Below are 57,671 nucleotides of genomic sequence, written 5' to 3' on the forward strand. Positions count from 1 at the left end.
CTCTCCCGCCCGTCGCGCGTCCCCGGGCGGGGGCGGCTGCCGGTTGGCCCGGGCCGGGGGGGGGGCCGGCGGCCCCCCCCCCCGCCCCGGCCCCGTGGTCCCCTTCTTGATCGTCGGGCGCTCCCGCGTGAGCGCAAGTTCAACCCGCGGAAACATGATGATTTCACGTTTCGGAGCGCCGCGCAGCCTGCCGCCGGCGCGCTGAACCGTCCGCCGACCCGGTCGCCGAATCCAGCACGCCGAACGAAAAAAGCGATCATGGAGAGCATGATGACCAACGCCGCCGCGACTCCGCCGCCCGCCGGTCCTGGGCGCAGCGTTTGGAAACGTCGTCAGCGGGCGCTCGCGCCCTGGCTGTTTCTGGCGCCCGGGGTGCTGATGTTCCTGATCTACGTGATCATTCCGATCTTTCAGTCCATGGCCATCAGCCTTTACGAATGGGACGGGATCGGCGCGAAAACCTTCATCGGGCTGGCCAATTACGCGGAGCTGTTCGATGACGAGGCGTTCTACACCTCGTTGTGGAACAACCTGCTGTGGCTGGGGCTTTACATGCTGGCGGTGCCCGCGGGGCTGTTCGCGGCGCTTTTCCTCAATCAGAACGTCTTCGGGATACGGCTGTGCAAATCGCTGTTCTTCTTTCCCTTCGTGATCAGTCAGGTGGTGGTGGGGCTGGTCTTCACCTGGTTCTACGATCCGTCCTTCGGGCTGCTGGCCGAGGCGCTGCGCCTGGCGGGGCTGGAGCCGATCGCCATTCTCGCCGACGAGGATTACGTCACCTACGGCATCATCTTCGCCGGGCTGTGGCCCCAGACCGCCTATTGCATGATCCTGTATCTGACCGGGCTGAACGCGGTGGATCCCGAGCAGATCGAGGCCGGGCGGCTCGATGGCGCCAAGGGCTGGAAGATGCTGTGGTTCGTGGTGCTGCCGCAGCTGCGCCCGGCCAGTTTCATCGCCATGGTGGTGACGGTGATCGGGGCGCTGCGCTCGTTCGACCTGGTGTCGATCATGACCGATGGCGGCCCCTACGGGTCCAGCCGGGTGCTGGCCTATTACATGTACGAGCAGGCGCTGTCTGAATACGGGTTTCGCATGGGCTACGGCGCGGCGATCGCGGTGGTGCTGTTCGCGATCATGATGGTCTACATTTCCGGGTTCCTGTGGTCCCTGCGCCGCGCCGAACGGGAGGGCGGCTGATGTTTCCGACGCCGATCGAAAAGACCCGCCCGGCGACGCGGGCGCTCTACCGCGTCGCCCTGCCCGTAAGTCTGCTGATCTGGCTGATCCCGCTGCTGGCGGTGATGCTGACCTCGATCCGCAGCGCCGGGGACATCGCGGCGGGCAACTACTGGGGCTGGCCGCGGGAATTCAACCTGACGGAAAACTATGCGGCGATCTTCGAAAATTCGCCGATCGGCGGCTACATCCTGAATTCCTTCAAGGTGACGATCCCCACGGTGGCGGGCGCGGTGGCGCTGTCCTGCATGACCGGGTTCGCGCTGGGGGTTTACCGGTTCCGGTTCAATCTGGCGGTGTTCTTCCTGTTCATCGCCGGCAATTTCGTGCCGTTCCAGATCCTGATGGTGCCGGTGCGCGACCTGACGCTGAGCCTGGGGCTGTATGACACGTCATTGGGGCTGGTGCTGTTCCACGTCGCGTTCCAGACCGGGTTCTGCACCCTGTTCATGCGCAATTTCATCCGCGCCCTGCCGTTCGAGCTGATCGAGGCGGCGCGGGTCGAGGGGGTGAGCGAATTGCGCATCTTCTGGTTCGTGGTGCTGCCGCTGATGCGCCCGGCGATCGCGGCGCTGAGCGTGCTGATCTTCACCTTCATCTGGAACGATTATTTCTGGGCCACGGTGCTGACCCAAAGCGCGGACACCCAGCCGGTGACCGCCGGGCTGTATTCGCTGAACGGCCAGTGGGTGGCGGCGTGGCATCTGGTCTCGGCCGGGTCGATCGTCGCGGCGCTGCCGCCGGTGATCATGTTCTTCCTGATGCAAAAGCATTTCATCGCCGGGCTGACGCTTGGCGCGGTGAAGTGAGCGCGCCGGCGACATGGCGGCTTGACGCGCGCGACGCGACGCTGGTTCTGGCGGCGTTCGACGACGGCCTGCCGGAATGCGTCTGGTGGGGGGCGCGGCTGCCCGATGACGAGGACCTGGCGGCGCTGGCGCTGGCGCGGCGGCGCGCGGTCGGGGGGGCGATGCTCGACGATCCGGCGCCCATGAGCCTGTGCCCCGAGGACAGCCGCGGCTTCATGGGCCATCCGGGGCTGATCGGCGCCGGCGCCGACGGGCGGCGCTGGGCGGCGCGGTTCACGCTGCGCGACGCGACGCTCGCCCCGGGCTCGCTGGCGTTCGAGGCCGAGGACAAGGCCGCGGGGCTGGCCTTGACGCTGCGCCTGCGCATGGACCCGGCAAGCGGCATGATCGCGGCGCGAAGCCGGCTGCGCAACATCGGCGACGCGCCCTATGATCTGGCCTGGCTGGCCGCCCCGGCGCTGCCGGCGCCCGAATGCAGCGCCGAGATCATCGGGTTTGACGGGCGCTGGCGGCGCGAATTCCAGCAGACCAGCGCGCCCTGGCGGCTGGGCGCCTGGCTGCGCGAAAGCCGGACCGGGCGCTCGGGGCCCGAACATTTCCCCGGGCTGGCGGCGCCGGGGCCGGGCTGCGCGAATTGCGCCGGCGAGGCCTGGGCCTGGCATCTGAGCTGGTCGGGCGGGCACCGGATGCTGGCCGAGGAAATCCCCGACGGGCGCCGCCAGATCCAGTTCGGCGCGCTGCTGCGCCCGGGCGAGGTCCGGCTGGCGCCGGGGGCGGCGCATGAGACGCCGGAGCTGCTCGCGGTCTATTCGGGCGCCGGGCTGAACGGGATCGCGCATGCGTTTCACGATCATGCGCGGGCGGCGGTGCGGTTCCCCGTCCCGGCGCGGCCGCTGCATTTCAACTGCTGGGAGGCGGTGTATTTCGATCATGACCCGGCGGTGCTGGGCGATCTGGCGCGGCGCGCGGCGGCGCTGGGGGCGGAGCGGTTCGTGCTGGATGACGGCTGGTTTCGCGGGCGGCGCGATGACCGGGCCGGCCTGGGCGACTGGCAGGCGGACCGGGCGAAGTTCCCTGACGGGCTGGACCCGCTGATCGGCGAGGTCAACGCGCTGGGCATGGGGTTCGGGCTGTGGGTGGAACCTGAAATGGCCAATCCCGACAGCGATCTGCTGCGCGCCCATCCCGACTGGATCTTGCAGACCCCGCCGCACGCGCCGGTGACGGGGCGACATCAGCAGGTGCTGGATCTGGGGCGCGCGGAGGTCGCCGCGCATCTGTTCGCGGCGCTTGACGGGCTGCTGTCGGCGCATCGCGTCGAATATCTGAAATGGGATCACAACCGGGGGTTGGTCATGGCCTCGGGCGCTGACGGGCGGGCGGCCTACGCGGCGCAGACGCGGGCGTTCTACGCGCTGGTCGACCGGTTGCGGGCGGCGCATCCGGGGGTGGAGATCGAATCCTGCGCCTCGGGCGGGGGGCGCGTCGATTACGGGGTGCTGGGGCGCATGCACCGGGTCTGGCTGTCGGATTCCAATGATGCGCTGGAACGACTGCGCATGCAGCATGTGGCGGCGCTGTTCCTGCCCCCCGAGATCACCGGCAGCCATGTCGGGCCGCGGGTGTGCCACACCTCGGGGCGGGTGGCGGAGATGGAGTTCCGCGCCCTGGTGGCGGCGCAGCGGCATATGGGGTTCGAGTTGGACCCGCGCGAACTGACCGACGCGGAGGCGGAGACGCTGGCCCGCGCGGCGCGGTGGTGGAAGGCCAATCGCGGCTGGCTGCATGGCGGGCGGCTGCACCGGCTGGACGCGGCGCGCGGGATGATCGCGGAGGTGACTGTGGCGGCGGATGGCGGGCGGTTCGCGGCGTTTGTCGGCATCGCCGAGGCGCCCGATCGCGCCGCCCCGGCGCCGCTGCGGCTGGCGGGGCTGGACCCGGCGCGGCGCTACCGGCTGCGGCTGGCCAATCCCGGGGCGATCCCGGGCAATGTCTGCCGCCGCTTTGACAGCCCGCTCTGCGCGCCGGAGGGCTTGAATCTCAGCGGCGCGGCGCTGATGCGCGCCGGGATCCAGACGCCGATCGGATTCGCCCAGACCATGTGGCTGATCGAGGGCGAGAGGCTTGCGGATGAAACGTGAATTTCAGCCAGGGGAGGCGACCCGGTGACCCAGCGAACCTGCGCATTTCATGATCTGACCGGCGCCAGCGTGTTCCTGACCGGCGGCGGCGCCGGCATCGGCGCGGCGCTGAGCGAGGGGTTTCTGGAGCAGGGGGCGCGGGTCGCCTTCGTGCAGCGCTCCGACGCCGCCGGGTTTTGCGACGCGATGGACCGAAAGCACGGCGCGCGGCCGCTGTTCCTGCGCTGCGACGTGACCGATGTCGCGGCCCTGCAGGGGGCGATGGCCGAGGCCGCCGCCGCCCATGGCGCGATCCGGGTTCTGGTCAACAACGCCGCCAATGACCGCCGCCACGGGCTGCAGGATTACGGGCCGGCGGAATGGGACGCGTCGTTCGACGTCAACCTGCGGCCGCATTTCTTCGCCGCGCAGGCGGCGGCGCCGGGGATGGCGGCGGCGGGGGGCGGCGCGATCGTCAATTTCTCGTCGATCTCCTACATGATGGGCAATGCCGGCTATCCCGCCTATGTCGCCGCCAAGGCCGGGATCGCCGGGCTGACACGCGCGCTGGCGCGCGAACTTGGCCCCGACGGGATCAGGGTCAACGCGCTGATGCCCGGCTGGGTGCTGACGGAGCGGCAGATGGAGCTTTGGGCCTCGCCCGAATCGCTGGCGGCGCATCTGGAGCGGCAATGCCTGAAAACCCATCTGGTCCCGCGCGACATCGTCGATGCGACGCTGTTCCTGGCCTCGGGGGCCTCGCGGATGATCACCGGGCAGGCGCTGGTGGTCGACGGCGGCGTCGTGGTGACGGGATGAGCGGCGCGCGGGGCATGGGCGGGGCCGCCGGGGACGGGATCGCGGGCGCGACCGGCGCCGATCCGATCCGGGCCGACTGGATCGCCGCCGACTGGGGCGCCAGCCGGCTGCGGGTCTGGGCCATGGACGACGCCGGCGCGGCGCGCGCCGCCCGCGCCGGCGACGAGGGCATGGGCCGGCTGGCCCCGGAGGATTTCGAGGCGGCGCTGCTGCGGCTGGTCGATGACTGGCTGACGCCGGGGCGGGCGACGCCGGTGGTGATCTGCGGCATGGTCGGATCGCGCGAGGGCTGGGCGCAGGCGCCGTATTGCGCGCTCGACCGGCCGCTGGCCGCGATTGCCGCCGCGGCGGTGCGCGCCCCGGCCAGCGACCCGCGCCTTGCGGTGCGCATCCTGCCGGGCCTGCGCCAGACCGGCGAGCCCGACGTGATGCGCGGCGAGGAAACCCAGTTGGCCGGGCTGCTGCGCGCGGCCCCGGATTTCGCCGGGCTGGTCTGCCTGCCGGGCACCCACAGCAAATGGGCCTGGGTGGCGGGCGGCCGGACGGCGTGGTTTCACACCTACATGACCGGCGAATTGTTCGCGGCGATTTCCTCGGCCACGGTGCTGCGCCACAACACGGGCGGGCGCGACTGGTCGGACGCGGCCTTCGCGCAGGCGGTGGCCGCCGCCGCCGCCGCGCCTGCCAGATGGTCGCGGCGGCTGTTCGCGATCCGCGCCGCCAACCTGATCGGCGATCTGTCGCCGAGCGCGGCGCGCGCGACCCTGTCGGGGCTGCTGATCGGGCTGGAACTGGCCGACGCGCTGGATGGGCGCGCCGATGCGGGCGGCGGCGAAGTGACGTTGATCGGCGACGGGGCGCTGTCGCGGCTCTACGCCCGGGCGCTGACTGTTCTGGGGCGCGAGTCCCGGGTCGAGGACGCCGCCGCGCTGACGCTGGACGGGCTGCGATCCGCCCATGACCTGCTGAGGGAGAATTTCGATGCGTCATCGTAGGCTGATCGCCATCCTGCGCGGGGTGGCGCCCGGCGAGGCCGGCGAGATCGCCGCCGCGCTGATCGCCGGCGGCGTCACCCGCATCGAGGTGACGCTGAATTCGCCCGACCCGCTGGCCAGCATCGCCGCCATGACCTCCGCCGCCGGGGACCGGGCGCTGATCGGCGCCGGCACGGTGCTGAGCGCCGACGAGGTCGAGGCCGTCGCCGGGGCGGGGGCGCGGTTCGTCGTCTCGCCCAATGTCGACGCGGCGGTGATCGGGCGCACGAAGGCGCTGGGGCTCGCATCCTGGCCCGGGGCGTTCACGCCGACGGAATGCTTCATGGCGTTGCGGGCGGGAGCGGACGGATTGAAGCTGTTCCCGGCGTTCCTGATGGGCGCCGCCGGGGTGAAGGCGCTGCGCGCGGTGCTGCCCGCCGCCGTGCCGGTCTATGCGGTCGGGGGGGTCGATGCGCCGGATTTCGCGCCCTACGCCGCGGCGGGCTGCGACGGGTTCGGGCTGGGGTCGAGCCTGTATCGCCCCGGGGCCCCGGCGGCGGAGGTCAGGCGCCGCGCCGCCGCCGCCGCCGCCGCGCATGACGCGGCGTTCGGTTCGGGGGCATGAGCGTGGATCGGGCGCTTGGCGTTTGCTACTATCCCGAACATTGGCCGGAAAGCGAATGGGCGGCGGACGCGCGACGCATGGCCGAGACCGGGCTGACCTGGGTTCGGATCGGCGAATTCGCCTGGCGCCGGATCGAACCGGAACCGGGACGGTTCGATTTCGGCTGGCTGGATCGGGCCGTCGATACGCTGGCCGGGGCCGGGCTGAAGGTGGTGCTGGGCACGCCCACCGCCACGCCGCCGCGCTGGATGCTGACGCGCCATCCCGACATGCTGGCGCGCGACGCCGAGGGGCGGATCAGGGCGTTCGGGTCGCGCCGGCATTACTGTTTCAGCCATGCGGGGTATGGCGACGACTGCGCGCGCATCGTCGCGGCGCTGGCGGCGCGCTATGGCGCGCATCCCGCCGTGGCGGCCTGGCAGACAGACAACGAATACGGCTGCCATGACACCGCGCTGTCCTACAGCGACGCGGCGGCGGCGGCGTTCCGGGGCTGGCTGGCGCGGCGCTACGAAGACGTCGCGGCGCTGAACGCGGCCTGGGGCGGGGTGTTCTGGAGCATGGAATACGGCGATTTCGCCGAGATCGACCCGCCGAACCTGACGGTGACCGAGCCCAACCCGGCGCATGCGCTGGATTTTCGCCGGTTCAGCTCGGATCAGGTGGCGGCGTTCAACGCGCGGCAATGCGCGATCATCCGCCGCCACGCCCCGGGACGCCCGATCCTGCATAATTTCATGGGGCGCTCGGTGGATTTCGATCATTTCCGGCTTGGCGAGGATCTGGACGCGGCCAGTTGGGACAGCTATCCGCTGGGGTTTCTGGAAGACCGCATCGGCGCCGACGACGCCTGGAAGCGGCGGTTTCTGCGCCAGGGGGATCCGGATTTCCAGGCGTTTCACCATGACCTGTATCGCGCCGTCGGGCGGGGGCGGTTCTGGGTGATGGAGCAGCAGCCCGGGCCGGTGAACTGGGCTCCGTGGAACCCGGCGCCGATGCCGGGGATGCTGCGGCTCTGGGCCTGGGAGGCCTTCGCCCACGGCGCCGAGGCGCTGTGCTGGTTCCGCTGGCGCCAGGCGCCCTTCGCGCAGGAACAGATGCATGCGGGGCTGCTGCGCCCCGACGGCGCGCCGGCGCCGGGGCTGGCCGAGGCGGCGGAGGTGGCGCGCGAGATCGCCGCCGCGCCCGCGGTCGCGACCGGGCCGGCGCATGCGGCGCTGGTTTTCGACTACGAATCCGTCTGGGGCTGGGCTGCGCAGCCGCAGGGGCGCGGATTCGACGGGTTCGCGCTGGCCTTCGATTTTTATCGCGCGCTGCGCCGGGCGGGGCTGTCCGTTGACATCCTGCGCCCGGACGCCGGCGACCTGGGCGCCTATCGTCTGGCGGCGATCCCGGGGCTGATGCGCTGGCGCCCGGCGATGGTCGCGGCGCTGGCGGATTTCGCCGGCACGGCGCTGATCGGGCCGCGCACGGGGGCCAAGACCCGGGATTTCGCCATTCCCGCCCGGCTGCCGCCGGATCTGCCCCCCGGGATGCTGGATCTGCGGGTCGCGCATGCGGAATCCCTGCGGCCCAACGCCCCGGCGCCGCTGGCCCGGGGCGGGGCGTTCCGGCTGTGGCGCGAGATCGTCGAAACCGGGCCGCTGGCCGAAATCCGCGAGACGGACGCGGACGGCGCGCCGGCGCTGATCGCGCAGGGGGGCTTGCGGTATCTGGCCGGCTGGCCGGATCGCGCGGCGCTGGACCGGATCGTCGCCGAGGCCTGCGCCGAGGCGGGGTTGCCGGTGCTGAACCTGCCCGAGGGGGTGCGGGTCCGCGACGCGGGCGACTGGCGGTTTGCCTTCAATTACAACGCCGAACCGGTTGAACCCGGCGACCTCGGGGCGGGGTGGGCGGCGGCGCCGGCGACCCTGGCGCCCGGCGGCGTGGCGATGCTGCGCCGGCGCTGAGCCGAATAGGCGCGACGATTTTGCATTGGGCGGAACGAGGAGTCGCCCTTAACCTCCCGCATGTCGGACCAATCGGGGCCGCCGTGTTTTCCGGGGGATTTCATCATGGCTTCTTTCACGCTTTTCGGCGGATCAACGACGGCGCGCTCGCTGGTCAGCGGCGAAACCGGCTTCATCGGCGCGCAGGGCGCGCTGGCGGTGACCGGCGACGCCATCACCACCACCACCGGCAGCAGCGTCGACATCGTGGCGCTGGGCGGCCTGCATTCGAGCGCCGGCAACGCCATCGACATGGCCGGATCGGCGCTGGATCTGTTTGTCGGCCAGAACGGCGCCTTGGGGACGGCGCAGCAGGACGGGCTGCTGGCGAGGTTCTCCGCGTATGTATTCGTCAGCAATCAGGGCGACATGTATTCCGGCGACGACGCGATCGACGCGCGCGTCTCAGATTCCGGCGGATCGATCAAGATCAACAATCACGGCACGATCGCAGGCAAGAGCGACGCCATCGTGACAAGCTCCGGCACGTCGGACACGCGCATCGTCAATTTCGGCGACATCACCGGCGGATTCGGCGGCATCGACCATCTGGACGGGGTGGCCGTCGTGATCAACCGGGGCAGCATCTCGGGCCAGAGCTACGGCTTTGACGGCAGCGACGACAAGGACACCCTGCGCAATTTCGGATCCGTCGACGGCGGGGTCATTACCCGCGGCGGCGCCGACGTGGTGGTCAATCGCGGCGAGATCGATTTCGTCCAGCTTGGCGAAGGCGCAGACATCTACAAGGGCCGCGGGGGCCATGTGGAGGATTGGGTGGACGGGCAGGCCGGCGCCGACATCCTGCGCGGCGGCCGCTTCGACGACCAGATGCGCGGCAGCCTCGGGGATGACACGCTGTATGGGCGCAATGGCGACGACGAACTGCGCGGCGGCGCCGGCAATGACACGGTGTTCGGCCAGCGCGGCGATGACGACCTGCGCGGCGGCGGCGGCGCCGACGTGTTCGTGTTCGCCGCCAAGGGCGGGTTCGACACGGTCCATGACCTGCAGAGCGCCGACAAGATCGATTTAAGCCGCATGGGCATGCTGAACTACGCCACCGACGTGCAGCCCAATGTGTTCGACGCCGCGGGCGGGGTGCTGATCGATCTGGACGCCGACTATGATTTGCAGATTTTCCTCAAGGGCGTCAGCGTCGCTTCCATCACCGCAAGCGATTTCATCTTCTGAGGTTTTTCACGGGGCGGGTCGGGATCCGGTCCGCCCTTCATTTCGCCATGGCGATTGCGCGCCCCTGACGCGTGGCCCGGAGCGGGCGGCGTCAGGGGTCAGGGGTGCGCCAACGCCCCGGACAGGCCCTCGACCACGCGTTGCAGGGCCAGCATGCCGGGATCGTCGAGCCCGACGCTTTTCGCGCCATACATGCGCGCCCGCCCGAGTTTCGACTGGCGGTCGCGGAAATCGTCGAGCGCCGCGGCGGCGGCGCGTTCGCAGGCGGCGCGCAGGGGCGCCGGCCGGATGTCGGCGGCGTCGAGCCCGGCGCAGGCGGCGCGCATGGCGTCGAGCCCGTCGAGCACGGTCTTGTCGCCGAGCGCCGCCTTGCCGCGTTTCATCATCGCCGCCTGCGCCCCGGCCAGCAGATCGGGGATTTCGGACCACGGCGCCGCGGTCCGTCCCTTGCAGGCCTTGGCGGCGCTCATCAATCCGGTGGCCAGCAGGGTGCCGTAGCTGGACCCCGAGACCCGGGTGAAGGCCTTGGCGCAGGCCAGAAACGCCATGCCCAGATCATCGGGCAGGTCGTCGGCGATGGCGGCGAGTTCGGCCATGCCCCGCTGCATGGTGATGCCCAGATCGCCGTCGCCGAGCCGCCCGTCGGCGGCGTTGAGATCGTCGGCCCAGGCGACCATGTGCGGGGCCAGCGCGCCGATCCCGGCGCGCAGGCTGTCGGTGGTGAGCCCGCCCATGGGATCAGACCCGCCAGAAGGCGCAGGAGGCCGGGGCCCTGAGCAGCGTTTCCAGTTCGTCGTCGAGCCGGCAGACGGTCATGGTGGCGCCGGTCATTTCCATGGAGGTGGCGTAGCGCCCCACCAGCGGCATGACGATGGTCACGCCCGCCGCGTCGAGCATGGATTTCGCCTTGGCATACATGATGTAGAGTTCCTCGGCCGGGGTGGCGCCCAGCGAATTCACCATCAGCGACACCCGGTCGCCGCGCGCCAGCGGCATGTCGGCGAGCAGACGGTCGAGCATTTCGGCGGTGATCTCGTCGGCGGGCCTGAGCTTGTCGCGCCAGATGCCCGGCTCGCCATGGATGCCCATGCCCATTTCCATTTCATCCTCGGCGATCTCGAAGGTCGGCTTGCCGGCCTCGGGCACGGTGCAGGAGGTGAGCGCCATGCCGATGGAGCGGCAATTGTCGGCGGTTTTCTGCGCGATCCGCGTCACCTCGGCCAGATCGGCCATGGTCTCGGCCATCGCCCCGGCGGTCTTGAAGGCGTAGACCATGCCGGCGACGCCGCGGCGCTTTTCGGAGTCTTCGGGCGGGGCGCTGGCCACGTCGTCGGCGAGCAGCACGGTGGTCGAGTCGATGTCGTCCTCCATCTCGACCATCTCGCCGGCCATGTCGAAATTCATCACGTCGCCGCCGTAATTGCCATAGAGCCGCAGCACCCCGGCCCCGCCGCTGGCGGCGCGCATGGCGTCGGCCATCTGGTCGGCGGAGGGCGAGGCGAACACCGCGCCGATCGCCGCCGCGTCGAGCAGCCCCTGGCCCACATAGCCGGTGAACACCGGCAGATGCCCCGAGCCGCCGCCGGTGACCACGCCGACCTTGCCCGGGACGGCGCCGCTGGCGCGGGCGATCACCCGGGGGGTGGGCTGGGCGTAGTTTTCGGGATGGGCGGCGCACATGCCGGACAGCATCTCGTCGACGTAATCCGCCGGGTCGTTGAGGATTTTCTTCATGGTGATGTTCCCTTGCGCGTGCCGCCACGCATGCGTCCGGGGCGGGCGGGCGCCCGCCCCGGACGGCGCGGCGCCGGCTAGATCTTGTAGCCCAGCTTGCGCGCGCCGTTGATGAAGTTCAGATACTGGCGCTTCTGGCTGTCGAGCCCCAGTTTCTGGGAGATCTTCACCCATTCCTCGGCCGCCTCGTCCAGCGCCTGCTGGCTGGTCAGCGTGCCCGACACCGCCTTGGAGATGTTGCGCCCCAGCGCGTCGGCGTATTCGGGCGCGCCTTCCCAGAACAGCTGCGGGTAGCCGACCTCGATATTGGCGAGACCCGCGTCGAGGTGGTTTTCGGCGGTGCCCATGGTCTTGAAGATGCCGGAGTTGGTTTTCCACAGCTCGTTGTCGGTGCCGCGCTGGGGGTTGGGCTGGAGATACAGCTCAGCCGCCGCCTTGCCGTAATGGGTCTTGCCGTAGGGATCGGAGCCGCAATATTCGTCGGCCACGAATTCGTTGGAATAATCCGGGTGCGACATGCGGTAGATGAAGTAGAACGCCGCGTCCTTCACGTCCTGGGGCAGGTTCTTGGGGATCGAGGCGGTGCGGCACCACAGCGACATGGCCCGGTTGGTGATGGAGCCGTCGTCGTTCTTCCAGCCCGGGACGATGGCGGCGCGCTGGTCCTCGGCGCGTTCGACGCCCTGCTGCTGGACGGTGAATTCGGCGAGGTCGATCCACCAGATCGACATCACGTCGGAGCCCGACTGCCAGCGCTGGATGGTGGTGCCGATGTCCATGGCCTCGGCGCCCGGGGGGCCGAACTTGATGATTTCCTTGTAGATGTCGAGCGCTTCGGCGGCCTTGCCCTGGTTGATCACCGGGTTCATGTTCTCGTCGAAATAATTGACCCCGGCGGAGGCCGCGATGTTCATCCAGAAGCCCCAGCCGAAGCTGGGCGGGTTGACCACCATGGAGGCGCCGTAGACGCCTTCGCCCGACAGTTCCTCGGTCATGAACTGGGTCACGTCGATGAAGTCGTCCCAGGTCTTGGGCACCTCCAGATTGCGCTGGAAGCGTTTGGAGAATTTTCCCTGCAGGTCGGCGCGTTCGAAGAAGCTTTTGCGGTAATGCATGACGTGGATGTCGCCATCCAGCATGACGCCGTAATTCTTGCCGTCCCACTTGGTGTAGAATTCGGAATAGGCCGGCATCACCCAGTCGAGATAGTCCTGCGAGCCCTCGTATTGCGCGTAGTAGTCGTCGAGGGGTTCGAGCTGGCCGGTCTCCGCGAAGGCGCCGAAGAACAGGCTGGGGTATTGCACCCAGTCGAAACGCGGCTTGCGCGACAGCAGTTGCGGCAGGATCTTGGCCACCGCGTCGCCGCCGTCGTAGTTTTCGCGCCCGCCGATGCCGACCCCGGCCTCGGCCTCGATCAGCGGCGACAGCCAGAGCGGGGCGTGCAGCCAGTTGGAATCCTGAAAATAGTTGAGCTTCACGTCCTTGAACAGTTTCTTGCCGGGGGGCACCGCGATCCCCGCATTGGCCGGGCGGATCAGCCCCGGGCTCGCCGCCGCGGCCCCGGCGCTGATCGCCACGTTGCGCATGAATTTCCGTCTGGTGATCCCGCTGAAAATGCTCATCTTGGTTCCTCCTGGTTGGTCGTTTCCTCGGTTCTTTGCTTGTCTGTTTCTTGTGGTTGGCCTGCGCGCGCCGGGGCGGGTCAGGCGATCAGTTTCGTGGTCTCGGGGTCGAAAAGCAACATGTCCCCGGGGGCGTAGCGCAGGCTGACCGCCTGTCCGCGCGCCGCCTCCGTGCCCGGGGGGACCAGCGCGCGGAACAGCTGCGCGCCGGCCTTCACGGTGAGGATCGAGCGTTCGCCGAGATATTCGTTGATATGCACGACGGCGTCGAGGACGCCGTCCGCGGCGCCGTTTGCCGCCCCATCCCCGGCGCCGTCGGCCAGCCCCAGATGCTGCGGGCGCAGGCCCAGCGTCACCCGGTCGAGCCCGCGCGCGGCGATCCGGTCGGCGAGCCCATCGGGGGGCGTGAAGGCGAGCGCGCCGTCGCCGGTGGTCAACCGCATGACGTCGCCGTCGCGCGCCACGGCGAGATCGAAGAAATTGGTCGGCGGCTCGCCGATGAAATCGGCCACGAACACGTTGGCGGGGGTGCGGTAGAGGTCGTTGCGCGCGCCCGCCTGCTGAAGCAGCGCATGATCCATCACCGCCACCCGGTCGGCGAGCGCCAGGGCCTCGACCTGATCATGGGTGACGTAGATCATGGTGCGGCCCATTTCGCGATGCAGGATCTTCAGGTCCAGCAGCATCTGGAATTTCAGGTTGGAATCCAGGTGGCTCATCACCTCGTCGAGGATGAACACGTCGGGATCGCGGATCAGCGCGCGCCCGAGGCTGACGCGTTGCTGTTCGCCCCCCGACAGGGCGAAGGGTTTCTGGTCGAGGATGTTTTCAAGCCGCATGATCTGCGCGATGCGGTCGATGCGGCGCTTGCGTTCGGCTTCGTCCATGCCGCGCACTTCCAGCGGAAAGCCGAGGTTTTCGGCGATGGTGAAATTGGGGTAGAGCGCGTAGGTCTCGAAGGCCATGGCGACGTTGCGCGCGCCGGGGTCGAGATCGTTGACCCGGCGCCCGTCGAACAGGATGTCGCCCGAGGTGACGGTTTCCAGCCCGACGATCATGCGCAGGGTGGAGCTTTTTCCGCAGCCCGAAGGCCCGAGCAGCGCCACGAATTCGCCGTCGGCCACATCGAGGTTGAAATCCTTCACCGCATGCACCGGCCCGTGGCGCGAGGGGTAGATCTTGTTGACGTTTTCCAGCGTGATTCGCGCCATCTAGATCGCCTTTCCGCTTTGCGCGTCGAACAGGTGGAAGGCGGCGGATTCGACCGCCAGCCGCACCGGCTGGTCATGGGCGAAGATGTCGTCGGGCGGCCCCAGCGCGGTGAGCTTCACGCCGCCGGCGTCGACGATGATGATCGAGGTGGCGCCGAGCGCCTCGAACACGTCGACGCGACCCTCGATCACCTGGCGCCCGGGGCCGGGGGGCTCGCCCTCGGCGAGGACGCGCAGGTGCTGGGGGCGGATGCCCAGCGCCACGGCGCCGGATTTCCGGCCGTTCAGCCGCCGGGTCTGGGCGTCGCTGAGCGCCACGCGCAGCCCCGCCGCCGCCAGCATGGTGACGCCGTCATCGGCGGCGACGGCGGTCTCCACCACGTTGATCGCCGGCTGGCCCAGATTGCGGGCCACGAACAGGTCGTCGGGGTTTTCGAACAGGTCGCGCGGCGAACCGGTCTGCACCAGCCCGCCGCGGCCCATGACGCCGATGCGATCGCCGAGCGACAGGGCCTCGGCGTAATCGTGGGTGACGTAGAGCGTGGCGACGCTGCGCAGCGCGTCGAGCGTGTGGAACTGTTCGCGCAATTCGTGGCGGATCTTGGCGTCGAGATGGGAAATCGGTTCGTCGAGCAGAAACACGTCGGGGGCGGCGACCAGCGTGCGCCCCAGCGCGGTGCGTTGCTTCTGCCCGCCGGAGATCTCGCCGGGCCTGCGGTTCAGCAACTGGTCGATGCGCAGCAGGCGGGCGACCTCGCCGACCCGGGTCTCGATCTCCGCGCGGCCCATGCGGCGCGCGATCAGCGGGCTGGCGATGTTCTGGAACACGGTCATGTGCGGATACAGCGCGTAGGATTCGAAGGTCATGGCCACGCGGCGGCGATAGGGCGGGGTGCGGGTGACGTCGCGATCGCCCACCAGCACCCGCCCGGCATCGGCGACTTCAAGCCCGGCGATCAGGCGCAGCAGCGTGGTCTTGCCGATGCCGCTGGGGCCGACGACGACGAAGAACTCGCCTTCCTCGACGCTGAGGTCAAGGCGGTCGATGACCGGAAAATCCCAGCCCTTGCACAGCCCCTCGATCTGCAGTCTGGCCATGGGCTACCCTTTCACAACGCCGAGCGACAGCCCGCGCACCATGTAGCGGCGCAGCAGGATGAACAGGGTCACCGGCGGGATCATGGCGATCAGCGAGAAGGCCATCTGCAGGTTCCACAGGGTCTGGCTGCCATGGGTGAAGGTGGGGATGACGATGGTGAAGGTTTTCACCGCCGAGCCGACGAACAGGTTGGCGAACAGGTATTCGTTCCAGGCGAAGATCCAGCACAGGATGCCCACGGACACCATGCCCGGCAGCACCAGCGGCAGGGTGACGCGGCGAAACGCCTGAAACGGGGTGAAGCCGTCGAGATAGGCGGCTTCCTCAAGTTCGCGCGGGGCGTCGCGGAAGAACACCATCATCAGCCAGGTGGCCAGCGGCATGTTGAACACCAGGTAGAGGATGATCAGCGACATGTAGCTGTCGGTGCCCCAGGGCATGGCGTCGAACAGGAAGAACATGGGGATCAGGATCGCCACCGGCGGGAACATGCGGTTGGAGAGGATCCAGAAGGCCAGGTTCTCGCCCCCCGCCTGGCGGGGAAAGCGGGCGAAGGCGTAGCCCGCCAGCGTGCCGAGGAACAGCGACAGCGCGGTGTTGCCGGTGGCGATGATGAAGCTGTCGATCAGCGCCTTGAAGTTCGAGGGGTCGGCGAACACCGCGGCGAAGTTGCCCGGATGCCATGCGTCGGGCCAGAAGGTGGGCGAGGTGAGGTTGGTTTCGGCCGCCGACTTGAAGGCGGTGATCACCTGCCAGTAAAGCGGGAACAGGGTGAAGGCGATCCAGACGCCGAGGAACAGCAGCAGCAGCCATTTGATCAGCGTGTAGTTCTTTTCGCTCATGCCCTGGCCTTTTTCATGCGATCGCCTGCGCCTTCAGCACCTTTTTCAGGTATTTCAGGAACAGGGTGATGATCACCGCCGAGGCGGCGAAGATGACGATGGCGTAGGCGGCGGCCTCGCCGATGGCGAATTCGCGGATGCCGCGCTGGAAGGCGATGTAGGCGGGCAGCTCGGAGGATTGCGCCGGGCCGCCGGAGGTCATGACATAGACCAGGTCGACGAATTTGAAGGCGTCCATGAAACGCACGATGAAGGCGATGGCGATCACCTCTTTCAGCATCGGCAGGGTGATGCGGCGCATCACCATCCAGCCGCCGGCGCCGTCGACGCGGGCGGCCTCGTAGACCGCCGGGGGCAGGGACACGCGGCCCGAATAGATGATCAGCAGCGGCAGCGCGGTCCAGTTCCACACATCGGCGATGATGATGGTCCACAGCGAGGTCCCGGCGTTGAACCATTCCACCGGATCGTCGATCAGCCCGATGCGCAGCAGCGCCGCGTTGACCGCGCCGCTCGACGGGGTGAGCATGAATTTCCACAGCACCCCGACGATCGAGGGCGGCAGCATCATCGGCAGCACCACGAGGATCAGCAGCACGATCTGCAGCCATCGCTTCTTGACCACCTCGAACAGGGTCAGGGCCAGCACCGCGCCGAGGATCACCTCCAGCCCGGTGCCGAAGGTCAGATACAGGACCAGGTGCCAGACCGAGGCGCCGAAGCGCTCCGAGCTCAGCACGGTGGCGAAATTCTCGAACCCCACATAGCTCCAGTCCTCGCGGAACAGGCGCATCATGTTGGTGTCCTGGAAGGCGTGATAGAACATCCAGATGGTCGGGTAGATGACGATCGCCAGCAGGGTCAGCACCGGCAGGCCGACCAGCGCGATCGGCACCCAGCGGGCCACGATCAGGTTGCCGACGGTGGATTTCCGGTTGACGAACCAGTCGGGGAGGGGCGCGTCGCCGGGCATGTCTTCGCCGCTGGTCGATGCCATCGATTCGCCCCCTCGCCGTCCCGCCGTCCCGCGCGCGCGCCCCGCGTCGAACCCGCCGGGCGTCTGTTTTCGCTGCGCGTTCTGACGGATCGTTGGCGTCGGGACGCTTTGAAAACCTTGCCGCAACTTGACATGTCAGGGCGAGATTTGTCAATATGAATGCATTCATTCGGCAATGCTCATGCGGAATGCGTAATCGTTCGAATGCTTTAGCCCGCGATGACTGGCGCCGGGGCGCAGTCTGGCGGCACGGGGGCGGCCATGGCCACGATCAAGGATGTCGCCGCCGCCGCGGGGGTGTCGGTGGGCACCGTGTCCCGCGTGCTGGCGAAGAACGCGACCGTGGCGGGGCGGCTGCGCGAACGGGTCGAGGCGGCGGTGCGCGATCTGGGCTACAAGCCCAATCTGGCGGCGCGCTCGCTGCGCACCAACAAGGCCAGCATCATCGGGTTTCTGGTGCCCGACATCACCAACCCGTTCTTCGCGCAGCTGGCCAAGCATGTGGAGACGGCGGCGGCGCGGCGCGGGCTGGCGGTGATCCTGGCCAACACCCATGACGACCCGGCCACCGAGCGCCAGCAGCTGCAGGCGCTGCTGGACCACAACCCGCTGGGGGTGATCGTGGTCGCCGCCGCCGACAGCGGCCTTGGCCAATTCGACGCCCATGCGCGCATCGTGGCGCTGGATCGGGATCTGGCGGGCCATCCCTGCATCCGCACCGATCATGAAAAAAGCGCGGCGCTGGCCGCGGCGCATCTGCTGGACCTGGGGCATCGGCGCATCGGCTATATCGCCGGGCCGCAGGACACGGCGGTGGCGCGGGCGCGCCGCAAGGGATTTGCCTTGCATCTGGACGCCTGGCGGGCGCAGGGCGGCGCGGCCTGCGAACTGGAGGTGCATGAGGGCGCGTTCAGCTACGCCGCGGGCGAGGCGATCGGGCGGCTGCTGCTGGACCGCCCGGCGCGGGACCGCCCCACCGCCATCGCCGCCGCCTCGGACCAGCAGGCGATCGGCGCGATGCGCAGCGCCCGGGATCTCGGGGTCGCGGCGCCGCGCGACCTGTCCATCGTCGGCTTTGACGACATCGATCTGGCCAGCGTGGTCATCCCGCGCCTGACCACCATCCGCCAGCCCGCCGAGGCGCTGGCGGTGGCCGCGGTGGATGCGGTCCTGAGCCCGGCGGGCCGGCGCGCGGCGCCGGATCTTTTCGCCCGGCTGGTGGCGCGGGGGTCCTCGGGGCCGGCGCCCGGCGGATGAGGTTCAAGCCGCGGCTTGCCAAACCCCGGGGGGGCGCGCGAGGATGCGCCCGGGCCGCAGGACAGGCCCGCGCGCAGGAGACCGCCCATGCCCGACGCCCCCGTTGCAGATCATGTTCAAGATCCCGTTCAAGACCCCGATCAGACCCGGATGTCGCATGCCGGGGACTCGGCCGAGCCCGTGGCCCGGTTTCACGACCTCGCCGGCGCGCGGGTGTTCATCACCGGCGGCGGCAGCGGCATCGGCGCGGCGCTGACCGACGGGTTTCTGGCGCAGGGGGCCTCGGTCGCCTTCGTGCAGCGCAGCGACGCCGGCGGGTTCTGCGACGCGATGGAGCGCAAGCACGGCCGCCGGCCGCTGTTCGTGCAATGCGACCTCACCGATGTCGGGGCGCTGCGCGACGCGGTGGCGGCGGCGAAATCCGCCCATGGCCCGGTCAGCGTGCTGGTCAACAACGCCGCCAACGACCAGCGCCACGACCTCGCCGATCTGGACCCCGACGGCTGGGACGCGCTGATGAACGTCAACCTGCGCCCGCATTTCTTCACCGCGCAGGCGGTGGCCGAGGACATGAAGGCGGCGCGGCGCGGCGCGATCATCAACTATTCCTCGGTGGCCTACATGATGGGCCATGGCGAATTTCCCGCCTACGCGGCGGCCAAGGCGGCGATCACCGGGCTGACGCGCAGCCTGGCGCGCTCGCTGGGGCCGCATGGCATCCGCGCCAACGCGCTGATGCCGGGCTGGGTGCTGACCCGGCGGCAGATGGACCTGTGGGCGACCCCCGAGGGGCTGGCGGGGCATATGGAGCGCCAATGCCTGAAGCGGCATCTGACGCCCGAAGACATGGTGGCGCCGACGCTGTTTCTGGCCTCGGAGGCGTCGCGGATGATGACCGGGCAGGCGCTGGTGGTCGATGGCGGCGTGGTGGTGACGGGATGACCGGGTTCCGGCTGATCGCGCCGACGCAGTGCCGGCTTGGCGAGGGGCCGCTGTGGCACCCCGAGCGGCGGGAATTGTTCTGGTTTGACATCCTGGCGTCGACGCTGTTCGCCTGCGACGCCGATGGCGGCGGGCTGCGGCGCTGGACTTTCACCGAATCCGTGTCCGCCGCCGCCTGGGTGGATCGCGAGCATTTGCTGGTGGCCTCGGAAACCGGGATCTGGCGGCTGCATCTGGCCTCGGGCGAGTGCGAGAAGCGCTGGGATCTGGAGGCCGACAACCCGGCGACGCGCTCCAATGACGGGCGCGCCGATCCGTCGGGCGGGTTCTGGATCGGCTCCATGGGCCGCGGGACCGAACCCCATGCCGGGGCGATCTGGCGCGTGGGCGCGGGCGGGCCGGCGTTGTTTCGCGACCGGATCACCGTGGCCAACGCCATCTGCTTCGCGCCCGGGGGGGACCTCGCCTATTTCACCGACACGGTCGAACAGGTGATCTGGCGCCAGCCGCTGGACGGCGCCGGGGCGCCCGTGGGCGAGGCCTCGGTTTTCGTGGATCTGAAGGGGCGGGCCAATCCCGACGGCGCGGTCTGCGACGCCGAGGGGCATGTGTGGAACGCCCATTGGGACGGCTGGCGGGTGGTGCGCTACGCCCCGGACGGGCGCGAATCGCTGGTCGTCGAGACTCCGGTGCAGCGCCCGACCTGTCCGGCGTTCGGCGGCGAGGGCCTGCGGCGGCTGTTCGTGACCTCGGCCCGGGTCGGGCTGTCGGCGGCGGAGCTGGCGGACCAGCCGGAGGCGGGCGGGGTGCATGCCGTCGACCTCGCCGATCTGGGGGTCGAGGCGGCGGGGCAGGCGGAGCGCCGGTTCCGGCATTTCGACGACTGGCCGGCGGGGTGAGCCGCCCGGATCAGGGCGCGATCTGGGGCGCGATCTGGCGATAGAGGTCGAGATAGTCGTCGACCATGCGATCAATGCCGTAGGCGGCTTGGGCGCGGGCGCCGAGCCTTTCGATGCGCGCCGGGTCGAGCGCCGCGCCCCGGCGCAGCGCGGCGATGCGCGCGGCCAGCGCCTTCGGATCGGGGTCGGTGAGGAAATCGTCGGCGTCGGGGCCGAGGATTTCGGCCAGCGGCGGGATCGCGTAGCCGGCGACGGCGCAGCGGCTGATGAGCGCCTCGATGGCGACCGTGGGCAGGCCCTCCCATCGCGAGGTCATGACCAGCAGGCGGGCGCGGGCCATGCGCGCCAGGGTCGCGGCGTGGTCGAGCCCGTCGAGGCGGCGCAGGTTGTCGAGACCGCGCGCCGATATGGCGGCGTCGACCTCGGGCGCGAGCTCCCCGGCGCCGACCATGACGATGCGCAGGCCGCGCGGCAGCAGGGCGGCGGTCTCGACGAAGGCCAGCGGATGTTTCTGAGGCGCGAGGCGGCCGACGAACAGCAGGTCGATGTCGCGATGCGCGCGGCGCGCGGCGCGCGGCGCGGCGACGCCGTTTTCGATCACCCGCGCCGGGCCGCGATGGCGGATGCCCCGGGCGCGGGCCAGGTCGCGATCGGCGCGCGACACGAAGGCGGTGGCGTCGACGGCGAGCCCCAGCGCCCGTTCGGGCCAGGCGCGCAGGCCCAGCCGCCCGTCCCGCGCCAGCCCGTGAAAGCCGTGCACGGTGTAGACCAGCCCCAGCCCGCGCCGAAACGCCCGCAGCGCCGCGCAGGCCGCCGCCGCGCGGGCGCCATGGGCGTGCAGCAGGTCGCCGCGGGCGCAGAGCGGGGCGATGGCGCGGGCCATGACCGGCGCCGGCCCGCGCCCGGGATAGGCGGCGAAGACGTGGGGGAGCTCGGCGAACAGGGCGCGCAGGTCCGGTTCGGCGTTCTGGGGCAGGATCACCCGCTGGGCCGGGGCGCCGGGGCGCCGGGCCAGCCCGCGCGCCAGATGCGCCACGATCACCGCGCCGCCGCCGAGCCGGTCGTCGGGGACGATGTGCAGAACGGTCACGGCGCGCCGCCCTCGCGCGGCGACGGGCGCGGGCGGCGCGATGCGCGCGGAACTGCGGCGCGGGCGGGCGGCGTCAGCAGGCGGATTTGCACAGCCGGTCGCGCATGTGTTCGAGGGCGGCGCGCAGGGCGGCGGTCTCGGCCTCGGTCATGCCCGCGGTGGCGTCGCTGAGCATGCCGTTGGTCAGCGGCGCGATCTGCTCGAGGATGCTGGCCGCCGCCTCGGTGGGGATCACCTGCTTGGCGCGGCGGTCGTCGGGATGCGGGCGGCGCACCACCAGCCCGCGCTTTTCCAGCCGGTCCACATAGCCGCACAGGGTCATCGGCTCCACGCCCATGCGTTCGGCCAGATGGGTCTGGCGCGCGCCCCTGGCGGCGACCGCGTGCACCAGGGCGCGGGCCTCGCCGCTGGTCAGCTCCAGCCCGGCCTCCGAGACCCGGCGTTCCATGTTGGCGCGCAGCAGGCGCGCGACGTCGGTGATCAGGAAGCCAAGCGATTGCGGACTGATCTTTGCGTGCGGCATGTGCGGATGGGGTCCGATCGGTGTCTTGGGTGGAAAAACGGGTGAAATTGCGCGAAAAACCGGCGTGACGCGGGCGTTTTCCCGGGCGCGAGTCGCCGGGCGCGTTCAGCTTGGACAATATGGGCGCCTTACGAAGCGGATCAAGGGGCGATGGGCGCGCTGATGTCGCAACTGGCGCGTCAAGGCGGCGATTGCGTCGGGTTCCGGCTTGCGGCGCGGGCGGCGCGGCCTAGGCTGGGGCGCCGCCGCGCCAGCCGACAGGACCCGGGACATGCAGGATTTCACCCAGGATTTCACCCAGAATTTCACCCAGAACGCCATCCAGAACGCCAGCCGGTATTTCGCCTCGCCGCCGCCGCCGTTTCATTTTGGCGCCGGGGCGCTGGAGCGCCTGGGCCCGGAGGCCGCGACGCTGGCCCGCGGCGGGCGCGCGACGCTGATCGCCGATCCCTGGCTGCTGGACGCCGGGGCGCTTGCGCCGGCGCTGGACGGGCTGGCGCGGGCCGGGATCGACGCCGTGGTTTTCGCGGATTTCGAGGGCGAGCCGAAGCTTGCGCATCTGCGCGCCGCCATCGACGCGGCGCGGGGCGCGGGGCTGGTGATCGGGGTCGGCGGGGGCAGCGCGCTCGACATCGCCAAGATCGCCGCGGTCTGCGCGGCGGGCGCGGAGGCCGCCGCCCGCGACCCGCTGCGCTACGCGCTGGCGGCGCATCCGCTGCCCGCCCGGCGCGCGGCGCTGCTGCTGGTCCCGAGCACCGCCGGGACCGGCGCCGAGGCGAGCTCGACCAGCGTTTTCGCCGGCGAGGCGGGGCGCAAGGCCTGGCTCTGGGGGGCTGAATCCAAGCCGGATCTGGTGCTGCTGGATCCGGGGCTGACGGTCTCGCTGCCGCCGGACCTGACCGCCTGGTGCGGCATGGATGCGCTGGTCCACGCCTTCGAGGCGGTCACCAACCGCAACGCCCATGCCGGCGCCGCGCTGTATGGGCTGGCGGCGCTGCGGCTGATATCGGGGGCGCTGGCGCGGGCGGTGGCGGCGCCCGGCGACCTGGCGGCGCGAAGCGACATGCTGCTGGGGTCGTTCTACGCCGGGGTGGCGATCGACAATTGCGGCGTCGCCATCGCCCATAATGTCAGCCATGCGCTGGCCGGGCTGGCCCCGGTGCATCACGGGTTGGCGACGGCGCTGGGATTCGAAGCGACGCTGCCCTGGCTGGTCGCGGGGCGGGGCCCGGGGATGGAGGCCGCGGCGCGGGCCTGCGGGCTGGGCGCGGCGCGGGACCTGCCGGGCTGGGCGACGGGGCTGATGGATCGCTGCGCCATCGCGCGGGCGCTGCCCGGGGCTTTCGCGCAGGTGAGCGCCGCGGCCATCGCCGCCGAAATGGCGGCCCCCGAAAACGCCCCCATGCTCAAGGCGACGATCCGCCCCGTGGGCGCCGCCGAGATCGCCGAGATCGCCGCCGCCATGCGCGCGCTGGCCCCCGCACCCCCGCATGAGGCCGGATCATGAGCCGCATCGCCGCCATCGAGATCACCCGCCACCGGCTGCCGCTGGACCCGCCGTTCAAGGCCAGCTGGGACGGGCGGGCGCGGCGCCATTTCGACGCCGCCATCGTGCGGGTCACCGATGACGAGGGCCGCCAGGGGATCGGATCGGGCGATCTGATGCTGGGATTCGAGGGCCATGAGGACCTGTTCATCGGCCAGGACCCGCGCCATGCGGAGCGGCATTTCGAGACCCTGTCCCACATCCAGTTCCATTGCGGCCGCTGCTGGCCGCTGGATCTGGCGCTGTGGGATCTGAGCGGCAAGATTACGGGCGAGCCGGTCTGGCGCATGCTGGGCGGGCGCGCCGACCGGGTGCGGCTGTATGCGTCCTCGGGGGTGCTGCGCGACGCAGGGGCCATGGTCGCGACCGCCGAGCGCTATCTGGAGGCCGGGTTCCCGGCGATGAAGCTGCGGTTCTCGTCCTCGGCGGGCGGGCGCGGCGGCTGGCGCGCCGACATGGCGGCGCTGGAGGCGATCCGGGCGCGCATCGGCGACCGGCTGGCGCTGATGGTGGATTGCAATCAGGGCTGGCGCATGCCCTGGGACCGGGGCGCGCCCTGGACCCTGAAGGAGGCGCTGGAGGTGGCCCGCGAACTTGAACGCCTCGGCGTTCACTGGATGGAGGAGCCCTTGCATCGCGGCGATCGCAAGGGCATGGCGGCGCTTTGCGCGCGCACCGACATCCGCATCGCCGGCGGCGAGATGACCCGCGAGCTTTACGAATTCCGCGACCTGATCGAGGGGCGCTGCCTTGACGTGCTGCAGCCCGACGCGGCGCTGGTGGGGGGGCTCACCGGGCTGCGCCGGGTGGCGCTGATGGCGCGCGAGGCGGGGGTGGCGTTCACGCCGCACAGCTGGACCAACGGCGTCGGCGTGCTGGCCAACGCGCATCTGACTGCCGGAACAGGCGAGGCGGCGTGGATGGAATGGCCGTTCGACCCGCCGGACTGGTCGCCCGAACGCCGGGATTTCATGTTGTCGTCGCCGCTGGAGGCGCGCGACGGCTTTCTGATTCTGGACGAGACGCCGGGGCTGGGGATCGCGCTGGACGAGGCGGTTCTGGCGAGAACGCTCATGGATTGAATGTCATGCGCATGGACGCAATCAGGGATTGGCGGCTTCCTGCCGCCGCGCCATGTCCTGAAACCAGCCGGTGAGCGTCGCGGCCATGGGGTGGCCGGCCCGGTGCGCCAGCCAGTAGCCGTTGTCGGTGCGCACACGCAGGCCCTCGAGTTCCACCAGCTGCCCGGATTTCAGCGGCGGTTCGGCCAGATGCAGCCAAGCCAGGGCGACGCCCAGCCCTTCCGTCGCCGCCTGCAGGGTGAGCGCGTAATTGTCGTAGAGATAGACCTTCGCCGGGGGCTGGTATTCGACGCCGCGCCGCGCCAGCCATTCGCGCCATGACAGCCAGTTCACGTCGTCGGGGCGTTCGTGGATCAGCGGGACGCCGGGCAGCGCGGCGGGGTCGACGTCGCGCCGCCCGCCGAAATGCCTTTGGGCGAAATCCGGCGAGCAGACCGGGAACAGCTGTTCGCCGAACAGCCTGGCGCTGTCGCCGTCGCGCCAGCGGCCGTCGCCGAAACGCAGGGCGAAATCGATCTCGTCGAGATCGAAGATCGCCCCGGCGTCGGCGGTGATCATGCGCAGTTCATGCGCCGGAAGCAGCTTTTGCAGCGCCGAGAAGCGCGGCATCAGCCATAGATGCGCGAAGCCGTAGGAGCAGCCCACCGACAGGGTGTCCGCGCCCCGCGGCCCGGCGATGCGACCCGCCGCCTGACGTATGTGACCGAGGCCGAGCTTCACCGCGTCATGCAGGTCGCGCCCGGCCTCGGTGAGTTCGACGCGATGGTGCAGGCGGGTGAAGAGCTTGACCTCCAGCAGCGCCTCCAGCGCCGCCACATGGCGGCTGACCGAAGGTTGCGTGGCGCCAAGCCGCGCCGCCGCCCGGGTGAAGCCGCCCGCGTCCACCGCCGCCTCGAAGGCCGCGAGGTGGTTGAGCGCCGCCCTCATGCGCCTGTCCAGATTCATGGTTCTCGTCCACCTCGCATGCGTTGAGCGTATGTCAGCATAACGATTTGTCTGGCGCGCGCCCAGCGGCGATTGGCTAGGTTCCGGTGATGCGGGCGCGACGGGCGAGGGCCGAAACCATGACCAGACACGACTGTTCCCAGTTCGATTATTCGCAGTTCGATTTTTCGGGCGGCTACGATCTTCTGGCGCGGGGGTTCGAGACCGGCGGGGCCGCGCAGATCCCTTTCGTGCAGCAATGCCATGAATTCAACATGCGGTTCATGGGGTATAACGCCTGGGAATTCTATTCGAACCCGGAAAAATTCGTCTACGGGGCGATGAAGACCGCGCATGACCTGGGATTCGACACGCCGGACCTGTGCTGGGACGCCTACAACATCGAGGCCGAGGCCATCGGCTGCAAGCTGGTGACGTTTGACGACCTGACCCCGGCGATCGACAACACCGCGCCGCTGGTGACGTGCGAAAAGGACCTGGCGCGGCTGAAACCCATTGATCTGGGGGCCGGGCGGGTGCCCTTCGCCATGGATGTTTCGAGCCTGTTTCGCGAGGTGACGGGGGTCGAGCCCTCGTTGGTGTATTGCGCGCCCTTCACGCTGGCCTCGCATGTGATGACCTTCGAGGCGCTGGTGCTGGCGATGCGCGACGACCCGGCTTACGTGCATCGGGTGATGACCTACCTCACCGACGAGGTGCTGGCCCCCTACATCAACGATTTCCTGCGCCGGTTTCCCGGCGTGAAGGTGGCGCCGGGCAGCGATGCGGTGGCGTCGCTGCCGTTCATATCCTTGCAGATGCTGGAGGATTTCGCGCTGCGCTATATCGAGCGCCTGCGCGACCTGACCGGCGGCAAGGCCATCGTCGACAATTGGTGGGGCGACAGTTTCGTCGAGGATCAGCGGGATTTCTGGGCGCTGAAGCTGCGCGCCAACCCGCTGTATCTGAAGGTGCAGGATCCGGACCTGTTCCGGGTCGGGGCGCAGGGGGCGAAGGATTTCGCGCTTGAGCGCGACCTGCCGGTGATGTTCGGCGTGTCCAACAACCTGCTGGCGCAGGGGCCGGCGGAGGCGATCGAGAAACGCATCCACGAATATCTGGAGATCGCCGAGCCCGGCGGCAAGAACCTGCTGTATCTGTGCAATTTCAGTTCCGAGACCCCGGTGGAGCATGTCCGCGCCTCGGTGGCGGCGATCGAAAAATACCGGCGCGGCGAACGCCCCTGGGCGGGGCTGCGCGAAAGCGGGACCCCCGAGGCGGCGGAATACGAGAAATTCGGGCGCAAGGCGGCGGCGGCGAACCCGGCGCCGCAGGCGCAAAGCGGGCTCGGCGCGGATCAGGACGCGCTGCTTGACGACCTGTTCGAACAGGTGATCGACGGCGACGAGGTCGCGGCGCTCGACTCGGTCAACCGGGCGCTGGCGACGGGGATCCCCATCGGCGCGATCCTCGACGACGCGCTGATCGCCGCGATGGAGGAGGTCGGCGGCATGTTTTCCGACGGCACGATCTTCGTGCCCGAGATGCTGCTGTCGGCCCGCGCGATGAAGGGCGGGCTGGAGGTCCTGCGCCCGCTGCTCAGCCGGACCAATGCCAAACCCAAGGGGCTGGTGATGCTGGCCACGGTGCAGGGCGACGTGCATGACATCGGCAAGAACCTGGTGGGCATGATGCTGGAGGGCGCCGGCTACAAGGTGGTGGATCTGGGCGTCAACAAGGACAGCGACGAGATCCTGGCGCAGGCGCTGGCGCTCAACCCCGACGTGATCGGGCTGTCGGCGCTGCTGACCACCACCATGCCCAACATGGGCAAGGTGATCCGCCGGTTCCGCGAGGCGGGGGCGGCATTCCCGATCATCATCGGCGGCGCCCCGGTGACTCAGGAATTCGCCGACGCCGTCGGCGCCGACGGCTACGGCGCCGACGCGCCGGGGGCGGTGGCGCTGGTGCATGCGCTGGCGGCGCGGGGCGAGCTTGGCGAGCCCCGGGCCGCAGCGGCGTCCTGACCGGGGGCAAGGCGCAAGAAAAAGGGCGCCCCGAGAATCGGGGCGCCCGAAAAGAGCCGGCGGCGCGAACGCCTAGCCGCCGGAGGAATTGGCCGGCTGGGCCTGCTGGAACGGCGTGCGCTGGCGCGAGAACTTGGCGCCGCCGGTGCCGGGCATCAGCTCGAAGCCCAGCTCGAACTGGATCAGCGTCGATTTGAGCTGGTCATAGGGCTTGCGGTCGCCGTCGAGCGTCGCCTTGCCGGCGGCGATCTGGTCGTCGAACGAGGCCGCGCCCATCATCACCTGCTCCAGATCGGCGCGATTGATGGTCACGGTCAGATCCGCGTCATCCGACTGGTAGCCCTCGATGTTGGTGAGCGTGGCGTTGCTCATCTCAAGGACGAATTTCTCGTCGATGTCGGGAAGCGAGAGGTTGATGACGAAGGCCATGCCCGCGGCCTTTTCGCTGTCCATGCGCACCCCGAGGAAGTCGAGCCACAGTTCGGTCGACATGGCCTTGATCATGTCGGGACCGGCGGTGTCCGGCGTCGCGCCCTGCGGAATGCCGTTGCGCAGTTCGTAGGCCGCGGCGAGGAAGCTGTTGCGCACGCTCGGGCTTTCCTTCTGGTAGCCATACTGTTCGAAGGCGTCGGCCAGCAGATCCTTGGCCGGCTGGTTGTCCGGTTCGGCATAGACCAGCTTGTTGAGGATCTCCTGCGCCAACCGGTATTTGCCGGCATCGTACAATTCCTGTCCGCGCGCCAGAATCGGCGCCGATCCGCCCATCATCTCCACATAGAGCGGCGCCGAATCCTCGGGCGACAGCGGGGTCAGCGTGGCCGGGTTGCCGTCCCAGTAGCCCAGATAGCGGTTGATCACCGCCCGCGCGTTGTGTTCGACCGAGCCGTGATAGGAGCGCGCCGCCCATTGCCCCTGCAGGCTTTCGGGGACCTTGTAGACATTCTGGATCTGGTTGATCGTCACCCCCTGATTGGCCAGGAACAGCACGCCGTTGTTGAGATTGGCGTAGGTGTCGCGCTGGGTGCGCATCACCTCCTGCACGCGGTCGTTGCCAAAGCGCGGCCATGAATGCGCGGAGAACATCACCTCGGCCTCCTGGCCGAACAGGTAGAGCGACCGGTTGATTTCCTTGGACCATTTGAGCGCGTCGCGCACCTTGGCGCCGCGCAGGGTGTAGATGTTGTGGATGGTGCCGGTGATGTTCTCGGCCGCCCAGAAGGCCCTGGTCTCCGGCAGGTAGGTGTTCATTTCGGCGGGCGCCTCGGTGCCCGGGGTGTTCTGGAAGATCATCTTCACGCCGTCGACGACCATCTCCTCGAGATCGTCCTCGATGGTCACGTTGGGCGCGATCAGGCCGAGTTTGCCGGCGGAGGTGTTCTTGCCGATCGACTGGTCCACATGGCCGTAGGGGCTGCGCGGCAGCAGCACGCCGTATTGAAAGAACATGCGCCGGTTCATGGCGTTGCCGGCGTAGACGTTCTCGGCGACCGCCTCCTCCAAGAAGCCTTCAGGCGCGATGATCTGCACCTTGCCCGATCGCACGTCGGCTTCGTCGACGACCCCGCGCACGCCGCCGAAATGATCCGCGTGCGAATGCGAATAGATCACCGCGACCACCGGGCGTTCGCCGAGCTGTTCGTTGATGAAGGCCAGCGCCGCGGCGGCGGTTTCCTTGGCGGTCAGCGGATCGAGGACGATCCAGCCGGTGTCGCCCTTGACGAAGCTGATATTGGAGAGGTCGTAGCCGCGCACCTGGTAGATCTTGTCGGGCACGACCTCGAACAGCCCGTAGCCCATGTTCAGGGTCGCCTGACGCTGCAATGACGGGTTGATGCTGTCGAAGACCTCGCCCTTCAGCAGCCAGTCATAGCTTTCCATGTCCCAGGCGACATTGCCGGCCTCGGCCATGATCTTCTTGTAGGGCGGCGCGGCGATGAAGCCGCGTTTGGCCTCCTCGAAATCGCGCTCGTCGGCGAAGGGAAGGGTGTCGCGCAGCAGCTGCTGCTTCTCGATGGTGAAACTCGAGGGCGGGTGGCCTTTCTTGTCGAAATGCCCGCCCGCCGCGCCGTCCGCGGCAAATGTTGGGGACGCGCCCGCCAACGTGGCCGCGGCCAGGCAGGCCGCTGAAAGAATGTCGCGTCGAATCGGGTTCAGCATGGATGGGTCGCCTCTACAGAATGTCGTGCCTGTTGATTTCGAGAGGCCAGTATAGACTCTGAATTCCAGATTGCGAGCGTGCCACTAAATTACCTTTATTGGGGTATTTTCGCCCGCCACCCCGCCCGCCGGCCCGCCCGCCGGCCCGCGCATTTTCGACGGGCGGCGCGCCAGGCGATCCGTGAGCGCGTCGCCCGCGCGGCAATCCTTCGCGCCTAGAGCGGAATGAAATCGAGCCGCTCGCCCGCTGTCAGCGCGTCGCGATCGGCGGGGATGATCGCCAGCCCGTCGGCGCGGCAGATCAGCGAGATCTTGGCCGAGAACGACGGGTCCAGCAGTTCGACCACCGGGCGCCCGGTGGCGGCGCGCCCGGTGATGCGCGCCGGGCGGTATTCGCGCCGCCCGGGGCGGCGCGAAAAGCCCTCGGCGATCTCGACGCTCAGCATCGGCGGTTCGGTTCGGGTCAGCCCGGCGCATCTGGCGGCGATGGGCGCGCCGATGACCTGCCAGGTGGTGAAGGCGGCCACCGGATTTCCGGGCAGGCCCAGATAGATCGCGTCGCCCAACGCGCCGAGCGCCAGCGGCTTGCCGGGCTTCATGGCGATCTTCATCGCTTCGACGCGGCCGCCGGCGCGGGTGAGCTGTTCGATCATGTGATCTTCGTCGCCCACCGACACGCCGCCGGTGGTGACGACGATGTCGGCGCTGCGCGCGGCGTCGCGCAGCGCGTCGCGCAGCTTGTCGGGGTCGTCCTCGACGGCGCCGAAATCGCGCAGCTCGGTCCAGGGGCGGGCCATGGCGGCGAGCATCATGTAGCGGTTGGAATTGTAGATCTTGCCGGGGGCCAGCGGCAGGCCCGGCTGGCGCAGCTCGCTGCCCGTGCAGAACAGCGCGATGCGCAGCTTGCGCCGCACCGGGATGGCGGTCAGCCCCACCGAGGCCACGGCGCCGATTTCGCGCGCGCCCAGTTCCCGCCCGGCGGGGACCAGCGGCGCCCCGGCGGCGCAGTCTTCGCCGGCGCGGCGGATGTTGCGCCCCTGCGCGACGGCGAAATCGAGGGTGACGCGATCGCCGTCGCGCCTGGCGTGTTCCTGCATGATCACCGCATCGGCGCCGGCGGGGATCTGGGCGCCGGTGAGGATGCGCATGCAGGTGTCAGGGGACACCCGCCCGGCGGCGGCGGCATCATCCCCGGCCGCCACCCGCCCGGCGACGCGCAGCCGCCACGGGCCCTCGCCCGCGAGCCCGGCGGTGTCCAGCGCGTAGCCGTCCATGGCGGAATTGTCGAAGGGGGGCAGGGGGAAAGGCGCGGCGATGGTTTCGGCCAGCACCCGGCCCGCGGCCTCGGTCAGCGCCACGGTTTCGATCTCGGTCACCGGGCGGGCCAGGGCCAGCCCCTTGGCGCGGGTGACGTCCACGGGGATCAGGTCGGCGCGGACGCCGTTGACGGGGGCGGAATCGCAATCGAATCCGGGTGGGGCCCCGGGCGGGGTGGCGGGCGGGGTGGCGGGCGGGGTGGCGGTCACGGTGCGTCTCCTGCGCGCTTGCGCCGCCGCCCCCGGCGCGGCTGCGCCGGGTCGGGGGCGGCTGGGGCTATTGGGCGGCGGCCAGGGGCGCGGGGTCTCTGGCGGGGCGCGGCGCGGGCCGGGAAAGGTCGACGCCCTCGATGCGGGCGGCCGCGGCGAGACGCCCGGTCAGGGCGTTGGCGGCCCGGGCCCAGGCGATCTGTTCGAGCTTTTCGCGGATCTGCGCCTTCACCGCCTCGAAGGGCAGTTGCGCGCCGATCGCCTTTGCGTCGAGGCGGATCAGGTGGAAGCCGTAGCGGGTCTCCACCGGCGCGGCGCTGATTTCGCCCTCGGCCATGGTTTCCAGCGCGGCGTCGAATTCGGGCACGGTTTCGCCGCTGCCGATCTGGCCCAGCGAACCGCCATTGGCCTTGGAGGGGCAGTCGGAGTTTTCCTGCGCCAGTTCGCTGAACGCCTTGGGGCGGCGGGCGAGGATGTCCAGCGCCGCCTCGGCGCGGGCGCGGGCCCCCTTGCGCGCGCCGGGATCCCTGGGGTCGGCGGCGAACAGGATATGCGCGGGGTCGTAGAGATTGGGGGCGCGGAAGGCCTGCGGGCGGGCGTCGTAGACGGCGCGGCAGGCGGCGTCGGTCACGTCCTCGGGCACGGCTTCGGTTTCCAGCAGGGCGCGGATCAGGGCGTCGTCGTCGGTTTCGCGCCGGCCCTCGTCGATCAGCTGGGGGTCGGGGTCGAGACCGAGGCGCGCGGCCTCCTGCAGCAAGAGGGCGCGGATCGCCAGCGCCCTGGCGGCGGCGCGCCAGGCCAGCCCCGGCTTGCCGGCGGGGGCGGCGTGGTTCTGGGCTTCGGCGGCGATCGCCGCCGAAGCTATGGTCTGCCCGTTGACGACAACGTCGGGGAACAGCGGTTTGCTCATGATCTTGTCCTCAACGGGGGGTCAGGTCCGCGAACGCCGGGTGCGCACGATCTGGTAGCCGGGCCGCCAGAGGTAGCGCACCGGCGCCGAGAGCATATGCACGAGTCGGGTGAACGGGAAGATCAGGAAGATCGTCAGGCCCAGCGCGATATGCAGCTTGAAGATCGGGTTGACGTCCTGAATGTAGCTCGCCGCCTGGCTGTCGAAGGTGAAGATGCCCAGCGCCCATGACATGAACTTGACCATCTCGCCGCCGTCCAGATGCGCGAGGCTGATCGGCACCGAGGCCAGGCCAAGCGCCAGCTGCGCGATCAGCAGCAGGATGATGGCGGTGTCCGCGAAGCTGGAGCTGGCCCGCACCCGCGGGTCGGATATCCGGCGATGCGCCAGCATGATCGCGCCGGCGATGGCCGCGAGCCCGGCGACGCCGCCGCCCACCGCCGCCAGCAGCTGCTTGGCGCCGTGGGATATGCCGATGGCCTCGAAGATCTGGATCGGCGTCAGCAGCCCGATCAGGTGGCCGAAGAAGATGATCAGCACGCCGACATGAAACAGCACCGAGCCGATGATCAGCTGCTTGCGCCGCAGCAGCTGCGAGGAGCTGGATTTCCACGTGTAGGGGTCGCGTTCGTAGCGCGCGACCGAGCCGATCAACAGCACCGACAGGGCGATGTAGGGATAGATTCCAAAGAAGAAATCGTGCATGTCCGCCTCCTAGTTGCTTGCCGCGCCGGCCGGGGCCGGCTGGGGATTGGGCGCAGTCCGGGTCATGCCCGCCTCCATTCTCGGATCCATCTTCGCCAGCAGATCGCGGGTCGCGGGGCAGCCGGCGCCGGGGTCGGGTCCGAAGGTGATCTCGGCTTCCTGCCAGACATCGTCGAGCGCCTCCAGATCCTCGGGGTCGTCGTCCTTGACGCTGAGCAGTTCGCGCACCGCGTCGTCGGCCCCGGCGATCCCGGCGATGCCGGCGATGGCGTCGAGCGCCGCCGCGTAATGGCTTTCGCGCCGGTGCAGGCGTTCGGCCAGCGCGGCGACGATGTGCCCGGCCTCGGCCAGGATCTCGCGCCCCTCGGCCAGCGGCCTCGCGGACAGGTATTCGAGCAGGATCGGCAGGTGATCCGGCAGTTCGGCGCTGGCCAGATCGAAGCCGCCGGCCCGGTAGGTTTCCAGCAGGTCCACCATGGCCGGGCCGCGATCGCGGCTTTCGCCGTGGATATGCTCGAACAGGTTCAGCGACAGGGTGCGCGAGCGGTCGAACAGCAGCACGTAGCGTTCCTGCAATTCGTAGAGGTCCAGCCGGTCCAGATCGTCGAGCAGCGGCGCGAGCGCGGCGAGCGCGGCGGGGGGCAGGATCGCCTCCGCCGCCAGCGCCTGGGCGATTTCGCCCCGCGCCGCCTTGAGATCGGCGCTGGGATAGCTCAGCAGCGCCGACAGCGCCTTGAAGGGGGCGATCATCACGAGGCCTCCGTCGGCGCGGCGGTTTCGGTCTGGGGCACGACGAATTTTCGCGACCCGAACAGCTTGCCGCCGCTCGACCCGGTGGAGCAGCCGTTGCCGTCGGTGAAGCCGCAGCCCGACCGCAGCTCCAGCGCGTCCTGCACGTTTTCGCGATGGGTGGTGGGGACCACGAAGCGGTCCTCGTAATCGGCGATGGCCATGGTGCGATACATGTCCTCGATGTCCTGAGGGTCGAGGCCGACGCGCTTGGCGATGCCGATGTCGATCACCCCGTCCACGGTTTTCGAGCGCATGTAGCCGCGCATGGCCAGCATGCGTTCCAGCGCCGCCACCACCGGGGCCTCGTCGCCGGCGGTGAGCATGTTGGCGAGGTAGCGCACCGGGATGCGCAGGGACCGCACGTCGGGCATGTCCCGGTCGATGCCGATCTTGCCCGCCTCGGCCGCGTTCTGGATCGGCGACAGGGGCGGGATGTACCAGACCATGGGCAGGGTGCGGTATTCGGGATGCAGCGGGAAGGCGATCTTCCAGTCCATCGCCATTTTCCAGATCGGGCTGTGCCGGGCGGATTCGATCCAGGCCTCGGGCACGCCGTCGCGCCGCGCCGCCGCCTGCACCTCGGGGTCGTTGGGATCGAGGAACAGGCCGAGCTGGGCGTCATACAGATCCATTTCGCTGGCGGCGGCCGCGGCCTCCTCGATCTTGTCGGCGTCATAGAGCATCACCCCCAGATAGCGGATGCGCCCGACGCAGGTTTCCGAGCACACCGTCGGCATGCCGCTTTCGATGCGCGGGTAGCAGAAGGTGCATTTCTCGGATTTGCCGGATTCCCAGTTGTAGTAGATCTTCTTGTAGGGGCAGCCGGAGACGCACATGCGCCAGCCGCGGCATTTTTCCTGGTCGATCAGCACGATGCCGTCTTCTTCGCGCTTGTAGATCGCGCCCGAGGGGCAGGATGCGACGCAGGTCGGGTTCAGGCAGTGTTCGCACAGCCGCGGCAGATACATCATGAAGGTGTTTTCGTATTCGCCGTAGATGTCCTTCTGCACGCCCTCGAAATTGCAGTCCTTCGAACGCTTGGAAAATTCGCCGCCGAGGATTTCTTCCCAGTTCGGGCCCCATTCGATCTTTTCCATGCGCAGGCCGGTCAGCTTCGAACGCGGGCGCGCGGTGGGGAAGGCCTCCATCTCGGGCGCCGATTTCAGGTGGTCGTGGTCGAAATCGAAGGGTTCGTAGAAATCGTCGATCTCGGGCAGGTCGGGATTGCCGAAGATGTTGGCGAGGATGCGCCACTTGGCGCCCTGCCTGGGCTGCAGCTTGCCCAGGCGGTTGCGGGTCCAGCCGCCGTTCCAGCGGTTCTGGTTTTCCCAATCCTTGGGATAGCCGATGCCGGGCTTGGTTTCGACATTGTTGAACCAGGCGTATTCGACGCCCTCGCGGCTGGTCCAGACGTTCTTGCAGGTGACGGAGCAGGTGTGGCACCCGATGCATTTGTCGAGGTTCAGCACCTTGCCGATCTGTGCGCGGACTTTCATGGATCAGGCCTCCTTCTTCGCGGAAAGATCGGGCTTGGCGGGATTGTCGAGCCAGTCGACCTTGGTGAGCTTGCGCACGATGACGAATTCGTCGCGGTTCGATCCCACGGTGCCGTAATAGTTGAAGCCGTAGGATTGCTGCGCGTAGCCGCCGATCATGTGGGTCGGCTTCAGCGTGGTGCGGGTCACCGAGTTGTGGATGCCGCCGCGCAGCCCGGTCTGCTGGGAGCCCGGCGTGTTCACGATCTTTTCCTGCGCGTGATACATGAACAGCGTGCCGGTCTTGATGCGCTGGGACACCACCACCCGGGCGGTCAGCGCGCCGTTGACGTTGTAGGCCTCGACCCAGTCGTTATCCACCAGACCGGCGGTCTTCGCGTCATCCTCGGACATCCACACCACCGGGCCGCCCCGGTTGAGGGTGAGCATCAGCAGGTTGTCCGAATAGGTCGAATGGATGCCCCATTTCTGATGCGGGGTGATGAAGTTCAGCACCACGTGCTTTTCGTTGTCGCGCGCCGCGGTGTTCACGTCATGGGTGATGGTCTTCAGGTCCACCGGCGGGCGCCAGGTGCAGAAACCCTCGCCGAAGGCGCGCATCCACAGGTGGTCCTGATACAGCTGCTGGCGCCCCGACAGGGTGCGCCAGGGGATCAGTTCATGCACGTTGGTGTAGCCGGCGTTGTAGCAGACATCTTCGGATTCGATCCCCGACCATGTGGGCGAGGAGATGATCTTTCGCGGCTGCGCGGCGATGTCGCGAAAGCGGATCTTTTCGTCTTCCTTGGGCCTGGCCAGATGCGCATGTTCGCGCCCGGTGATCTTTGACAGCGCCTCCCAGGCCTTGACGGCGACTTCGCCGTTGGTCTCGGGCGCCAGCATCAGGATCACCTCGCAGGCGTCGATGGCGGTGTCGATCCTGGCCATGCCCTTCGTGGCCCCGTCCTCGGTCACCACGCCGTTGAGATCACGCAGGCGCCGGACCTCGGGCTTGGTGTCCCAGGCGATGCCCTTGCCGCCATTGCCGACCTTGTCCATCAGCGGCCCCAGCGCGGTGAAGCGTTTGTAGAGGTTGGGATAATCCCGCTCGACCGCGATGTAGTTCGGGGCGGTCTCGCCGGGGATCAGATCGCATTCGCCCTTCTTCCAGTCGCGCACCTGGTCCTGGGCGATCTCCGCCGGGGTGTCGTGCAGGATCGGCAGCGCGACCACGTCGGTCTCGACGCCCAGCGCCTCGGGCGCCACCTCGGAGAATTTCCTGGCGATGAACTTGAAGATCTCCCAGTCGGATTTGGACTCATAGGCCGGGTCCACCGCCGCCTGCAGCGGGTGGATGAAGGGGTGCATGTCCGAGGTGTTGAGATCGTCCTTTTCGTACCAGCTGGCCGTGGGCAGCACGATGTCGGAATAGACGGCCGTGGTGGACATGCGGAAATCGATGGTCACCAGCAGGTCGAGCTTGCCCTCGGGCGCCGCGTCATGCCATTTCGCCTCGATCGGCTTGGTGCGGCCCTCCGCGCCCAGATCCTTGCCCAGAACGCCGTGATCGGCGCCCAGCAGGTGCTTGAGGAAGTATTCATGCCCCTTGCCTGACGACCCCAGCAGGTTGGAGCGCCACACGAACAGGTTGCGCGGCCAGTTCTCCGGCGCGTCCGGGTCTTCGCAGGACATTTCCAGTTCGCCGGATTTCAGCTTTTCGGCGATGTAGGGGGCGATGTCCTTGCCCGCCGCCTTCGCCGCCTTCGCGACCTCCAGCGGGTTGGTCTTGAGCGCCGGGGCGGAGGGCAGCCAGCCCATGCGCTCGGCGCGGATGTTGTAGTCGATGAGGCTGGCGTCGGTCCAGTCGCCCTCGGGCGCGGTGGGGGACAGGATTTCCTTGGCCTCCAGCGTCTCGTAGCGCCACTGGTCGGTATGGGCGTACCAGGCGGAGGTGGCGTTCATGTGCCGCGGCGGGCGCGCCCAGTCGAGCGCGAAGGCCAGCGGCTGCCAGCCGGTCTGGGGGCGCAGCTTTTCCTGGCCCACGTAATGGGCCCAGCCGCCGCCCGACTTGCCGACGCAGCCGCACATCACCAGCATGTTGATGATGCCGCGGTAGTTCATGTCCATGTGGTACCAGTGATTCAGACCGGCCCCGAGGATGACCATCGACTTGCCTTCGGTCTTTTCGGCGTTGAGCGCGAATTCCCGCGCCACGGCGATGATCTTGTCGCGCGGCACGCCGGTGATCTTTTCGGCCCAGGCGGGAGTGAAGGGCAGGTCGTCGTCATAGTCGGCGGAGACGAATTCGCCGCCCAGCCCGCGATCCAGCCCGTAATTGGCGCAGAACAGGTCGAAGACGGTGGCGACGTAGGTCTCGCCCTCGGCCAGGCGCAGCTTTTTCACCGGCAGGTTGCGGGTGAGCACGTCGGGATGCCGGCATTTGGTGAAATGCTCGCTGGCCTCGCCGCCGAAATAGGGGAAATCGACCTCGGCCACCTCGTCATGGTCGTCTTCGAGGATCAGGGACAGGCGCAGTTCGGCGTCGCGTTCCCCGTCCTTGGCGGCGGCGCGTTCTTCAAGGTTCCACTTGCCGTGCTCGCCCCAGCGGAATCCGACCGCGCCGTGCGGCGCGACCATGTCGCCGGTGGCGGCGTCGATGCCGATCACCTTCCATTCCGGGTTGTTGTCCTGGCCCAGCTTGTCGTCGAAATCATCGGCGCGCAGCATCCGCCCCGGAACCAGGCGGCCGTCGCGCTGGTCCAGCTTGACCAGCATGGGCATGTCGGAATAGCGCCGGGCGTATTCCTCGAAATAGGGCGCCTGGCGGTCGAGGTGGAATTCGCGCAGGATCACGTGGCCCATGGCCATGGACAGCGCCGCGTCGGTGCCCTGCTTGGGGGCCAGCCAGATGTCGCCGAATTTCGCCGCCTCGGAATAGTCGGGGCAGATGACCGCCGACTTGGCGCCGCGATAGCGCGCCTCGGTGTAGAAATGCGCGTCCGGGGTGCGGGTCTGGGGCACGTTCGACCCCCAGAGCAGCAGGAAGCCGGCATTGTACCAGTCGGCGCTTTCGGGCACGTCGGTCTGTTCGCCCCAGGTCATGGGCGAGGCCGGCGGCAGGTCGCAATACCAGTCGTAGAAGCTCATGCAGGTGCCGCCCAGCAGCGACAGGTAGCGCGAGCCGGCGGCGTAGCTGACCATGGACATGGCCGGGATCGGGGAAAACCCGAACACCCGGTCGGGGCCGTAGGTCCTGGCGGTGTAGGCGTTGGCGGCGGCGATGATCTCGGTGACCTCCTCCCAGTCGCCGCGCACGAAGCCGCCCTTGCCGCGCAGCCTGGTGTATTCGGCGCGCAGGATCGGGTCTTCCTGAAGCTTGCGCCAGGCCTCGATCGGCGAATTGTCGGCGCGCATCCGGCGGTAGCTTTTCAGCAGGCGGGCGCGGATCAGCGGGGTTTTCACCCGGTTGGCGGAATAGAGATACCAGCTGTAGGAGGCGCCGCGCGCGCAGCCGCGGGGTTCGTGATTGGGCATGCCGGCGCGGGTGCGCGGATAATCGGTCTGCTGGGTTTCCCAGGTGACGATGCCCGATTTCACGTAGATCTTCCAGCTGCAGGACCCGGTGCAGTTCACGCCGTGGGTGGAGCGCACGATCTTGTCGTGGCGCCAGCGGTTGCGGTAGCTGTCTTCCCAGTCGCGGTTTTCGCTGGTGGTGTCGCCGTGGCCGTTGGCGAAGCTGCCGACGCTGCGGGGCTTGAGGAAATTCAACCGGTCAAGCAGGTGGCTCATGTCAGGTCTCCGTGCTGAAAGGACGCGCCGGCGGCGAAGGCCGGCGCGCAGGTTCAGGGGGCAGGATCAGGGGTTCTTCACGTATGCGCCGGGGCGCAGGTAGAACCACCAGTTGATGACGATGCACACGCCGTAGAAGATGGCGAAGCCATAGAGCGCGTATTCCGGGGTGCCGGCGCCCATCTGTTCGCCGAACACCTTGGGGATGATGAAGGCCCCGTAGGCGGCCACGGCCGAGGTCCAGCCCAGCACCGGCCCGGCCTGTTCCCGGTTGAACACCACCGCGATGGTGCGGAAGGTCGATCCGTTGCCGATGCCGGTGGCCGCGAACAGGATCAGGAACAGCCCCATGAAGGGGTAGAAGTAATCCTCGGGGGTGGCCGAGGCATAGGCCCGCTGCAGGAACCAGGCCACGCCCAGCGCCGAGACCACCATGATCACGGAGATGATCTGCGTCACCTTGGCGCCGCCCATCCTGTCGGCGAGCATGCCGCCCAGCGGGCGGATCAGGGCGCCGATGAAGGGGCCCATCCAGGCGAACATCAGCGCGCTGGGGCCGTTGGGGTTGGCCAGGTCATGGGTCAGCACGCCGTCGACCTCGACATGCTGGTAGCCGAACACCACCTTGATCGCCAGCGCGAAGGCCGCCGAATAGCCGATGAAGGACCCGAAGGTCATGGTGTAGATCACCGTCATCGCCCAGGTGTGCTTGTTGCCGAAGATCTTGTATTGCCGGGTCAGGTTCTTGCCCACCTGCCCGGGGATCATCTTCAGCAGGAACACGGTCAGCGCGATGACGATCGGCAGCACGATCCACTTGGACACGCCAAGCCCCGATCCGCTGACGCTTTCGGGCAGCAGCAGCCACAGCCCGAAGGCGGCGGCGGCAAAGCCGATCAGCAGCATGAAGGCGATGATGGCGAAGGCCCCCAGCGGCCCGGGGATGTCGGGGGACACGTGTTCGTCGCGGATGTTGTTCATGCCGAACCAGCCGGCGAAGGCCAGCGGCACGAGGAACAGCAGCCAGACGAAGGCGCCGTTGTGCAGGTAGGTCTCGGTGCCGGCGGGGATCTTGCCGATCAGGGTGCCCGAGGTGTTCTGCAGGATCATCGGTTCGCCGCCGAACAGCGCGAAGGTCATCACCAGCGGAATCAGGATCTGCATGGTGGTGACGCCGAAATTGCCGAGGCCGGCGTTCATGCCCAGCGCGTAGCCCTGCACCTTCTTGGGAAAGAAGAAGCTGATATTGGACATGGAGGAGGCGAAGTTGCCGCCGCCGATGCCCGACAGCAGCGCCAGCACCTGGAACTGCCAGAACGGCGTGTCAGGGTTTTGCAGCGCGATGCCGGCGCCCGCGGCGGGGATCATCAGCAGCGCCGTGGTGAAGAAGATGGTGTTGCGCCCGCCGGCGATGCGGATGAAGAAGGTCGAGGGAATGCGCAGGGTCGCGCCGGTGAGCCCGGCGATGGCGGCGAGGGTGAACAGCTCGGACTTGGCGAAGGGGAAGCCGAGGTTGAGCATCTGCACCGTGATGATGCCCCAGTAGAGCCAGACGGCGAAGCCGCAGAGCAGGCTGGGGATGGATATCCACAGGTTTCGCGTGGCGATGGCCTTGCCGGTGGAGTTCCAGAACTCCTCGTCCTCCGGCTTCCAGTTTCTGAGATCCTGTCCCAAGGTCTCTCTCCTCATGCTTCGTATGCGGGTTGCGGCGGGCTGTTTCGCAGCCCGCCGGAGATGCGTGCGCCTGCGGCGTCAGGGCATCGACTGGGGATGCGGCGCCTCGGGCAGGTCGGAAAGATGCGTGTCCCGCGACAGACCCGGATAGCGGCTGCGCTCCATGCGCCGGATGGCGACGTGCATCCAGATGGTGGAGACCGCGACCAGCACGAACATCAGCATGAACGGCGCGGTCCAGACCCCGGTGGCGTCGAGCAGAATGCCGAAGGACAGCGGCAGCACGAAGCCGCCCAGCCCGCCGATCATGCCCACGAGACCGCCGACCGAACCCACATGATGCGGGTAGTAGACCGGGATGTGCTTGTAGACCGCCGCCTTGCCCAGGCTCATCACGAAGCCCAGCGCCACGCTCAGCGCCACGAACAGGTAGACGTTGATGCCGAAGCTGAATTCGATCGGCGCGTTGATGCCTTTGATCACGTAGGTGGTTTCCGGGTAGCTCATCACGAACAGCACCGCGAGCGACACCAGGAAGGTGAAATACATCACGAAGCGCGCGCCCCACTTGTCCGACATCCAGCCGCCGAGCGCGCGAAACACCGAGCCGGGCAGGGAATACAGCCCCGCGAACACGCCCGCGGTGGTCAGTTCCAGCCCGTAGGCGCCCACGTAGTAGCGCGGCAGGAACGAGGCCAGCGCCACGAAGCCGCCGAACACGAAGAAGTAGTAGGTCGCAAAGCGCCAGACCTGGATGTCGCGCAGCGGTTCCAGATGCTGCGCGGCGGAGATCGGCTTGGATCCGGTGGCCTTCTGTTCGGCGATCACCGGGTCGGTCTTGGCGAAGACGTAGAAGGCGATCGCCATGATCGCCAGCACGACGGAATAGACCCGCGCGGTGTCCTCCCAGCCCAGCGCCACCACCAGGAAGGGGGCGGCGAAGTTGGTGACCGCGGCGCCGACATTGCCGGCCCCGAAGATGCCGAGCGCGGTGCCCTGCTTTTCGGTTTCGTACCAGCGCGACACATAGGCGATGCCGATGATGAAGGAGCCGCCCGCGAGCCCGAGCCCGAGGGCGGCGATCAGGAACACCGCATAGGTGTGCACCGAGGCCAGCAGCCAGACGGCGACGGCGGTGATCATCATCTGCAGCGGCAGCATGACCCGACCGCCGTACTGTTCGGTCCAGACCCCGAGAAAGATGCGGCTGATGGATCCGGTCAGCACCGGCGTGGCCACCAGCAGGCCGAACTGGGTTTCGCTCAGCCCAAGATCCTGCTTGATCTTGACGCCGATGATCGAGAAGATCGTCCACACTGCGAAGCAGACCGTGAACGCCAGGGTGCTGAGGCCAAGCGCGCGATGCTGGTCGCTTCGCGTCACCCCATCCAGATTGTGCATTTTGCCGCCCTCCGTATGCGCGCGACCGAGACGCCGCGCCCGTTGCCCGCCACACAAACCGGCTGTGGCGCCGGACAGCTTGATTTCGGTCAATTTTTGCCGGATACGGGGTTGAAATAATCGCGCGGCGCACAAAAGCCGGGCGGCGCAGGGCCGGGGATCAAGCGGTTCGCGCCAGCCGATCAATCGGACTCTTGACCAGGCGACGCGCACGGCTTGATTGAAATCAAGCCACCGGGGAGGGATCAGGAATGCCGTCAGAGCGATTTGCGGGGATTCGCGAGCTGCCGCTGCTGCGCAACATCTCCGATGCGTCGTTCGGGGCGCTGACCCGCGGCGCCTACATGCAGAATTTTCCGCCCCTCACCGAACTGATCAGCGAAGGCGATCCGCCGGATTTCCTGCATATCGTGCTGGGGGGCGCGGTGGAGCTGTTCTGCAACTGGTCGCGGCGCGAGACCGCCATGGCGACGGTGTGGCCGGTGTCGACCTTCATCCTCGCCGCCACAATGCGCGACGAACCCTATCTGATGTCGGCGCGCACCCTGGGCAAGGCGCGCATCGTGATGATCCCGTCCGAGGACGTGCGCGCGGTGTTCCGCGCCGACCCGGATTTCGCGCTGGCCATCGTCGAGGAGCTGGCGGCGCGCTACCGCTCGCTTGTCAGGCACACCAAGAACCTGAAGCTGCGCTCCTCGCTCGAACGCCTGGCCAATCACCTGCTGAGCTGCCATCTGCGCCACAACGGCGCGACCGAGTTCGATCTGAAATACGAAAAGCGCCGGCTGGCGTCATATCTGGGCATGACGCCGGAAAACCTGTCGCGGGCCTTCAACGCGTTGAAGCCCTACGGGGTGGAGGTGACAGGGCAGACCATCCGGCTGACCGCGCTTGACGACCTGACCGCCTTCGCCAAGCCCTCGGATCTGATCGACCGCTAGCGGGCCGGGGTCGGGCCGGGGGCGGGCGTCGGGCGCGGGGCCGGGCGCAATCGCCCGCGGGCGGCGCATCGGCGCGCCGCCGCCTTTTTCATGCCCGGCCCCAGCGGCGGCTCAGTTGCCGTCGTTGAGATTGCCCGGCGCGAAGACGCCGCCGAAGCTGGGGGTCGCCGGCTTGTCGTCGCCGCCTTCGTCTTCGGTCCTGCCGCCGTCGTCGAGATTGCCCGGATCGAACACGCCGCCGAAGGCGCCGGCCGCGCCGGGGGATTGCGGGGCCTTGCTGGGCGACGCGACGTCGGGGATCTTCACCTTGCTGTTGGCGGGGCCGAAGATGTCGGGGCCCTGGCGGGCCTTCTCCAGCTGCTTCTCGATGCGTCTGAGCTTCAGTTCCTGGATCCGGCGTTCGGTTTCCAGCTGCTTGATCTCGAACTTGCGCGCCTTGCAGACGCCGGGATCGTAGACCTGGGCGAAGATCACCGTGGAGAACACCGCGAACAGCAGCAGCGCCAGCACCACCGCCATGGGGTTGCCGCGAAACAGGTTGGGCATGCGAAAGCCGCCGCCGCCGGTCACCGCGGATTCCGGCGCGCCGTTGGCCAGCGCCAGCTGCACGCGGCGCTGGCGCACCTCGTTGGCCACCGCCGCCAGCACCGTGAGCACCACGATGATGAAGGCCAGCGCCGAGATCGAGGGGTTGATGCCGTAGCGCACCTTCTGGGCCAGTTCGATGGTCAGGGTGGGGTATTTGCCGAAGGTGAAGGTGGTGGTGTTGTAGTTTTCGAACGAGGCGAGGAACGCCAGCACCGCCGCCGAGCCGATCGCCGGCTTCAGGAAGGGCAGCAGCACCTTGCGGAACGCCTGCGCGTGGGTGGCGCCCAGATCCAGCGCCGCCTCGGTCAGGCCCGGGTCGAAGCGCTGCAGGCGGGCGACGAAGACCAGCATGCAGTAGGAGGCGATGAAGGTGGACTGGCCGATGACGGTGAGAAAGATGCCGTCATGCAGGATGCTGTCATTGCCGAGCCCCAGCATGACGTTGACCCGGTCCCAGAACACCAGCGTCGAGATGCCCAGCACCACGCCGGGCACCAGGATCGGCGCGATGATCATCGTGTAGTAGGTGGAGCGCAGCTTGGCCCGGATCTGGGAAAGCATCAGCGCCCCGGCCAGCCCCATGGCCACCGACAGCAGCACCGTGCCGATGCCGATGATGAAGCTGTTCTTGATGCCGTTCATGATCCGCGCGTCGTTGTAGAGCACGTTGAACCATTCGAAGGTCAGGCATTCCCACGGCGAGGCCTTGGGAAAGCTCGGCGAATTGAACGCGGTGATGCTCATCACCAGCAGCGGGCCGAGCAGGTAGCTGAAGAAGATCGCCAGATAGACCCAGAGCGCGACGCGCATGGTTACGGTGCCGCTCCTCATTTGCCTATGTCTCCCATGTTGACCTTGAAGAGACGCATCACGCTCAGGACGATGAGGATGCAGGACACCAGCAGCACGATGGCGTAGGCCGCGCCCTGGGGCCAGTTGCCGCCTGAATTGAACCACTGGTAGATGATCTGGGTGAACCACAGGCTGGACGGGCCGCCGAGGATCTGGGGCGCCGCCAGCGCCCCGGCCGACAGCATGAACACCATGGTGCAGCCCGACGATATGCCCGGCTTGGCGAAGGGGATGACCACGCGCCAGTGGATGCGCCACCACGGCGCGCCCATGTCGCGGGCCGCCTCGATCTGGTTGCGGTCAAGGCTTTCGATCACCGTGTACATGGGGAAGATCATCAGCAGGATGTAGGCGTAGCCGAGCCCGGCGTAGAGCGCGATGTTGTCCCGGATGAAATCCACCGGCGAACTGACCAGCCCGAAGCCGATGAGGAAATCGTTGATCACGCCGCTTTCGCCGAAGATGATGCGAAAGGCGAAGGCGCGCAGGATCTCGTTGATCCAGTAGGGGATGATCAGCAGCAGCACCAGCAGCCGCAGCCCGCCGCCGCCGCGCGACTGGCCGAGATAGTAGGCCAGCGGGTAGCACAGCGCGAGGTCGAAGATGGTGACGAACACCGCCGCCACCAGGGTGCGCACGAACACCGACAGATCGACCACGTTGTAGGTGGTGTCCGCGCCCTGCGCGCCGTAGATCAGGTGCCGGTAATTGGCCAGGGTGTAGACGTCGTTCGGCCCGCCCACCTCGGGCGGGGGCAGGTTGTTGCGGAACGAATAGTCCAGCATCGAGAGCTGCGGCAGCAGGATCAGGATCACCACCCAGAACACCACCGTGATCAGCAGATAGCTGCCCAGCACCGGCCCGTTGCGCCGGAAGAACCCTTTCAGGGGCCAGGATGCTTCAGCCTTGCTCGCCATCCGCCCGCCCCCCTATTCCGTCGCCAGGTCGCCGGCCGGCATGGCCACGGCGTTGCGCACGTCATAGTGCAGGGTGATGTCGGCGCCGCGCGCCGACCGGCGGGCCTGCCCGTGATTGGGCAGCGACATCTTGATTTCCTTGGCCCCGTCGCCTTCGAGGAACACGTTGTAGGCGTTGCCCTCGAATTCCTCGTTGACCACGGTGGCGGTGATGCAGTCGCCCTGGCCGGATTCGGTCTCGACGATGCTGAGCGCCTCGGGGCGCACGAACAGCATGGCGTCCTCGCCCGGGCGCATCTTGCCCAGCGCCGCGGTGGAGACCCGCGCGCGCAGCCGGCCGGAGCGGTTGGTGAGGATCGAGACCTCGTTGTCATGCACCGCCTCGACCTTGCCGCGAAACACGTTGTTCTCGCCCACGAAGGAGGCGACGAAGGGTGTGGAGGGGTCGTCGTAGACCTCCTTGCCGGCGCCGATCTGGTCGATGATCCCGGCGCGCATCACCGCGACGCTGTCGGACATGGTCAGGGCCTCGCCCTGGTCATGGGTGATGTAGATGAAGGTGATGCCTACGCGCTGCTGGATTTCGCGCAGTTCGGTGCGCATGTGCTGGCGCAGCTTGAGGTCGAGCGCCGAAAGCGGTTCGTCAAGCAGCAGCACGTCGGGTTCGGCGCAGAGCGCGCGGGCGATGGCGACGCGCTGCTTCTGGCCGCCGGACAGTTCCGAGGGCAGCTTGTCGCCCTGGTCGCCAAGCGCGATCATGTCGAGCAGTTCGTCGGCGCGCTTGCGGCGCTCGGCGCGGGAGGCGCCCCTGACCTCCATGGAAAAGGTGATGTTCTCCCAGACCTTCATCAGCGGAAACAGCGCCAGGTTCTGGAAGATCAGCGCCGTGGGGCGCAGGTTCGGGCCGATGCCGACCATGTTGCGCCCGCCGATCAGCACCTCGCCCTCGCTGGGTTCCAGAAACCCGGACACCGCGCGCAGGATGGTGGTCTTGCCGCAGCCCGACGGGCCGAGGAAGGAAAAGAACTCGCCGCCGTTGATGTTCACGTTCGCGTCCCTGACGGCGACGAAAGTGCCAAAACGTATCCAGAGGTCGTTCAGGTCGACTCCAACGCCAGCGCTCATCGAAAATCCCCTCGCAAATCCAGTTCGTCAAATGCGCCCTGCCGGCGCGTTTGGCGACGCCCGGGCCGCGCCGCGGCGTCCGGCGTCTGCGCGCCGTGACGATCCCGCGTTTGCGCGATGCCGATCCCCCGGGCCGCGACGGATCGCGGCCCGGGGGCGTGTCATGCGAACAGGCGCCCGGTCAGGTGCTCTTGAACTTGTTCACGTATTCGGTGCGGATGTCGGCGTACCAGGGCGCCTCGGCCGGCCAGGGGTTGAGATTGGCCAGCGAATTGCCCGGATAGGCCTCGGCGAAGTTCTTCTTGTACTGGTCGCCGGCGTAGCGGTCGGCGCCGAGCACGGGCGAATTGTAGCCGTGCTTGTCGATCGCCTTGCCGGCGTTCTTCGCTTCGTAGGCGAATTCGACGAAGGCGTAGATTTCGTCCATGTTCTTGGCGCCGATGGGCATCGCCAGCCCGTCGACCCAGGCCATGGCGCCTTCGACCGGGGCCTGGTAGGTGACCGGCTCGCCCGCGCTTTTCAGGGCCAGCGGCGGGCCGTCCCATGCCTGACCGACGATCACGCCTTCGTTCAGCAGGCCGTTCTTCTGGCTGTCCGCATCGTTCCACAGCAGCTTGATGTTGTTCTTGCGGGCGATGCACCATTCGGTGACCTGGGTCCAGACCCGGCGCATGTCCTCCTGGGATTCATAGGCTTTCCAGATCGAGCCCGGCGCCATCTGGCCCGAGGCCTCCATGTACAGCCCGGCGCCCAGCATCATCGAATGCGGGCGGCCCATGGTCTTGCCGGCGTTGGCGTCCGACCACACGTCGCCGTAGCTGGGCGCGTCGCCCTCGGGGGCCCACAGATCGACCCGCCAGGCGATGCCCTCGGTGCCCCAGATATGGGGCAGCCAGTGCGACCCCTTGCCCTCGAAGTTCCAGGCCACCTCGCCGATCTTGGACATGGCCGGGTTGACCCGTTCGATCGGCACGCGGGACATGTCGAAGGGCTGCAGCAGTTCGAGCGGCCCCCATTGCAGCGAGCGGTTGTTGGTGGGCGACACGATATCGAAGCCCTGGCCCTTGGAGGCCTTCATCTTGTTGATGATCTCCTCGTTCGAGCCAATGCCGGTGTAGTTGATCTTGATGCCGGTGGCGGCCTTGAAATCGGCGATGAAATCGTCGGGCAGATAGTCGGACCACATCAGGATGTTGACTTCGCCCGAAGAGGCGAGGGCGCTTTTCACGAAGGCGGGCGCCGCCAGCGTGAAGGCGCCGGTCGCGGCGCCGGTTTTGAGCAGCGACCGGCGGTTGACGCCGACGATGCTGTTTCGGGCCGCGATACTGGTCTTGGTGGTCATCTTTTGACTCCTCCCTGGGATGCAGTCAGCAAGTTTCGGCACTCCGATCGCCGCCGGTTGCGGCGGCAGGCGCACAACCCTGCGATCTCGCGAACAACGCGGTCCGCGCATGTCGTCCGGCGACATTGGCTGCCGGATGCCCATCGACGCTAACGCCGGGTCAATCGATTCTCCAGAGCTTTGAATGTGCGCAGAACAATAAATGTTCGTCAGGGCGCGTTTCTCGCGCAAAATCTGCGTTTCAGACGATCGGCGGGGGCGCCGAGGGGACTCGGGCGCCAGACCGGGGCCAGACCGGGGCCAGACCGGGGCCGGGCCGGGGCCAGACCGGGGCCAGACCGGGGTCAGGCCGGGGTCAGGCCGCACCAACTGGCGACGAACAGCGCCAGGCTGCGGGTGGTTTCGCGGATCGATTGCAGGGACACCCGTTCGTCGAATCCATGGATGTTCTCGGATCGCGGCCCGTAGACCAGGCAGGGGCAGTCGTCATAGAGCATGAACACCCGTCCATCGAGATAGGCGGGCATCAATTCGGCCTCCAGATCCCCGCCGACGGCGGCGCGATGCGCGGCCGCGAGGGTCGCCTCGGCCTCCGTGCCCTCGCCCAGCACGTAGCCGCGGGCGAAAAAGCCGTTGTATTCGATGCGCGCCGGGCTGTTGGACAGGAACGGGTCGGCATGGCAGGCGCGCGACACCGCCGATTCGACGCGGCGCGCCACCTCGGCCGGGTCCTGATCGGGATAGACGCCGATTCGAAAATCCATGTCGCACCAGGCCGGCACGCTCGACGCCCAGTCGCCGCCGGCGATCTTGCCGACATTCAGGTTGATGGGGTGGTCATAGGCGTCGAAGGGCGGGTGGTCGCCCTGTTCGGCGTTCAGCTCGGCTTCCAGCGCGCGCAGGGCGGCGACGATCGGGAAGGCGGCCTCGATGGCGTTGGCCCCGGTCCCCGCCATGCTGACATGCACCGGGCGCCCGCGCAGGCGCACCCGGAACCAGATCACCCCGAGATTGCCGCGCACCAGGGTTTCGTTGGTGGGTTCGGTGATGATCGCCGCGTCGGCGCGGTAGCCGCGCAGCAGGCAGGCGAGCGCGCCGTTGCCGGTGCATTCCTCTTCGGTCACCGATTGCAGATAGACCGTCGCCGCCGGCTGCCAGCCGATGGATTTCAGCGCGTCGAGGCAGAACAGGTTGGCCGCCAGCCCGGCCTTCATGTCGCCGGCGCCGCGCCCATACAGCCAGTCGCCCTCCAGATGCGGATCCCAGGGCGAGCGCGCCCACATGTCGCGCGGCCCCGCCGGCACCACGTCCACATGGCCGTTGAGGATCAGCGAACGCCCCAGCGTCTGCGCGGGGCTGTGGGTGGCGACCACGTTGACGGCGTTGTCGCAATCCACGCTCACCGGCGAAAACCCGGGATGGTCGCGGATGTCCTCGACGTCGATGGTCCAGCGATCGACGCCGTAGCCGCGCGCCTGATAGGCGGCGCGCATGGCTTCCTGCGCCGTGGCTTCGCGCCCGCGCAGCGAGGGGTGGCGCACCAGATCCTGCGTGAAGGCGATCTGGGCGTCGAACCCGGCGTCGACGGCGGCGATGATCCTTTGCCTGAGGTCGGGGGCGAGGGGGCCGGGGGCGACGGGGTCGGTCATGAGGCGGGGCTTTCATGGGCGGGGTTTTCGGGGTCGAAGGCGGGGCCGAGCGGGCCGAGCCGCACCCCCGGGCGCAGCCGGCGATAGGGGATGCGCTCGAGCGCGCAGGGATTGGCCCCGGGGGCCTCGGCGAAGATCACCTTTTCGGCGATGGGCTGATAGTCGGCGAGGAAATGCACCGCGCTTTTGACCGCGACGATCTTCTGATCGCCCGGTTCGACGCCCATGACGCGGAACATTTCCTGATCGGCGTTTTGCGCGCGGGCCGAGCCGATGACGATGCGCAGGTCGGCGCCGTTGTCGCCGCGCAGCCGCAGGCAGGCCATGGGGCCGAGCCGCGCATGCCCGCCGCCGAACATCGGGCCGGTGAAGGTGAAATCGCCGTCCGAGAGGCGTTCGACTTCCGCCCTGATCCGTATCGGCGGGCCGCCGATCTCGGGGTGGCTGCCGCCGATCTGGAAATCCGCCGCGGCGCCAAGCCCGGCCGCGTGCGCCTGCGCGGCGCTGCCCGGGTCCCAGATCATGCCGATGCAGGCCCCGGCCGCGCCTTCGTCGATCAGCGCCGCGAGCAGCCCGGTGGAATCGCCGATCGCCCCGGCGCCGGGATTGTCCTGCGGATCGCAGATCACCACCGGGCGCGCGGCGGTCGCGCTGATCCGCATGGCCGCGCGCACCGCCTCGCGGGCCGGGATCAGCGGGTTGGCGAAGGCGCCCTCGGCGGCGTTCACCGCCATCAGCATGGCGTCGGCGGCGCGGTTCACCGCCTTGGCGTCGGTCCCGTAGGCGAAGATCGAGGGGCCGCAATGGCGGATGTCGGCGGGGGGGAAGCCGAAGGCGAAATCCACCGAGCTGACCCCCCCGCGCGCCAGTTCGGGCAGATGCGCATAAAGCCGCGCCCCGGGTTCGCGCATGGTGGATTGCCCGGTGATCGGCGGGATGTAGTTGACCTGGCGATAGGCCCCGGCAAGCGGCTTGCCCCGCGCCAGTTCGGCGCGCAGCAGCGTCGCCGCGCGCGCGCCGGTGGCGGCCATGTCCACATGGGGATAGGTGCGGTAGACGGCGACCGAGGAGGCGCGCCGGAAAAAATCCGGCGACATGTTGCCGTGGAGGTCGAGGCTGACGGCGATGGGCAGGTCGGGGCCGGTGACCTCGCGCACCCGGCGCAGCAATTCGGCCTCGCCGTCCTCGTGATCCTCGGTGACCATGGCGCCGTGCAGGTCGAGATAGACCCCGTCGATGTCCCCCGCCGCGCGGATGCCGTCGCAGATGGTCCCGGCGATGCGATCGAAGCAGGATTGCAGCACCGTGCCGCTGGGTTCCGCAAAGCACCACAGGATCGGGATCAGGTCGAAATCATCCGCCGCGCCGATGAAGCCGCCCATGGGCAGGTTGAGCCCGGAAAGGGTTTCGATCACCGCCGCGCCCTCGACCAGTTCGGGGAAGGCGGCGCCGCGGGCGAAATCCGCGTAATCGGTGGGCAGGGGCGCGAAGGTGTTGGTTTCGTGCATGAAACCGGCGATGGCGATTCTGGGTTTTGGCATTTTCCGGCCTCGAGGGCTTGGCGGCGTCAGGGGAAGGCGATGGCGTCGGCGGGGTCCAGGGGAAACATCGGCCGGCGCAGGTTGCGATAGGCCAGCGCGGCGTTGTCCGAGGTGGTCACGCCTTCGCCGTCAAGCGTGAAATGCGCCGTGAGGTCCGGTTGCAGCGGCTGGAACCCGGCGCGGTAATGGATGCGCGATTTCAGCAGGATGTAGGCGCATGCCGCCGGGTCGACGCCGTTGTTGGCGAAGATCCCCGCATCCCAGGGTTCGTGATGCGCCGAGGTGACGACGATCTTCATGCCGCCGGTCTCGAACAGCGCGGTGGGGCCGGTGTTGACTTCGAGCCCGGTATACATGGGCCCGCGCACGATCCAGCGGCCGTCCGCGAGGTGGCGCACCGTGCCGCTCAGCCGCAGCGGGCGGCCCTTGAGGCCGAGAGCGGGCATGTCGGTCTTGCCGCCGAGATCGAGCGTGATCCGCGCCCCGACCCCCGCCGCCCGCATCCGCGCGACGGCCCCGGGATCGCAGATCGCGGCCATGGCGACGCGCTCGAGACCGGCGGCCAGCACCGCCTCGATCACCCCCATCACATCCGCCGTGCCGCCGGAGCCCACGTTGTCGGCGTGATCGAGCAGGATCGCCGGGGCGGCGGGGCTGGCCTTGGCGGCGGCGATGGCCGCGTCGATGGGGCGGTGGCGATAGACGAAATCCTCGCGGCTGTCCCAGGCCTGCGCCAGCAGCCGGTCGCGCGCCGCCTCGGCCGCCGCCATGTCGCCGTCGGCGACCGTGATCGCCGACAGCCCGGCATGGGGCGCGTCGACCTGCGGAAAGCCGCCGAGCACGGTGGCCGCCAGCAGGCCGTCGGCCTCCGCGCGCCGCGTCGCGTCCTGCAGCGCCTTCATGGGGTTTTCAGCCGTGCCCATGCGCAGGGTCTGGGCGAGGATCGGCGCCGCGCCCCAGGCCATGACCGGATCGGCCCGGCCCTCGATCTTGTCCCAGAGCACCTCGCCGATGCGCCGCCCGACCGCGTGCATGTCCACATGGGGATAGGTCTTGTAGCCGATGATCGCGTCGGCGTTCTCGACCATCGTCGCGGTGCAGTTCGTGTGCATGTCGAGCGTCACCGCGATCGGCAGGTCGGGGGCGATGGCGCGGATGCGCTTCAGCAATTCGCCCTCGCCGTCGGCGACGTGCTCGGCGGTCATCGCCCCGTGCAGGTCGAGAAACGCCGCGTCGACATTGCCGGCGCGAATCGGCGCCAGCAGCCAGTCGCAGAGCTGTTCGTAGGTCGCCTCGTCGACCAGCCCGCTGGGCATCGCCTCGGCGATCAGCGGGCAGACGATGTCGGCGCCGTGGCTCTCGGCCAGTTCCATATAGGCCGAGACCGGCATCGCCGCGCCGCGATAGGCGGCGCGCGCCGCGTCGTCGCGATAAAGCCCCCATGCGGCGAAGCGCGCCATGTCGGTGGGCACCGGGGAAAAGGAATTGGTCTCGTGCTTCATCATCGCCGCGAGAATGCGCATGGTCTGGTCTCCTGCAGGCGGGCGCCGGCGGCGGTCGCCCCGGGGCGGGGGCCGCCGGAGCGTGCAGCTTGGCCCCGCCCGGGAACCGCGTCAACGCCCCTTGAAACGGCGTTCCGCATCGACGCGGAAACGTTGACAGGCAAATTCATCGCTGCGCTAATCGTCGCGTTCAGGGATCGACGGAAGAATCGACCCGGCTTCGAGCATGCCTAGAATTTCAGGGAGGACTGACCATGAGACACTGGACCAAACGCCAGGTGCTGGCCGCAGCGCTGATGGCGATCCCGCTCAGCTTCGGCGTATCCGCCGAGGGTCGCGCGGAAACCGTGCTGCGCGTGGTGCCGCATGCGGATCTGAAGAATCTCGACCCGATCTGGACCACGGCCTACATCTCGCGCAATCACGGCTACATGGTGTACGACACGCTGTTCGCCATGGACGAGAACTTCAAGCCGCAGCCGCAGATGGTGGACACGTGGAGCGTCTCGGACGATTCCATGACCTGGACCTTCACCCTGCGCGACGGGCTGATGTTCCATGACGGGACGCCGGTGACCTCGGCGGACGTGATCGCCTCGCTGCAGCGCTGGGGCAAGCGCGACGGCATGGGCCAGCAGCTGTTCGGCGCCATCGGCAGCCTGGTGGCCGAGGATGACAAGACCTTCGTGATGACCCTGGCCCGGCCTTTCGGGCTGGTGCTGGAATCGATCGGCAAGATCTCCTCCAACGTGCCCTTCATCATGCCCGAGCGGGTGGCCAAGACCGATGCGTTCGAGCAGATCGACGATTACACCGGGTCCGGCCCGTTCAAGTTCGAGAAGGACCTGTGGGTGCCGGGCTCGAAGGTGGTCTACTCCAAGTTCGAAGGCTACGTGCCCCGCGACGAGCCGGCCTCGGCCGCGGCGGGCGGCAAGGTGGTCAAGGTCGACAAGGTGATCTGGACCTATTTCCCCGACCAGTCCACGGCGATGAACGCGCTGATGGCCGGCGAGGTGGATTATTTCGAGGCCCCGTCCAACGACCTGCTGCCGATCCTCGAGGCCAACCCCGACATCGTGGCGGAAATCAACGATCCGCTGGGCAATATCGGCTTCGCCCGCTTCAACAGCCTGCTGCCGCCGTTCGACAATGTCGACATCCGGCGCGCCGCGATCATGGCCATGAAGCAGGAGGACTACCTGGCTGCCGGCTTCGGCGATCAGAAATTCTGGAAGACCTGCTATTCGGTGTTCCCCTGCGGCACGCCGCTGGCCAACGAGGTCGGGTCCGACCTGATCAAGACCGCCAGCATCGAAAAGGCGTCCGCGGCGCTGAAGGCGGCGGGCTATGACGGCACCCCGGTGGTGATCATGCAGCCCACCGACATTCCGGCCCTGTCGGCGTTTTCGCTGGTGACGGCGGAAAAACTGCGCAAGATCGGCATGAATGTCGAGGTGCAGGCCATGGACTGGGCGACCCTGACCTCGCGCCGCGCCAAGCGCGACCCGGTGTCCGAGGGCGGCTGGAACATGTTCCACACCTGGTGGATCGGCGCCGACGTGATCGACCCCATGGCGATCGGCTTTTCCGGCAACCCCGACAAGGGCTGGTTCGGCTGGCCCACCGACGCAGAGCTTGAAAAGGCCCGCGCCGCGTTCGCGGTCGCCGGATCGCTGGAGGAAAAGAAGGAAATCGCCAAGAAGGTGCAGGAGCGGCTCTGGGCCATCGGCGCCTCGGGCGAGCTCGGGCAGTTCTTCACCCCGGTCGCCTATCGCAAGAACGTGAAGGGGCTGATCAAGTCTCCGGTGCAGTTCTTCTGGAACATGTCGGTCGAGTGATCGCCTGACCTGATTTCCCGCCGCCAATCAGGCCCGGCCGCGCGGAGTCGCGGCCGGGCTTCCCAACCCGGGGACATTCATGGCTCGCTATATCCTGATGCGCATCCTCGCCACGTTGCCGGTGGTGATCATCGTGGCGATGTTCGTTTTCCTGATGCTGCGCCTGGCGCCCGGCGACCCGGCCTCGGTGATCGCCGGCGACTACGCCACGGCCGAGGACGTGGCCCGCATCCGCGAGCAGCTCGGCCTCAACGAACCCATCCCGGTGCAGTTCATGACCTGGATCGGCACGCTGGCGCGGGGCGACCTCGGCACCTCGATCTTTTCCAACCTGCCGGTGACCACGCTGATCATGCAGCGCATCGAGCCGACGCTGATGCTGGGGCTGTGCACCATCCTGTTCGCGGTGATGGTGGCGGTGCCGCTGGGCACCATCGCGGCGTGGAAGGCGGGCAGCCTGATCGACCGCTTCGTGATGCTGTTTTCGGTGGGCGGGTTTTCGGTGCCGGTGTTCGTGCTCGGCTACATGCTGATCTACGTGCTGGCCATGCAGCTGAAATGGCTGCCGGTGCAGGGCTACAAGTCGATGTTCGAATTCGGCCTGCCGACCTTCCTGCGCCATATCGCGCTGCCGGTGATGACGCTGAGCGTGATCTTCATCGCGCTGATCGCGCGCATGACCCGCGCCTCGGTGATGGAGATCCTGCAGGAGGATTACATCCGCACCGCCCGCGCCAAGGGCCAGAGCGAGTTCAAGATCCTCATGCGCCACGCGCTGCGCAACGCCGCGGTGCCCATCGTCACGGTGATCGGCATCGGCATCGCGCTGCTGATCGGCGGCGTGGTGGTGACCGAAAGCGTCTACAACATCCCCGGTCTGGGGCGGCTCGTGCTCGACGCGGTGCTGGCGCGCGACTACCCGATCATCCAGGGGCTGATCCTGTTCTTCAGCTTCGTCTACATCCTGATCAATCTGCTGATCGACCTGTCCTACGTGCTGCTTGATCCGAGGATACGCTACTGATGGCTCATACAGGCGACGCCCCTCCCGACTACGAGGCCGAGATCAACCCCGGCCCGGCCCCCGACATGGCGATCCCGGACGCCGCCGCGCTGTCCGCCGAGGCGCGGCTGACCACCCGCGAGGATCCCAGCGTCCTGACCCTGCTGCTGGCCAATCGCGGAGTGTTCTGGGGCGGGGCGCTGCTGCTGGTGATGGCGCTGATCGCCATCATCGGGCCGTTCTTCACCATCGACCCCATGGCGCTCAACCCCATGCAGCGCCTGAAGCCGCCTTCGGCGGAGGTCTATTTCGGCAGCGATTTCCTTGGCCGCGACCTGTTCGCGCGGGTGATCGGCGGCGCGCGGATCTCGCTTGTGGTGGGGCTGGCGGTGGCGGTGATCGCCATCTCCATCGGGCTGTTCCTGGGCATGATCGCCGGCTATATCCGCGCCTTCGACGCGGTGATCATGCGGGTGATGGACGGGCTGATGGCGATTCCGGGCATCCTGCTGGCGATCGCGCTGGTGTCGCTGTCGGGGGCGACGCTGGGCACGGTCATCGCCGCCATCGTCATCCCCGAGGTGCCCCGCGTGGTGCGCCTGGTGCGCGCCGTGGTGCTGACGGTGCGCGAAGAACCCTATGTGGAGGCCGCCATCGCCGCAGGCACCCGCCTGCCGCAGATCCTGATCCGTCACATCCTGCCCAACGCCATCGCGCCGCTGATCGTGCAGGCGACCTATGTCAGCGGCTCGGCGATGCTGACCGAATCCATCCTCGGCTTCCTGGGGGCCGGCATCCCGCCGGAAATTCCCAGTTGGGGCAACATCATGTCCGAGGGGCGCACCTTTTTCCAGATCAGCCCCTGGATCATCTTCTACCCCGGCGTCGCGCTGGCGGTGACGGTGCTGGCGGTGAACGTCGTCGGCGACGGGCTGCGCGACACGCTTGACCCGCGCATTGCGAGAAAGATGTGAACGCCATGGACGCCGCGACCCCGGTCCTGGAGATCAAGGGCCTGACCGTCAGCCTGCCCAGGGGCGCTGACCGTCGCTTCGCCATCGAGGACGTGAGCCTCACCGTGGGCGCCGGCGAGATCCTGTGCATCGTCGGCGAATCCGGCTCCGGCAAGTCGGTCACCGCCTTCACGGTGATGGGGTTGAATTCCAGCAAGGAACTGAAGCCCGTCGCCGGCGAGGTGCTGCTGAGCGGCGTCGATCTGCTGAAGGAATCCACCGCCCGCATGCGCCGTCTGCGCGGCGAGAAGATGGCGATGATCTTTCAGGAACCGATGACCGCGCTCAACCCGGTGATGAAGGTGGGCGACCAGATCGGCGAGATGCTGGAGATCCACACCGATCTGGGCGCCCGCGCCCGGCGCGATCGGGTGATCGCCACCATGGGCGACGTGAACCTGCCCGACCCGGAAAAGATGTTCCATTCCTACCCGCATCAGCTGTCCGGCGGCCAGCGCCAGCGGGTGATGATCGCCATGGCCCTGACGCTGGAGCCGGGGCTGCTGATCGCCGACGAACCGACCACCGCGCTCGACGTGACCACCCAGGCGCAGATCCTGAAGCTGATCAAGTCGATCCAGCGCACCCGCGGCGCCGGGGTGATGTTCATCACCCATGATTTCGGCGTGGTGGCGGAAATCGCCGACCGCGTGGCGGTGATGCAGATGGGCCGGGTGGTGGAGCAGGGCGGTGTGGAGCAGGTGCTGACCCGCCCGCGCCACCCCTACACGAAGATGCTGCTCGGCGCGGTGCCCAGCCTGATCCCGCCGCATCGCGACCCGGCGCCCGAGTCCGAACCGGCGCTGGAGACCCGCGGCCTCAACAAGATCTACGGCAAGACCGGCTGGTTCGAATCCGGGCGCATCGTGCATGCCGCGAAGGATGTCGAACTGATGGTGCGCCATGGCGAGACCCTCGGCGTGGTCGGCGAATCCGGGTCCGGCAAATCCACCGTGGCGCGCTGCATCGTGCGGCTGGTCGATCCCACGGACGGCGAATTGCTGATCCACGGCAAGAACATCGCCGGGCTTGACGAATCCGCCCTGCGCCCGTTCCGGCGCGATATCCAGATCGTGTTCCAGGATCCCTACCGGTCGCTGAACCCGCGCCGCACCGTGGGCCAGTCGATCGTCGAGGGGCCGATGAATTTCGGCATGGGCAGGACCGAGGCGCTGGCCAAGGCGCGCGAGCTGATGCAGGTGGTGGGGCTGGCGCCCGATGCGCTGGACCGCTTCCCGCACCAGTTTTCCGGCGGCCAGCGCCAGCGCATCTGCATCGCCCGCGCGCTGGCCATGGAACCCAAGGTGCTGATCGCCGACGAGGCGGTGTCGGCGCTCGACGTGTCGGTGCAGGCGCAGGTGCTGGACC

General features: G+C 68.4%; 45 protein-coding genes (1 of these 45 running past the window's edge). 19 read left to right on the plus strand and 26 right to left on the minus strand.

Annotated features, from left to right (window positions below):
• Positions 1-270: 270 nt before the first annotated feature.
• The 8 genes from AC1HC7_RS15430 to AC1HC7_RS15465 all read left to right on the plus strand — a co-directional run bounded on the left by AC1HC7_RS15430 (position 271) and on the right by AC1HC7_RS15465 (position 9,768).
• Complete coding sequence (locus AC1HC7_RS15430; protein ID WP_479496129.1) at positions 271-1,200, plus strand: carbohydrate ABC transporter permease; 930 nt, start codon at positions 271-273, stop codon at positions 1,198-1,200.
• Positions 1,200-2,048, plus strand: coding sequence for a carbohydrate ABC transporter permease (locus AC1HC7_RS15435; RefSeq protein ID WP_479496130.1), 849 nt, complete (start codon positions 1,200-1,202; stop codon positions 2,046-2,048). Before AC1HC7_RS15430 ends, AC1HC7_RS15435 begins: the two co-directional genes overlap by 1 nt.
• Positions 2,045-4,189 carry an alpha-galactosidase gene (locus tag AC1HC7_RS15440; RefSeq protein ID WP_479496131.1) on the plus strand — a complete coding sequence of 715 codons (2,145 nt, stop codon included), beginning with the start codon at positions 2,045-2,047 and terminating at the stop codon, positions 4,187-4,189. The genes AC1HC7_RS15435 and AC1HC7_RS15440 overlap by 4 nt, the downstream gene beginning before the upstream one ends.
• A gap of 24 nt (positions 4,190-4,213) precedes the next feature.
• Positions 4,214-4,987 (plus strand): SDR family NAD(P)-dependent oxidoreductase, encoded by a 774-nt coding sequence (locus AC1HC7_RS15445; RefSeq protein WP_479496132.1) that lies wholly within the window; start codon positions 4,214-4,216, stop codon positions 4,985-4,987.
• On the plus strand, positions 4,984-5,982 hold the full coding sequence (locus AC1HC7_RS15450; protein WP_479496133.1) for a 2-dehydro-3-deoxygalactonokinase: 999 nt from the start codon (positions 4,984-4,986) through the stop codon (positions 5,980-5,982). Before AC1HC7_RS15445 ends, AC1HC7_RS15450 begins: the two co-directional genes overlap by 4 nt.
• Positions 5,969-6,586 (plus strand): 2-dehydro-3-deoxy-6-phosphogalactonate aldolase, encoded by a 618-nt coding sequence (locus AC1HC7_RS15455; protein ID WP_479496134.1) that lies wholly within the window; start codon positions 5,969-5,971, stop codon positions 6,584-6,586. The genes AC1HC7_RS15450 and AC1HC7_RS15455 overlap by 14 nt, the downstream gene beginning before the upstream one ends.
• Positions 6,583-8,535: a beta-galactosidase gene (locus tag AC1HC7_RS15460; protein ID WP_479499190.1), complete on the plus strand. Its 1,953-nt coding sequence runs from the start codon at positions 6,583-6,585 to the stop codon at positions 8,533-8,535. The genes AC1HC7_RS15455 and AC1HC7_RS15460 overlap by 4 nt, the downstream gene beginning before the upstream one ends.
• A gap of 105 nt (positions 8,536-8,640) precedes the next feature.
• On the plus strand, positions 8,641-9,768 hold the full coding sequence (locus AC1HC7_RS15465) for a calcium-binding protein (protein ID WP_479499191.1): 1,128 nt from the start codon (positions 8,641-8,643) through the stop codon (positions 9,766-9,768).
• A gap of 98 nt (positions 9,769-9,866) precedes the next feature.
• Here AC1HC7_RS15465 and AC1HC7_RS15470 read toward each other — a convergent pair whose 3' ends face one another.
• From AC1HC7_RS15470 to AC1HC7_RS15500, 7 genes are all read right to left on the minus strand, one after another.
• Positions 9,867-10,502: a dihydroxyacetone kinase subunit L gene (locus AC1HC7_RS15470; RefSeq protein ID WP_479496137.1), complete on the minus strand. Its 636-nt coding sequence runs from the start codon at positions 10,500-10,502 to the stop codon at positions 9,867-9,869.
• A gap of 4 nt (positions 10,503-10,506) precedes the next feature.
• Positions 10,507-11,502: a dihydroxyacetone kinase subunit DhaK gene (locus tag AC1HC7_RS15475; protein ID WP_479499192.1), complete on the minus strand. Its 996-nt coding sequence runs from the start codon at positions 11,500-11,502 to the stop codon at positions 10,507-10,509.
• A 77-nt stretch (positions 11,503-11,579) separates the two neighbouring features.
• Positions 11,580-13,124 carry an ABC transporter substrate-binding protein gene (locus tag AC1HC7_RS15480; RefSeq protein ID WP_479496139.1) on the minus strand — a complete coding sequence of 515 codons (1,545 nt, stop codon included), beginning with the start codon at positions 13,122-13,124 and terminating at the stop codon, positions 11,580-11,582.
• An 80-nt stretch (positions 13,125-13,204) separates the two neighbouring features.
• Positions 13,205-14,335 carry an ABC transporter ATP-binding protein gene (locus AC1HC7_RS15485; RefSeq protein WP_479496140.1) on the minus strand — a complete coding sequence of 377 codons (1,131 nt, stop codon included), beginning with the start codon at positions 14,333-14,335 and terminating at the stop codon, positions 13,205-13,207.
• Positions 14,336-15,433 (minus strand): ABC transporter ATP-binding protein, encoded by a 1,098-nt coding sequence (locus AC1HC7_RS15490; protein ID WP_479496141.1) that lies wholly within the window; start codon positions 15,431-15,433, stop codon positions 14,336-14,338. It abuts the gene before it with no gap.
• A gap of 3 nt (positions 15,434-15,436) precedes the next feature.
• On the minus strand, positions 15,437-16,276 hold the full coding sequence (locus tag AC1HC7_RS15495; protein WP_479496142.1) for a carbohydrate ABC transporter permease: 840 nt from the start codon (positions 16,274-16,276) through the stop codon (positions 15,437-15,439).
• Between the two features lie 13 nt (positions 16,277-16,289).
• Entirely contained in the window at positions 16,290-17,273 is a 984-nt protein-coding gene (locus AC1HC7_RS15500) for a carbohydrate ABC transporter permease (RefSeq protein ID WP_479499193.1), read from the minus strand.
• A gap of 261 nt (positions 17,274-17,534) precedes the next feature.
• Between AC1HC7_RS15500 and AC1HC7_RS15505 the strand changes: the two genes are divergently transcribed.
• From AC1HC7_RS15505 to AC1HC7_RS15515, 3 genes are all read left to right on the plus strand, one after another.
• Positions 17,535-18,530: a LacI family DNA-binding transcriptional regulator gene (locus AC1HC7_RS15505; RefSeq protein ID WP_479498048.1), complete on the plus strand. Its 996-nt coding sequence runs from the start codon at positions 17,535-17,537 to the stop codon at positions 18,528-18,530.
• A 150-nt stretch (positions 18,531-18,680) separates the two neighbouring features.
• Entirely contained in the window at positions 18,681-19,472 is a 792-nt protein-coding gene (locus AC1HC7_RS15510) for an SDR family NAD(P)-dependent oxidoreductase (protein WP_479498050.1), read from the plus strand.
• A complete protein-coding gene (locus AC1HC7_RS15515) occupies positions 19,469-20,371 on the plus strand; it encodes an SMP-30/gluconolactonase/LRE family protein (protein ID WP_479498047.1) in 903 nt (300 codons plus the stop codon). Before AC1HC7_RS15510 ends, AC1HC7_RS15515 begins: the two co-directional genes overlap by 4 nt.
• 10 nt (positions 20,372-20,381) lie before the next feature.
• Here the strand turns inward: AC1HC7_RS15515 and AC1HC7_RS15520 are convergent, their stop codons facing one another.
• Positions 20,382-21,461: a glycosyltransferase family 4 protein gene (locus tag AC1HC7_RS15520; protein ID WP_479498046.1), complete on the minus strand. Its 1,080-nt coding sequence runs from the start codon at positions 21,459-21,461 to the stop codon at positions 20,382-20,384.
• Positions 21,462-21,534: 73 nt separating this feature from the next.
• Complete coding sequence (locus AC1HC7_RS15525) at positions 21,535-21,984, minus strand: MarR family winged helix-turn-helix transcriptional regulator (RefSeq protein WP_479498045.1); 450 nt, start codon at positions 21,982-21,984, stop codon at positions 21,535-21,537.
• Between the two features lie 271 nt (positions 21,985-22,255).
• Here AC1HC7_RS15525 and AC1HC7_RS15530 point away from each other — a divergent pair, with 271 nt between their 5' ends.
• Both AC1HC7_RS15530 and AC1HC7_RS15535 read left to right on the plus strand, forming a co-directional pair.
• Positions 22,256-23,491 (plus strand): iron-containing alcohol dehydrogenase, encoded by a 1,236-nt coding sequence (locus AC1HC7_RS15530; protein ID WP_479499194.1) that lies wholly within the window; start codon positions 22,256-22,258, stop codon positions 23,489-23,491.
• Positions 23,488-24,612: a mandelate racemase/muconate lactonizing enzyme family protein gene (locus AC1HC7_RS15535; protein ID WP_479498043.1), complete on the plus strand. Its 1,125-nt coding sequence runs from the start codon at positions 23,488-23,490 to the stop codon at positions 24,610-24,612. The genes AC1HC7_RS15530 and AC1HC7_RS15535 overlap by 4 nt, the downstream gene beginning before the upstream one ends.
• Before the next feature lie 21 nt (positions 24,613-24,633).
• Here AC1HC7_RS15535 and AC1HC7_RS15540 read toward each other — a convergent pair whose 3' ends face one another.
• Entirely contained in the window at positions 24,634-25,557 is a 924-nt protein-coding gene (locus tag AC1HC7_RS15540) for a LysR substrate-binding domain-containing protein (RefSeq protein WP_479498042.1), read from the minus strand.
• 119 nt (positions 25,558-25,676) lie between these two features.
• Between AC1HC7_RS15540 and AC1HC7_RS15545 the strand changes: the two genes are divergently transcribed.
• Complete coding sequence (locus AC1HC7_RS15545) at positions 25,677-27,563, plus strand: cobalamin-dependent protein (RefSeq protein WP_479498041.1); 1,887 nt, start codon at positions 25,677-25,679, stop codon at positions 27,561-27,563.
• A 72-nt stretch (positions 27,564-27,635) separates the two neighbouring features.
• Here AC1HC7_RS15545 and AC1HC7_RS15550 read toward each other — a convergent pair whose 3' ends face one another.
• From AC1HC7_RS15550 to AC1HC7_RS15590, 9 genes are all read right to left on the minus strand, one after another.
• Positions 27,636-29,720 (minus strand): alkyl/aryl-sulfatase, encoded by a 2,085-nt coding sequence (locus AC1HC7_RS15550; RefSeq protein ID WP_479498040.1) that lies wholly within the window; start codon positions 29,718-29,720, stop codon positions 27,636-27,638.
• Positions 29,721-29,935: 215 nt separating this feature from the next.
• Positions 29,936-31,246 (minus strand): molybdopterin molybdotransferase MoeA, encoded by a 1,311-nt coding sequence (locus AC1HC7_RS15555; RefSeq protein ID WP_479499195.1) that lies wholly within the window; start codon positions 31,244-31,246, stop codon positions 29,936-29,938.
• Between the two features lie 67 nt (positions 31,247-31,313).
• Positions 31,314-32,156, minus strand: coding sequence for a peptidylprolyl isomerase (locus AC1HC7_RS15560; protein ID WP_479498038.1), 843 nt, complete (start codon positions 32,154-32,156; stop codon positions 31,314-31,316).
• A 21-nt stretch (positions 32,157-32,177) separates the two neighbouring features.
• The gene (narI, locus tag AC1HC7_RS15565) at positions 32,178-32,861 is read right to left on the minus strand and encodes a respiratory nitrate reductase subunit gamma (RefSeq protein ID WP_479498037.1); all 684 of its coding nucleotides are present in this window, start codon (positions 32,859-32,861) and stop codon (positions 32,178-32,180) included.
• Positions 32,862-32,870: 9 nt separating this feature from the next.
• Positions 32,871-33,611, minus strand: a complete 741-nt coding sequence (gene narJ / locus AC1HC7_RS15570) for a nitrate reductase molybdenum cofactor assembly chaperone (RefSeq protein WP_479498036.1) — start codon at positions 33,609-33,611, stop codon at positions 32,871-32,873.
• The gene (narH, locus tag AC1HC7_RS15575) at positions 33,611-35,149 is read right to left on the minus strand and encodes a nitrate reductase subunit beta (RefSeq protein WP_479498035.1); all 1,539 of its coding nucleotides are present in this window, start codon (positions 35,147-35,149) and stop codon (positions 33,611-33,613) included. Before narH ends, narJ begins: the two co-directional genes overlap by 1 nt.
• Positions 35,150-35,152: 3 nt before the next feature.
• On the minus strand, positions 35,153-38,917 hold the full coding sequence (locus tag AC1HC7_RS15580; RefSeq protein WP_479498034.1) for a nitrate reductase subunit alpha: 3,765 nt from the start codon (positions 38,915-38,917) through the stop codon (positions 35,153-35,155).
• A 66-nt stretch (positions 38,918-38,983) separates the two neighbouring features.
• Positions 38,984-40,591, minus strand: a complete 1,608-nt coding sequence (locus AC1HC7_RS15585) for an MFS transporter (protein WP_479498033.1) — start codon at positions 40,589-40,591, stop codon at positions 38,984-38,986.
• Between the two features lie 78 nt (positions 40,592-40,669).
• On the minus strand, positions 40,670-41,992 hold the full coding sequence (locus AC1HC7_RS15590) for an MFS transporter (protein ID WP_479498032.1): 1,323 nt from the start codon (positions 41,990-41,992) through the stop codon (positions 40,670-40,672).
• Between the two features lie 251 nt (positions 41,993-42,243).
• On the opposite strand from AC1HC7_RS15590, the gene AC1HC7_RS15595 reads away from it, so the two are divergent.
• Complete coding sequence (locus tag AC1HC7_RS15595; protein WP_479498031.1) at positions 42,244-42,933, plus strand: cyclic nucleotide-binding domain-containing protein; 690 nt, start codon at positions 42,244-42,246, stop codon at positions 42,931-42,933.
• A 111-nt stretch (positions 42,934-43,044) separates the two neighbouring features.
• On the opposite strand, the gene AC1HC7_RS15600 is transcribed toward AC1HC7_RS15595, so the two are convergent.
• From AC1HC7_RS15600 to AC1HC7_RS15630, 7 genes are all read right to left on the minus strand, one after another.
• The gene (locus AC1HC7_RS15600) at positions 43,045-44,352 is read right to left on the minus strand and encodes an ABC transporter permease (RefSeq protein WP_479498030.1); all 1,308 of its coding nucleotides are present in this window, start codon (positions 44,350-44,352) and stop codon (positions 43,045-43,047) included.
• Positions 44,349-45,290 carry an ABC transporter permease gene (locus tag AC1HC7_RS15605; RefSeq protein ID WP_479498029.1) on the minus strand — a complete coding sequence of 314 codons (942 nt, stop codon included), beginning with the start codon at positions 45,288-45,290 and terminating at the stop codon, positions 44,349-44,351. The genes AC1HC7_RS15600 and AC1HC7_RS15605 overlap by 4 nt, the downstream gene beginning before the upstream one ends.
• Before the next feature lie 12 nt (positions 45,291-45,302).
• Complete coding sequence (locus AC1HC7_RS15610) at positions 45,303-46,415, minus strand: ABC transporter ATP-binding protein (RefSeq protein WP_479498028.1); 1,113 nt, start codon at positions 46,413-46,415, stop codon at positions 45,303-45,305.
• Between the two features lie 181 nt (positions 46,416-46,596).
• The gene (locus AC1HC7_RS15615) at positions 46,597-47,757 is read right to left on the minus strand and encodes an extracellular solute-binding protein (RefSeq protein ID WP_479498027.1); all 1,161 of its coding nucleotides are present in this window, start codon (positions 47,755-47,757) and stop codon (positions 46,597-46,599) included.
• Between the two features lie 344 nt (positions 47,758-48,101).
• Positions 48,102-49,406, minus strand: coding sequence for an ArgE/DapE family deacylase (locus tag AC1HC7_RS15620; protein WP_479499196.1), 1,305 nt, complete (start codon positions 49,404-49,406; stop codon positions 48,102-48,104).
• Positions 49,403-50,947, minus strand: coding sequence for a M81 family metallopeptidase (locus AC1HC7_RS15625; protein WP_479498025.1), 1,545 nt, complete (start codon positions 50,945-50,947; stop codon positions 49,403-49,405). The genes AC1HC7_RS15620 and AC1HC7_RS15625 overlap by 4 nt, the downstream gene beginning before the upstream one ends.
• A gap of 26 nt (positions 50,948-50,973) precedes the next feature.
• Positions 50,974-52,470 (minus strand): M81 family metallopeptidase, encoded by a 1,497-nt coding sequence (locus tag AC1HC7_RS15630; RefSeq protein WP_479498024.1) that lies wholly within the window; start codon positions 52,468-52,470, stop codon positions 50,974-50,976.
• Positions 52,471-52,703: 233 nt separating this feature from the next.
• Between AC1HC7_RS15630 and AC1HC7_RS15635 the strand changes: the two genes are divergently transcribed.
• The 4 genes from AC1HC7_RS15635 to AC1HC7_RS15650 form a co-directional block, all read left to right on the plus strand.
• Positions 52,704-54,287 carry an ABC transporter substrate-binding protein gene (locus AC1HC7_RS15635; RefSeq protein ID WP_479498023.1) on the plus strand — a complete coding sequence of 528 codons (1,584 nt, stop codon included), beginning with the start codon at positions 52,704-52,706 and terminating at the stop codon, positions 54,285-54,287.
• Positions 54,288-54,366: 79 nt separating this feature from the next.
• Positions 54,367-55,311 (plus strand): ABC transporter permease, encoded by a 945-nt coding sequence (locus AC1HC7_RS15640; RefSeq protein ID WP_479498022.1) that lies wholly within the window; start codon positions 54,367-54,369, stop codon positions 55,309-55,311.
• On the plus strand, positions 55,311-56,264 hold the full coding sequence (locus tag AC1HC7_RS15645; protein ID WP_479498021.1) for an ABC transporter permease: 954 nt from the start codon (positions 55,311-55,313) through the stop codon (positions 56,262-56,264). The genes AC1HC7_RS15640 and AC1HC7_RS15645 overlap by 1 nt, the downstream gene beginning before the upstream one ends.
• A gap of 5 nt (positions 56,265-56,269) precedes the next feature.
• Positions 56,270-57,671, plus strand: partial view of an ABC transporter ATP-binding protein gene (locus AC1HC7_RS15650; protein ID WP_479498020.1) — the 5' portion only. It continues 224 nt past the right edge of the window; only the first 1,402 of its 1,626 coding nucleotides appear in the window; it begins with the start codon at positions 56,270-56,272; the stop codon falls past the right edge of the window.

This window comes from Oceanicella sp. (assembly GCF_056449545.1).

Bases quoted from the DNA above. Each gene is read 5' to 3' on its own strand.
- AC1HC7_RS15470 (WP_479496137.1), bottom strand. From the start codon at position 10,502: ATGGGCGGGCTCACCACCGACAGCCTGCGCGCCGGGATCGGCGCGCTG.
- AC1HC7_RS15600 (WP_479498030.1), bottom strand. From the start codon at position 44,352: ATGAGGAGCGGCACCGTAACCATGCGCGTCGCGCTCTGGGTCTATCTG.
- AC1HC7_RS15465 (WP_479499191.1), top strand. From the start codon at position 8,641: ATGGCTTCTTTCACGCTTTTCGGCGGATCAACGACGGCGCGCTCGCTG.
- AC1HC7_RS15515 (WP_479498047.1), top strand. From the start codon at position 19,469: ATGACCGGGTTCCGGCTGATCGCGCCGACGCAGTGCCGGCTTGGCGAG.
- AC1HC7_RS15620 (WP_479499196.1), bottom strand. From the start codon at position 49,406: ATGACCGACCCCGTCGCCCCCGGCCCCCTCGCCCCCGACCTCAGGCAA.
- AC1HC7_RS15625 (WP_479498025.1), bottom strand. From the start codon at position 50,947: ATGCCAAAACCCAGAATCGCCATCGCCGGTTTCATGCACGAAACCAAC.
- AC1HC7_RS15495 (WP_479496142.1), bottom strand. From the start codon at position 16,276: ATGAGCGAAAAGAACTACACGCTGATCAAATGGCTGCTGCTGCTGTTC.
- AC1HC7_RS15485 (WP_479496140.1), bottom strand. From the start codon at position 14,335: ATGGCGCGAATCACGCTGGAAAACGTCAACAAGATCTACCCCTCGCGC.
- AC1HC7_RS15645 (WP_479498021.1), top strand. From the start codon at position 55,311: ATGGCTCATACAGGCGACGCCCCTCCCGACTACGAGGCCGAGATCAAC.
- AC1HC7_RS15500 (WP_479499193.1), bottom strand. From the start codon at position 17,273: ATGGCATCGACCAGCGGCGAAGACATGCCCGGCGACGCGCCCCTCCCC.
- AC1HC7_RS15580 (WP_479498034.1), bottom strand. From the start codon at position 38,917: ATGAGCCACCTGCTTGACCGGTTGAATTTCCTCAAGCCCCGCAGCGTC.
- AC1HC7_RS15550 (WP_479498040.1), bottom strand. From the start codon at position 29,720: ATGCTGAACCCGATTCGACGCGACATTCTTTCAGCGGCCTGCCTGGCC.
- narJ (WP_479498036.1), bottom strand. From the start codon at position 33,611: ATGATCGCCCCCTTCAAGGCGCTGTCGGCGCTGCTGAGCTATCCCAGC.
- AC1HC7_RS15475 (WP_479499192.1), bottom strand. From the start codon at position 11,502: ATGAAGAAAATCCTCAACGACCCGGCGGATTACGTCGACGAGATGCTG.
- AC1HC7_RS15510 (WP_479498050.1), top strand. From the start codon at position 18,681: ATGTCGCATGCCGGGGACTCGGCCGAGCCCGTGGCCCGGTTTCACGAC.
- AC1HC7_RS15640 (WP_479498022.1), top strand. From the start codon at position 54,367: ATGGCTCGCTATATCCTGATGCGCATCCTCGCCACGTTGCCGGTGGTG.
- AC1HC7_RS15615 (WP_479498027.1), bottom strand. From the start codon at position 47,757: ATGACCACCAAGACCAGTATCGCGGCCCGAAACAGCATCGTCGGCGTC.
- AC1HC7_RS15635 (WP_479498023.1), top strand. From the start codon at position 52,704: ATGAGACACTGGACCAAACGCCAGGTGCTGGCCGCAGCGCTGATGGCG.
- AC1HC7_RS15605 (WP_479498029.1), bottom strand. From the start codon at position 45,290: ATGGCGAGCAAGGCTGAAGCATCCTGGCCCCTGAAAGGGTTCTTCCGG.
- narI (WP_479498037.1), bottom strand. From the start codon at position 32,861: ATGCACGATTTCTTCTTTGGAATCTATCCCTACATCGCCCTGTCGGTG.
- AC1HC7_RS15435 (WP_479496130.1), top strand. From the start codon at position 1,200: ATGTTTCCGACGCCGATCGAAAAGACCCGCCCGGCGACGCGGGCGCTC.
- AC1HC7_RS15505 (WP_479498048.1), top strand. From the start codon at position 17,535: ATGGCCACGATCAAGGATGTCGCCGCCGCCGCGGGGGTGTCGGTGGGC.
- AC1HC7_RS15545 (WP_479498041.1), top strand. From the start codon at position 25,677: ATGACCAGACACGACTGTTCCCAGTTCGATTATTCGCAGTTCGATTTT.
- narH (WP_479498035.1), bottom strand. From the start codon at position 35,149: ATGAAAGTCCGCGCACAGATCGGCAAGGTGCTGAACCTCGACAAATGC.
- AC1HC7_RS15610 (WP_479498028.1), bottom strand. From the start codon at position 46,415: ATGAGCGCTGGCGTTGGAGTCGACCTGAACGACCTCTGGATACGTTTT.
- AC1HC7_RS15490 (WP_479496141.1), bottom strand. From the start codon at position 15,433: ATGGCCAGACTGCAGATCGAGGGGCTGTGCAAGGGCTGGGATTTTCCG.
- AC1HC7_RS15525 (WP_479498045.1), bottom strand. From the start codon at position 21,984: ATGCCGCACGCAAAGATCAGTCCGCAATCGCTTGGCTTCCTGATCACC.
- AC1HC7_RS15480 (WP_479496139.1), bottom strand. From the start codon at position 13,124: ATGAGCATTTTCAGCGGGATCACCAGACGGAAATTCATGCGCAACGTG.
- AC1HC7_RS15450 (WP_479496133.1), top strand. From the start codon at position 4,984: ATGAGCGGCGCGCGGGGCATGGGCGGGGCCGCCGGGGACGGGATCGCG.
- AC1HC7_RS15430 (WP_479496129.1), top strand. From the start codon at position 271: ATGACCAACGCCGCCGCGACTCCGCCGCCCGCCGGTCCTGGGCGCAGC.
- AC1HC7_RS15560 (WP_479498038.1), bottom strand. From the start codon at position 32,156: ATGAGCAAACCGCTGTTCCCCGACGTTGTCGTCAACGGGCAGACCATA.
- AC1HC7_RS15590 (WP_479498032.1), bottom strand. From the start codon at position 41,992: ATGCACAATCTGGATGGGGTGACGCGAAGCGACCAGCATCGCGCGCTT.
- AC1HC7_RS15530 (WP_479499194.1), top strand. From the start codon at position 22,256: ATGCAGGATTTCACCCAGGATTTCACCCAGAATTTCACCCAGAACGCC.
- AC1HC7_RS15535 (WP_479498043.1), top strand. From the start codon at position 23,488: ATGAGCCGCATCGCCGCCATCGAGATCACCCGCCACCGGCTGCCGCTG.
- AC1HC7_RS15595 (WP_479498031.1), top strand. From the start codon at position 42,244: ATGCCGTCAGAGCGATTTGCGGGGATTCGCGAGCTGCCGCTGCTGCGC.
- AC1HC7_RS15540 (WP_479498042.1), bottom strand. From the start codon at position 25,557: ATGAATCTGGACAGGCGCATGAGGGCGGCGCTCAACCACCTCGCGGCC.
- AC1HC7_RS15630 (WP_479498024.1), bottom strand. From the start codon at position 52,470: ATGCGCATTCTCGCGGCGATGATGAAGCACGAGACCAATTCCTTTTCC.
- AC1HC7_RS15455 (WP_479496134.1), top strand. From the start codon at position 5,969: ATGCGTCATCGTAGGCTGATCGCCATCCTGCGCGGGGTGGCGCCCGGC.
- AC1HC7_RS15460 (WP_479499190.1), top strand. From the start codon at position 6,583: ATGAGCGTGGATCGGGCGCTTGGCGTTTGCTACTATCCCGAACATTGG.